This window comes from Roseateles sp. P2_H4 (assembly GCF_056403315.1).
The window spans coordinates 56,016-111,993 of sequence record NZ_JBFUFR010000018.1; the positions used below are offsets into that span (position 1 = coordinate 56,016).

Below are 55,978 nucleotides of genomic sequence, written 5' to 3' on the forward strand. Positions count from 1 at the left end.
CAGCGCGGCATAGCGCTCATCCTCGGGGTGGACCATGACGGCCGTATCGCCCAGCATGGTCTCGGGGCGGGTCGTGGCGACCACCAGCGAGCCGGAGCCGTCCGCCAGCGGATAGCGGATATGCCACAGCGAGCCGTCTTCCTCTTCGCTCGTCACTTCCAGGTCCGACACGGCGGACTGCAGCACCGGGTCCCAGCTCACCAGGCGCTTGCCGCGGTAGATCAGGCCTTCCTCGAACAGGCGCACAAAGGTCTCGACGACGACGCCTGAGAGCTTCTCGTCCATCGTGAAGTACTCATGGCCCCAGCTCACCGAGTCGCCCAGGCGGCGCATCTGGCCGGTGATGGTGTTGCCGCTCTCCTGCTTCCAGTCCCAGACGCGGGCGACGAAGTTCTTGCGGCCCAGGTCGTGGCGGCTGGTGCCCGCGGCCTGCAGCTGGCGCTCGACGACGATCTGCGTGGCGATGCCGGCATGGTCGGTGCCCGGCACCCACAGCGTGTTGTGGCCCAGCATGCGGTGGTAGCGCGTCAGCGAGTCCATCACCGTCTGGTTGAAGGCGTGGCCCATGTGCAGCGTGCCGGTTACGTTCGGCGGCGGCAGCTGGATGCTGAAGGAGGGCTTGGCCTGGTCCAGGGTCGGCTCATAGAGGCCGGCGGCTTCCCACTTGGGGCCCCAATGGGCTTCCAGGGCGGCGGGTTCGAAGGACTTGGCGAGTTCGGTCATGGTGGTCTAAAGCCAACGGGGCGACCCCTTGCGGAAGCCGCCCCGTAGATGGGCTGTGGGATGCGACGATTGTCCTATATGCGCCGCGGCCTCCGACTCAGGCGCGCTTGCGGCGGCGCGCGAGCAGGCCGACGATGGCCAGGCCGGCTGCCAGCAGGCCCGCCGTTTGAGGCTCAGGCACCGGCGCCATCGGCACCGCCTTGGCGTAGACATAAACGCCAGTCTGCAGATAGCCCTGCGCGGCCGTCTCCCCCGGGTTGATGATCGATGCCCGCAGCTGGGCAGGCAGGTTCGAGACCATGGTGCCGCCGTAGGAAGCAAAGCTTGCCGAGCTGTGGTCGCTGGATGATTCGTCGGCGAGCCACGCGTGCAGGTAGGTGCTGCCGCCCGCCCCCTCCATCGCACCAGTAGTCGCCTGGATGGAGGGGCGGTCGGCGGTGATCACGAGCATCGTGTGAGGCGTCAGCGTGAACTTGGCGTACTGGTCGGCGTTGGCGTCGAGCTGCACGCCGGCGCTCGTCGCGGTGAGCTCAGCGGTTGCGGACCATCCCGGGGCGGAAAGCAGCGAGCCGGCCAGACTCTGCAGCGACGCGGAATGGCCACTGGTGCCGTTGGTCGCGAGGCTGAGAGCGGCGCCCACTGTCCAGGTGGTCGCGGTGAGATAGGGTTGGTGGTTCGGGCTGTTGAATGCGGCATACACATCCATATAGGTCAGTCCCCAGTCGAAACTGATGCCCGGTGCGACACCGTCGGACAAGTCCAGGTCGATAAGCTGGACCTGGACGTTGGCGATGGTGGCGGTGGCCGTGGCCGCATGGGCCGTAGCGGTGGCCAAGAGACCCAAAACCGTCATGCCGACGGCGCGCGCGATGAGGTGTCGCAAGACGTGCTCCCTTTGAATTCCGAATTCCTTGTCGCCTCGGCGGGCGGCTCCAATGTCGCGCCGCGAGTGTGGCAAGGTGAAGCGCCTCGATCGGGACCCTGCCCCCCATGGTTGCGGGGGCAGGGAGTTACTCATTGACCCGCGCCTCCTCGGCGCCGTCAGCGCGTCAGCAGCTTCAGTTGCAGCGGGCTGCCCGCACCGAAGTCCAGTGCCATGTCGAAGCGCTCGCCGGCGCGCACCGGCGGGCCGTAGAGGCTGTCCTGGGTGTCGAAGACCAGCACCAGGCGGTGGCCGGCCGGCACGTCGTAGCCGGTGGCGACCATGTCGAAGCTGAAGTCCTGCGACTGGCCCGGCGTGGCCGCATGCACGGCGCGGGCGCCATGGGTGATCAGCGTGCCGAAGCCCACCAGGTCGACGTCATAGAGATAGGCCACCAGCATGCCGCGCTTCTGCGACGGGACGGCCTTCAGCTTGAGCGTCGGTGCACCGCGCAGCTTCAGCGGCTGGCTCAGCCAGGGCCCTTCGTAGCGCACGCCGAAGGCCGGCAGCACCGTGGCCATCTGGTTGATGACGGGCAGGCCGACGCTTTCGGCCAGCGGCGACAGCACGGGGATGGGCCCGGTGGTGGCCGTGGTGTCCAGTGCGTTGCCGATGCTGTCGCGGCCGCTGGCGCTGCGGATGCCGGTCTGCAGCTCGCCCGTGATGCCGCGCCAGCACAGGCAGGAGAGCTCCCACCGCACCGCGCCGCGCGGCGTGATCTGGTAGTCCAGGTTGCGCAGCTCGGGCGCCGGCCAGGTCGACAGCGTCTCGCGGTAGCTCGCGAATTTGGGTTGCAGCGACACCTTGGGCTCGTTCTCGATGCCGTTGGGCTGGCCCTTGAGCCAGCGGTCGAACCAGCGGTGGGCCTGGTCCCAGATCGCGTTGTCGACGTCGAACAGCGCGCCGGGGATCTCGGCCGAGGCGTGGATGCCGGGTTGCAGCATCAGCTTCTTGGGGCCGGTCAGCTGGCTGAACAGGGCCAGCGACGAGTTGGGCGAGAACATGTCGTCCTGCCAGTTCTTGCCGATGAAGACCGGCGCGCCGCGCTGGTTGATGGCGGCCACCACACTGGCGGGCGAGCGCGGCCAGCCCCAGGCGGTGATCTCGGCGAGCTTGGACGCCGGCGTGTCGGGGTTCTGGATGGCGGCGTTGTACTCGGCCACGATGGGATCCAGCCGGCCGGTGAGTTGACCGGAGATCTGCAGGATGTCCAGCCAGGTCGGGTTGGGCACCTGGTTGCGGTACATCTGGTCGAGCAGCGTCGCCCAGCCCGACAGCGCCACGGCGGTCTTCAGCCGCGGCTCGTTGCCCAGGGCCAGCAGGGACAGGCCGGCGCCGTAGGAGATGCCGGCAACGCCCACGCGGGCCGGGTCGGCCGCCGTCTGGGCCAGGGTCCAGTCCAGCACACCGCTGACGTCGGCCACGTCCACCGGGCCGGCCACGCCGATGGTGCCCTCCGAATCCCAGAAGCCGCGCGCCGTGTAGGCCACGGCGATATAGCCGTCGCGCGCCAGGCGCTGCTGCTGGCCCAGGTATTCGAAGAAATCGGCCACCGCCCAGCTGGTGACGAAGATCACCGTCGGATATTTGGTGGCCGAGCCGCTGCTGGCGCCGGCGGGCAGGAAGACGTTGGCGGCCAGGCGCACGCCGTCCGGGCGCGTGACCTTCAGGCCGTTGAGGAAGCAGGTGCCATCCCGCGGCGAGATCACGCCGGGCAGGGCCAGCGGTGTGGTGTAGGTGGCGGCTTCCAGCGGCGTGGCGGCACGGCAGCTCAGGTTGGCGGCCTGGGCATTGCCCAGACCGAAGGCCAACAGGCCGCCAATGAAGGCGGCTCCCCGGGCGGCTTGGCGCCAGCCCTTTATCGAAACGTTCATGGGTGTCTCCGTCGGGGGTGGAATGAAGACGGTCGGCATCCCCGATAAAAGCACGACCGTTCGTTTTATTTTTCGAGGTCAGGGCCAGCCGCCGCCTGGGGAAATCCCGCCCGCCACGCTTGACGTTGTGAGCGGGGTACGTTCCTGCGGGTTTGGGGAGGGTGAGCTGCCGCCAAGGCGTGCTAACGGGTCCCGCGGACGAAACAAAACGAAACCCGGCGATACCGCGTCGAGATGCTCTGCACAGTGCTAACCGCAATCATGAGTGCCATCCCAACCACCGGGCCTCGAGCGCCCTCGGAGCACACCATGAACTTCTTTCGTCGCTGGCACGCCCACCACGAATTTCGCCACCACTTTGGCCACGGCCACCATGGCCATCATTTCGGCCGCCATGCTGATGGCTTTGCCCACCTCCTCCTCAACCGAATCGGTGCCAAGCTGGACCTGGACGACGAGCAGCAGCGCCGGCTCGCGGCCTGGCTCGAGCAGCTCCAGCACCAGCGCGACACGATGAGGGGCCTGGCGCGCGGCCCCGAGGTGGCCGGCCTGTTCGCCGGCGAGCAGTTCGCCCGTGAACCGGCGCAGCAGTTGCTCGACGCCAAGCTGGACGCGTTGCGCGCCGCCGGCCCCGGCCTCGTCACGGCCTTTGCCGACTTCTTTGACTCGCTCGACAACGAACAGCGCCAGGCGCTGCGCTTCATGATGCGGCGCTTCGGCCGCCATGAACGAGATGCCGCGTGATGGACGTCCACTGCGGCAAGCAGCCCCGCGGGCACTTCGTGCCGCACATCGACCGCAACCGCTGCGAGGGCAAGGGCGACTGTGTCGCCGTCTGCCCCTTCAACGTCTTCACGCTGGGCAAGCTGCCGTCCGAACAGCGCCAGGCCTTGAGCTTGTTCGGCAAGCTCAGGGGCATGGCGCATGGCTGGGAGCAGGCCTTCACGCCCAATGCCGCCGCCTGCGAGGCCTGTGGCCATTGCGTCAGTGCCTGCCCGGAGAAGGCCATCACCCTGGTGCGGGCCAAATAATGCGATATGCACCGACTGCTGCTGATTGACGACGACGAGGCCCTGGCCGGGCCGCTGATGCAATACCTCGCCCGCTTCGATCTCCAGCTCGAAGCCGTCACCCGACCCAGCGCGGCGTTGGCGCGGCTCGCGGCCGAGCGTTTCGATGCGCTCATCCTCGACGGCATGCTGCCCGAGATGGACGGCTTCGAGTTCTGCAGGCGCCTGCGCGCCGGCAACGACGCCTGGCGCGACATGCCCATCCTGATGCTGACGGCGCGTGGCGACCTGACCGACCGCGTCGTCGGCCTGGAGCTGGGTGCCGACGACTACCTGCCCAAGCCATTCGAGCCGCGCGAGCTGGCGGCCCGGCTGCAGACCATCCTGCGCCGCACACGCTTTGCGCCAGCGGCCGCGCCCGTCGTGGCCCAGCCCGCGAGCAAGCTCTGCTTCGAGGGCCTGGAGATCGACGCCTCGCGCCGCGAGGTGAAGTGCGCCAACGGTCTCATCGAGCTGACCGGCACCGAATACGAACTGCTGCTCATGCTGGCCCGCGAACCGGGCAAGGTCTTCTCGCGCGACGACATCCTGAACCGCCTGCGCGGCCAGGAGGCCGAGCTCTTCACGCGAGCGGTCGACATCCTCGTCAGCCGGCTGCGCCGCAAGCTGGAACCCTTGGCCGCGCTGAAGACGCTGCGCAACGCGGGCTACTGCTTCGCGCTGCCGGAGAAATCGTGAGACACCACCCCTACGACCACCGCTGGCGCGAGCGCTGGGACCGCAAGCAGAAGAAGCGCGCCCAGCGCATGACGCGCGACTGGGAATACCGCTGGCGCGTGCGGCACCGCTGGCACCAGCGCTGGCACCGCCACCACGCCCACTTCAAATACTCGCTGGGCGCGCGGCTGATCGCCGTCTTCATGGTGCTGGCCTGCACCAGCAGCGTCATCCTTTGGGCGTGCATAGGCAGCGCCTACGGGCTGGTGTGGGCCGTGCCCGCGCTGCTGGTCGTCACGGGGATCGCCTTCAGCATCATCCGCCACATGGTGCAGCCTTTGCATGCGCTGGCTATCGGGGCCGAAGCCTTCCGCCGCGGCGAGTTCTCGCACCGCGTGCCCGTCATCCATGGCGACGAGATCGGCGACCTGGCGCTGCGCTTCAACCAGATGGCGGCTGACATCCAGGCCATGCTGGACGGCAAGCGCGCCTTGCTGCTGGCCATGAGCCACGAACTGCGCAGCCCGCTGACGCGCGCCCGCCTGCACGCCGAGCTGGTGGGCGAGGGCGAATCGCGCGACGCGCTGCTGGGCGAGCTGGCGCAGATGCGCGACCTCATCACGGCCTTGCTGGAAAGCGAGCGGCTGGGCAGCGGCCACAGCGCGCTGCAGCTGTCGGATTGCGACCTCGGCGCGCTGGCGCAGGAGCAGGCCCAGCCCGGTGTGGAGTTGCATATCGAGCCCGATCTGCCGCCGCTGAGGCTGGACCGGCTGCGTGTGCAACTGTGCCTGCGCAACCTCGTGCAGAACGCGCTGCGCCACAACGATGCGACCCGTGGCGCCGTGCAGCTCCGCCTTGCTCGCGAGGGTTCAGGTGTGCGTCTGACCGTCCGCGACTTCGGCCCTGGCGTGCCGCCCGAGTCCCTGCCGCAACTGGGCCAGCCCTTCTACCGGCCGGATGCGGCCCGCACGCGGCACGACGGTGGCATGGGCCTGGGCCTGTGCCTGTGCCGTCTGGTGGCCGAGGCGCATGGTGGCAGGCTGGAACTGCGCAATGCCGAACCGGGCTTCGAGGCCTCGGTGCGCTTCAGCTAGGCTGGCGATCGAACCAGGGCTGTGCGGCTTCCAACTCGGCGGCCAGTTGCAGCAACAGGCCTTCCTCGCCCGGTGCCGCATTGAACTGCACGCCCAGCGGCAGGCCGTCGGCCGTCCAGTGCAGCGGCAGCGAGAGGGCCGGCGTGCCGGTCAGGTTGGCGAGCTGGGTGAAGGGTACGTGGCGCAGGCTGTCGGTCGCCATCTGCTGCACGACGCCGTCGAGCAGCCCGGCGCGCTTGAGCAGGCCCAGCAGGCCCGAGGCGCGCAGCGCGCCCAGCACGGCGATCTGCAGCGGCGGCGGGTCGCCGGTGCCGTGCAGCACGGGCGGCGAGGCCAGCGTTGGCGTCAGATAGAGGTCGTAGCGCGCATGCAGGGCGGCGAGGCTGCGTGCGTAGTCGTTCCAGCGCAGCAGCTCCAGCGTCAGCCGCTCGGCGCTGGTGGCGCGGCCGAGCGTGGCGATGAGCCGGGTCAGCGGCTCGAAGTCGGCCTCGCGGCCGCCCAGCGCAACGGCGCGGCTCATCGCGGCCGGCACCTGGCCGAAGTAGATGTGCAGAAAGCTGTTGGCCAGCGCGCGGCCGTCGATGTCCGGGCTGGCCGGCTCGACGACATGGCCAAGGCCTTTCAGCAGCGCGACGGTGCGCTCCACAGCGATGCGAGCTTCGTCGTGTACCGGCTCACCGATAGGCGAATCGGCGCACCAGGCGATGCGCAGCCGGCGAAGCGGCGAGCGCAGCTGATCCACGAAAGGGGTGCCCGGCGCGGGCAGGGCGACCGGGTCGCCGGGCTCGGGGCCGCTGAGGATGTCCAGCGCCAGCGCGGTGTCGCGCACGCTGCGCGAGATGACGCCCTCGCTGCAGGCGCCGAACCAGACTTCGCCGGCCCCCGGGCCTACCGATACGCGGCCGCGCGAAGGTTTCAAACCCACCAGCCCGCAACAGGCCGCCGGAATGCGGATGGAGCCGCCGCCGTCGTTGCCCGCAGCCATCGGCACGACACCCGCCGCGACGGCCGCCGCCGAGCCACCGCTGCTGCCGCCCGGCGTGCGCCTCACGTCCCAGGGGTTGCTGCTGCGGCCAAAGGCCAGCGGATCGGTGACGCCCTTGAGGCCCAGCTCCGGCGCATTGGTCTTGCCGAAGATGACGAGGCCGGCGTCGAGCAGGCGCCGCACGGCATGGGCATGCTCGCGCGACGGCGGCAAAGAGGCGAGGGCGCGGCTGCCCCAACTGGTGGGGACGCCGGCGTAGTCCTCGGCCACGTCCTTGATGAGACAGGGCACACCGGCCAGCGGGCCCGTGCCGACGCCGCGCACCAACTGGGCGCGGGCTTCGGCCTCCATCAGCCGGCAGACGGGATTGAGTCGGGGTTGGACCTCGGCCAGTCGCGTCAGGGCCAGGGCGAGCAGGGTTGGCGCATCGACGCGGCCGGCGGCCACCTCGGCGGCAAGCGAGGTCGCGTCATGGCGGCGATAGGTGGCGAAGTCCATGCGAGCCCTCCCTGGACGAGCTGTCGCCGGCCCTATGGGCCCGGATTGTCAGCGCCGGCGGCGGCTCAGCGCGCCCAACCCCGCCAGCCCGGCCAGCAACAGGCCGGCGGAGGCCGGCTCGGGCACGGCAGTGGCCACCCCTTGTACCGACGAGACGGAGTACGCGTATGCAGTTCCCATCAGCTGGTCTTGCGCCGACTCGTTGGAGAGACTGACCAGGAGTTGACTCGTGCCGTCAATCTGAGTCACGCCCAGCGGGCTGAGCCAAGCGACTTGCTGGGCAGAACGATAGATGGAGAAGTCCGCGGTCTGCAATGAGATGCCCACGTCAGCCCGTGCGGATTCCCCCGCCGCGCCGCCACTGACAACACTTGCATCGGCGAGCAGCAGCAACTGCGTGTGGGGTGCCAGCACGAAATTCACGTTGAAGACTTGCACCGAGCCCCGCGCAGAGTTGCTGTCGCCCCATGCCTGAGCGCTGGTCGAGACAGCAACACCCGAGCCGAGGACATCGCCCGCGAAGAGAGTGCCCGAGGCGAAGGAACTGCCGGTCTGCGACGTCAGCGGACCGAGCCCCAACCCCATGGAGGTCAGGCGCCACATCCAATCGGGATTCGGCCCATTGATGCCCTTTGTCTGCGTATCAATGCCGGCGCCACCGAAATTGGTGAAGGTGATTCCCGCCGCGATGCCGTCGTTCAGGTCGAGATCAACCACCGTGAAGTGGATGGTGCTCATGGCAGCAGTTGCCGTGGCCGCGGCGGCATGGCCGGCGACTGCCGACAGAACCGCTGCAGCCAGACCCGTGGCTAGTTGACGATGGATTCCCATCATTTCCTCCCTTGTTGTTGAGTGCGGCGCACTTTACGGGGAATGGAAATGACGGTGGGAGAGCGCCCCCGGGAATCTGGGGCGGGCTTACCCGATGAGCCTTGCTCAGGGTCCGCCTGCCAACTCTGGGCAGAACAGCACCCGTGGAAGGTGCATCCACGGGCGCTCCGGCGTTTGGTCGCTTACATGAAGAGATGCTCACCGGCGTTCTGGCTTCGCCGGAATGCGGGCCTCGCACTGCGCGCGAGGTGCTCCCCCGCGTTCCGCAGGTGATCACATGAACAAATGTTCGCCCGCATTCTCACCACCCAGGATGACGTAGTTCACCTTGCGCAAGTCCGACAACTGCGTGCCGCCCGCATACGAGATCGAGCTCTGCAGGTCTTCCTGCATCTCGCGCAGCGTGTCGGCGAACTTGCCCTTGACCGGCTCCAGGATGCGCTTGCCCTCGACATGGCGGTACTCGCCCTTGTTGAAGTCGCTCGCCGAGCCGTAGTACTCCTTGTAGAGCTTGCCGTCGACCTCGACGGTCGTGCCGGGCGACTCTTCATGGCCGGCGAACAGCGAGCCGATCATCACCATGGCAGCGCCGAAGCGCACGCTCTTGGCGATGTCGCCATGGTGGCGGATGCCGCCATCGGCCACGATGGGCTTGGTGGCGACGCGTGAGCACCACTTCAGCGCCGACAGCTGCCAACCACCCGTGCCAAAGCCGGTCTTCAGCCGCGTGATGCAGACCTTGCCGGGGCCGACGCCGACCTTGGTTGCGTCCGCGCCCCAGTTCTCCAGGTCGATGACGCCCTCGGGCGTGCCGACATTGCCGGCGATGACGAAGGTCTCAGGCAGCCTTTGCTTGATGTGGCCGATCATGCGCTGCACGCTCTCGGCATGGCCGTGGGCGATGTCGATGGTCAGGTAATCGGCGCCGACGCCCTCGGCCGCGAGCTTGTCGACCAGTTCGAAGTCGGCCGGCTTCACGCCCACGCTCAAGCTGACGAGCAGGCCTTTATCGCGCATGTCCTTGGCATAGGCCAGGCTGTCGAGGTCGAAGCGGTGCATCACGTAGAAGTAGCCCTCGCGGGCCAGCAGCTCGGTGATGGGCTCGTCCACCACGGTCTTCATGTTGGCGGGCACGACCGGCAGCTTGAAGCGGTGTGGGCCGAACTGCACGGAGGTGTCGCAGTCGGAGCGGCTTTCCACGCGGCAACGGCGGGGCAGCAGCAGGATGTTGTCGTAGTCGAAGATTTCCATGATTCAAGTTCACAGTTGCGGCGCGCGTTCATGCAGTGCGTGCCTGGGCTGCGAGCGCTTGACTTGGCTCTGCCGGCTGTTCCGCCCGCTTTTGCAGCGGGCAAAAAAAACCGGACGCCAAAATTTGGGCCCGGTGATTGATTCTACGCAGTTGGAGCGGCCAATGAGGCCAGGCCGTAGTGAACCCCCAGACCGCGTGCCAATGCCGCCTTGACCATGGTGTCCGCACCCGCCGATTCGCCGCCGATGCGCAGCAGCAGATCGCAGCGTTCCAGCAGGGCCTGGGCATGGGGGTGGAAGTAGCGATCCCAGACCGCGTCACCGCGCTGTCCGCCTGCCGCCTCGATCAGCGGCAGCGTGACCCATTCGCCCAGCAGCGGTACGTGGCCGCGGACAGCGACCTGCACGGCGGCGTCCTGCATGGCCTTGACGTTGGCGGCGATGGCGTCCTCGCGGTCGCCGGTGCCGCTGCGGTAAGGCCCGGCGATGAAGACGAGCAAGGGGCCCTGGCGCGGCGGCGGCCCGAAGACATGGCGCTCGGCCCAGCGCAGCATCATCAGGGTCTTGGCATCGACGATCTCGCCGGCCTCGACCTGGCGCATGGCTTCGTCGAACCCGATCTCGAAGCGGGCGATGTCCTCGCCCTCCTCGACAAGTCCGCCACCCTCACCGACGAGATCGCCGTCTTCGTACTCCGCGGCGAAGAAGTGCAGCTTCTCCGTCACCGAGCCCGGGCTCATGTAAGCCTCGAAAAGCGGCTGCACCTGGCGCAACTTCACGCCCGCCTCCTGCTCGGCCTCGGCGCGGATGCAGCTCAGCGGGTCGGCCTCGTCCAGCAACCCGGCCACGGCTTCGACCATCAGCTGCTGCCAGCCGTTCACGAAGACCGGATAGCGGAACTGCCGCGTCAGCAGCACGCGGCGGCGCTGTCGCTGGTAGAGCAGGATGCCGGCGCCATTGCCGCGGTCATAGGTCTCGCGGTCCTGGGTCTGCCATTGGCCATCGCTGCGCAGGAAGTCGAAACGCGTGGTCTTCAGCGTGTACCAGTTGTCGGACAGCAGGCGCTCCCGCCGGACGCGCACGCGCTCGTGCAGGGGCAAGTCGGTGATGCGTGTTTCGGTCGGTGATTGCATGTTGTTTCCTGATTTGAAAATAAATCATGCACAATCACGCAAAACCATGCAAGCCCGCAGATGCTGACCGAACAACGCCACCTGGCCATCCTGGATGAGTTGCAGGGCTGCGGCCGTGTGCTGGCACGCGAACTGGCCGAGCGCCTGCAGGTGTCCGAGGACACCATCCGCCGCGACCTGCGCGATCTGTCCTCTCGCGGTGCGCTGCAGCGCGTGCATGGCGGGGCGCTGCCGGTGTCGCCGGCCCTGGCCAACCTGGCGCGGCGCAGCGTCATTGCCGTGGACGAGAAGCAGGCGCTCGGCCGCCACGCCGCGTCGCTGATCGTCGATGGCCAGCTCGTCTTTGTCGACGGCGGCACCAGCACCCTGGCCATGGTCAGGCAGCTGCCGGCCACGCTGCGCGCGACGGTGGCCACGCACAGCCCGGTCATCGCGGCGGCGCTGATCGAGCATCCGACGGTGGAAGTGCTGATGCTGGGCGGTTGCCTCTTCAAGCATTCCGGCGTGGCCGTCGGCGCGGGCGTGGCCCAGGCCATCCAGGCGCTGCGGGCGGACTGCTATTTCCTGGGTGTGACGGGTGTGCAGGCCGAGTTCGGCCTGTCCACCGGCGACGCCGAGGAGGCCCAGGTCAAGGCCCTGTTGATGGCCAGCGCCGCCGAGACCGTGCTGATGGCCAGCAGCGACAAGCTCGGCAAGGTCTCGCCCTACCGCGTGGCGCCGCTGTCGGGCCTGGGCACGCTGCTCGTCACGCCCCAGGCCGATGCGGCCGAGCTGGACGTGCTGCGCCGGCCAGGCCTGGAGATCGTCAGCGTCAGGGGTGGCTGAAGAACTTGCGGTGGATGCGCCGCGTCGTCTGCCAGACGACCAGCAGCACGATGGGAATGGCTGCCCCAGCCGCCAGCTCCGGCTGCACCGGCAGCCAGCCTTCGGCCTTCAGGGCCTTGAAGAAGTAAAGCAGCAGGCTGACGACGTAATAGGTGATGGCCGCGATGGACAGGCCCTCGACGGTCGCCTGCATGCGCAGCTGCGTGCGTTGGCCGCTGTTGAGCTGGGCCAGCAGCTGCTGGTTCTGCGCCTCGGTGGCGATGTCGACCCGGGTGCGCAGCAGGGCGCTGGCGCGTGAGATGCGCTGCGACAGCCCGGCCAGCCGCTGCGCCGTCGCATTCACGGTGGCCATGGCGGGCGACAGGCGGCGCTGCATGAATTCGCCCAGCGACTGCGTGCCGGCCACCTTGCCCTCGTGCAGTTCGGTGATGCGCTGCTCGATGATGGCCTGGTAGGCCTGGGTCGCGGCGAAGCGGTATTGGTGCGAGGCCGTCGCATGCTCGATGCGGGCGGCGGTCGAGATCAGGTCGTCCAGCAGCTCGGCTTCCGACGCGCCGCGTTTTTCCAGCCGCGCGGTGATGCTGGCCAGCGTCGCCTCCACCTCGGCGAGTGTCGCGCCCAGCGACTTGGCGGCGGGCAGGCCGCGCAGGGCCATCAAGCGGTAGGTCTCCAGCTCCAGCAGGCGCTGGCAGATGCGGCCGGCGCGGGTCTCGGGCGTGCCGGGTTCGGCCAGCACCAGGATGTGCTCGAAGCCGGTGGCGCGCAGGCAGAAATCGGTCACCACCAGCGAATGCCCGCCCATGGTCGAGGCGACCACGGCGTGGGCGCCGAACCAGGCCCGGGCCTCGGCCAACGCACTGGGCGCGAAGGTCAGCGGCCGCTCGATCATGACCAGCTTGATGGCCGCGAAGGTGCGGCCCGGGATGCGGGCCAGCCAGTCGGTGGCGACGCGCAACGTCAGTGCATCCAGGGTCTGCGCGCTGGGCTCGGCGTCGGCCGGCAGGGGCTGCACGACCGCGTAGCGCGTGAACTCGGCATGGCGCTCCCATTTCAGCGAGAACTCGCCGCAGCGCAGGCGCAGGAAGTTGGCGCCCAGCGCTTCCAGGGCCAGCTCATGCTGGCCCGGCAGCTGGCGCAGGTGGGCATGTTCATCGGCGCGCGTGACGCCATCGTTCAGCACGGCGATGTGCACGATGACGGCCGGCAGGCGGATGCGCGCCGGCGGCCGGGCATGCACCTCGTTGTGCAGGGCCAGGCGCAGGGCGTCGTCGGGTGGGAGCAGGCTGTCTTCGTGCATCATGGCCCCAGGCTAGTGCTTAGATGGTGCACCAGCATGGCTCTATAAAATTTCAGGCTTCGTACATCAGCAGGGCGTCCTCCTCATGCAAGCTTCATTCCCGGCCGTGGTCATCAGCGGCACCGGCCTGTACCGCCCGCCCCATGTCATCACCAACGCCGAGCTGGTCGAGGCCTTCAACGCCTACGCCGACCTGCAGAACGCCGAGCACGCCACGGCCATCGCCGCCGGCGAACGTACCGCGTTGACACACTCCAGCGTCGAATTCATCGAGAAAGCCTCGGGCATCAAGCAGCGCTATGTCGTCGACAAGGSCGGCGTGCTCGACCCGACGCGCATGTACCCGCGCTTCACGCCGCGCGGCGACAACGAGATCTCGCTGATGGCCGAGATCGCTGCCGATGCGGCTCGCCAGGCCCTGGCGCAAGCGGGCAAGACGGGCGCCGACATCGACGCCGTGCTGTGTTCCAGCGCCAATATGCAGCGTGCCTATCCCGCCATGGCGGTCGAGATCCAGCAGGCGCTGGGCGCCGGTGGCTACGGCTTCGACATGAACGTGGCCTGCTCCTCGGCCACCTTCGCGCTGGAGCAGGCCTTCAACGCCGTGCGCTCGGGCGCGTCCAAATGCGTGCTCGTCGTCAACCCCGAGATCACGTCGGCCCACCTGGAATGGCGCGACCGCGACTGCCACTTCATCTTCGGCGACGTCTGCACGGCCGTCATCGTCGAGCGGGCGGAGGACGCCACCAGCGCCGACCAGTGGGAGATCCTCGGCACCCAGCTCGCCACGCAGTTCAGCAGCAACATCCGCAACAACTTCGGCTTCATGAACCGCGCCGAAGACCGCGACCCCAGCGACCGCGACCTGACCTTCTACCAGGAGGGCCGCAAGGTCTTCAAGGAAGTCGTGCCCATGGCTGCGGCCCATATCGAGGCCCATCTGGCCAAGCTGGGCCTGGAGCCGACCCAGATGCGCCGCTACTGGCTGCACCAGGCCAACCAGGGCATGAACCAGCTCGTCATCAAGAAGCTGGTGGGAGCGGACGCCGGCAGCGAGATCGCGCCGCTGATCCTGGACGAGTACGCCAACACCGCGTCGGCCGGTTCCATCATCGCCTTCCACCATCACCGCGGCGACCTGAAGGCCGGCGAAGCGGGCGTCATCTGCTCCTTCGGCGCCGGCTATTCCATCGGCAGCGTCGTCGTGAAGAAGCGCTAGAAACGCAGCGAAAGCCCCACCGTCCACGCCCAATCCGGCGTGTGGTGGTTCAGGCCGCGAAACACGGCCGTGTCGAGCTGGGCGTCGCTCGTGAGCTGCCAGGCCAGCCCCGTGCCGGCCGTGACGACATTGCCGCCGTTGCGCGCCGACGCGATCTGCTGGCCGGCAATCTCGGCAAAGCCGTGCAGCTTCTCGCCCAGCGGGATGCCGAGACTGGCCGACAGCAGGGCCCCCGTGTAGCGCTGGTCGGTGTCATTGCGATCGATGAAGACACCGGCCATCGTGCCGAGCGAATAGCCCGCCGGCAGCTCCCACTGGGCCAGAAAGCTCAGGCCGGGCCGCAGGCCATGGCCCTTGAACGGCCCGCTGCCGGTGGGTGTCTGCACTTCGAACAGCCAGCCCAGGCCGGGTTTGGCCTCGTCGCCATCCTGCATCTGCCATTTGAAGCCGACCGCCAGGTCCCCTCGGCCGCTGGCGCCCGGGTTGCGCTGGCGCAGCACCCCGTCGGTCTCCAGCCGCAGCTCCAGGTCATGGCCGACACCCAGACGCAGCAGCATCGGCGTCGAGCGCAGCCGGGTCGACGCATCACGCTGCCAGGCGCCGCTGGCCTCGATCTGCAAGCGCCCCGCGGCCATCACGTCGGGGCCGTTGGTGAAGTCGGGCCGGTCCGGCGAGATCGCGTCGTCGGCATGGGCGGCCGTGCAGGCGGCCAGGAGCAGCAGGGCAAGTCTCATGCCGAGGGACTCTAGCGCTGCGCTATCGTGACGGGCATGTCTTCCCTTTCATTTTTCTGGCACGACTACGAGACCTTTGGCCGCGTACCGCGCCGTGACCGCCCGGCCCAGTTCGCCGGCCTGCGCACCGACGCCGAGCTCAACGAGATCGGCGAGCCGCTGATGCTGTACTGCCAGCCGGCGCCCGACTATCTGCCCGACCCCGAGTCCTGCCTGCTGACCGGCATCCTGCCCCAGCACTGCCTTCAGCAGGGTGTGCCCGAGCACGAATTCGCTGCCGCCATCGAGACCGTGCTGGCCCTGCCAGGCACGGTGGGCGTGGGCTACAACTCCATCCGCTTCGACGACGAGGTGACCCGCCACCTGTTCTGGCGCAACCTCATCGACCCCTATGGCCGCGAGTGGCAGAACGGCTGCGGCCGCTGGGACCTGCTGGACGTCGTGCGTTGCGCCTATGCGCTGCGGCCCGACGGCATGGCATGGCCCAAACACGAGGACGGCCGACCCAGCTTCAAGCTCGAGCACCTGACCATTGCCAACGGCGTGGCCCATGAAGCGGCGCACGATGCGCTGTCGGATGTGCGCGCCACCGTGGCGCTGGCGCGCAAGCTGCGCCAGGCCCAGCCCAAGCTGTGGGACTTCTGCGTCAAGCTGCGCACCAAGCAGGCGGTGTGGGATGAAATCGGTACGGCCAAGCCCTTTCTGCACATCTCCGGCATGTACGGCCCCGAGCGCGGCTGCATCGCCATGGTGTGGCCGCTGGCGCCGCACCCGACGAACAAGAACGAACTCATCGTCTGGGACTGCTCGGCCTCGCCCGAAGAACTGCTGACGCTGAACGCCGCGGCCATCCGCGAGCGCATGTTCACCAAGCAGGAACTGCTGCCCGAAGGCGTCACGCGGCTGCCGGTCAAGACCATCCACGTCAACAAGAGCCCCATCGTCATCGGCAACCTGAAGACCCTCAGCCCCGCGATGGCCGAGCGTTGGGGGCATGACACCGAGGCCCTGCTCGCCAACGCGAAGCTGCTGGCCGAGAAGGGCAGGCTGCTGGATGGCCTGTGGGCCGATGTCTTCCAGCGCGAGCCCTTTGCGCCGGCCGATGTGGATGAAGACCTCTACGGCGGCTTCATCGGCAACGAAGACCGCCGAGCGCTGAACCGGGTGCGCACGACGGCGCCCGAACAGCTCGCCGAACGCGTCGCCCAGGGCAAGCTGGCCTTCCAGGACGGGCGGCTGGACGAGCTCGTGTTCCGCTGGCGCGCCCGCAACTTCCCGCAGAGCCTGTCGAGCGACGAGACCGAGCGCTGGCAGGCCCATCTGGCCGCGCGGCTGCACGAAGGCGAGGGCGGGGCGCAGACGCTGGCGGCCTTCATGGAACGCATCGACCAGCTGGGCGAGGCCGCCGACGAGCGCGGCGAGGCCATCCTGTCGGCCCTTTACGACTACGCCGAGCAGATCGCGCCCTGAGCCGTCCTCAGACTTGGTGAGGCAGCCGGGGGCGGCTTGACGGCACCATGCGGGATCTTCCTTCCAGGAGAGCCCCATGACCGAAGCATCCAGCGCCGCCCAGCAGACGGCCACGGCCGCGTCCATTGCGGACGCCAGCGAGGGCCGCCCGATGATGGACAAGATCGTCGTCGCCATCCACGGCATCGGCAGCCAGTTGCGCAGCGACACCATCCGTTCGGTGGCGCGGCGTTTCGGCGACCGGGCTTCGCCGCCGCTGCCGGTCATGCCGCTGGGCTACTTCAACCTCGGCTCGGCGGCGACGGTGCGCATCAGCCGCCTGGACGCCCACGAGGACGACACCTTGTCGCGCATCGGCTTCGCCGAGGTCTACTGGGCCGACATCCCCGGCCAGGTCGTCAAGGCCAATGACACGCTGGAGGAGACCAAGGCCTGGGGCCACACGGTGGTCAGCCGCGCCGAGTCGCAGTACCGCAAGGATGTGCCCAACGGCCACTTGAAGGCCGAGGACTTCCAGCTTGGCACCGGCGTCGTCGACGAGATCGTCGAGACCGTCGGCGTGCTGGAAAGCCTGCTGGCCGTGCTCGCCCGCATGGGCATCTTCAAGTTCGATCTGGCGCCCTTGCTGCGTGACTACGTCGGCGACGTGCAGCTCGTCACCGACTTCCCCTACTACCGCCACAAGATCCTGCACCGCTTCCACAGTGCGCTGGCGCAGATCGTGGCGACCTTCCAGCAGCTCTGCCCGGGCTGCGATCCCGAGATCTACATCGTTGCGCACAGCGAGGGCACCGTCATCAGCTTCCTGGGCCTGCTCGAGGCGCTGTCGGGCCGGCCCGTCATCGACCCGGACAACCCGGCCAGTGCGCCTGTCGATGACGGCTGGATCCGCTATGTGCGCGGCTATATGACGATAGGCTCGCCGATCGACAAGCACATCGTGCTGTGGCCGGCGCGGTGGCGAGACCTCGAGCTGCAATCCAGCCTGTCCGGCCAGCAGGTGCTGTTCGGTGAAGGCAAGGCGCCGCGCCTGGTGCTGCGGCAGCAGATCAAGTGGCGCAACTACTACGACTACGGCGATCCGATCGGCTTCAAGCTCGACTCGGCCATGGGCTTCCTGAAGGACAGCGGCTGCGCGGCCTTCGAGTTCGGCAGCGAGCACGACTTCGGCTTCAGCCGCTACTGGCTGCCCGGCAAGGCGCACAACGACTACTGGAACGACGCCGAGGTGTTCGGCCATTTCATCGATGACGTGGTGCTGCCGGAACCGGCCGTAAAGCCCAGGGTCCCGGCCAGCAACTGGCTGATCGACCGGGTGAGCTTGTCTCTTCCCTATGTGTCGAGCTTCCTGCTGCACGTGGCCGCGGTCTTCCTGCTCTACAAGGGCGTGACGCCGACGGGTGCGACCTTCGATCGGCTGCCGCTGCAGATCCTCTTGATGAGCGGCCTGATGATGGGCATCACCGCCGCCGCCCGGTTGCCGCGGCTGGTGCATACCGGTGGCCTGCGCTGGCATCTCGCGGCCACGCTGGTCTTCCTGATTGGCGCCTGGCCGTTTTACCTGTGGCTGCCGGACGGCCCGGCCGACTTTCTCGGCAGTCCGTTCACGAGCACCGCCGCACCCGCCCACGTGGCGGAACTCGTCGGCCGACTCGCTCCGATCGCCGCCGCTGCGCTGATTGCGCTGAGCGGCTGGCTGCTGCCGCGCAAGCCCAACTGGGGGCGACGCTGCCTGGTCGGCGTCGGCACCCTCGTCATCGCCTTCATCGTGCTGTCGCGACTGTTGGGCGCCGACGGCCCGACGGCGCCGGCGCCCCCCGCCGCCTGGCCCGTCCTGCTTGCCGGCGCGGCCTTCCTCTATCTGTGGTGGCTGGCCATCCTGATCTTCGACCTCAGCTTCATCTGGCATCGCTACATCCGCCGCTCGGTGGCGGTCGACACCATGCGGCAGTGGAAGCGCGGCCACGATGCGCGGCCGAATTCCAAGATGGGCCTGGGCGCTCCGGACTCGCCGGTGCAGCCGCCATCGGCCAAAGCGGCCGGCTAGGAGGCGTCGATGCGCAAGCGCCGCGCTCCGTCGTGGCGCTGCGTCGTGGCGCAGCCCGGGCACTGGCCGCGTGACGTGCGTCATGGTCGAAAGGCTTCAGTCCTGCGATAGTCGGGCCTAGAAGATCGACTCGGAGACCCCCATGAGCAGCGCTACTCCCGGCACGCCCGCCTCGACCGAAGACACCACCGCCGCCCGCCTTCGCGCCTTGCTGGTCAGGGCCCCCACGGCGGTCGCCTTTGTTTCCGGCCAGCGCTTCGAGGTCGTCAGCGAGGAGTTCAACCACCTGTTCGGCTATGGCGATGACAGCGAGCTGTCGGGTCAGGGCACGCGGGGGGTCCACACCACCGACATGGCCCACACGGCCTTGCACGAGCGCGCCGCTGCGGCATTCGCCGCCGGCCAGCCGCTGGACGAGGAGATCGAATACGTCAAGCGCGACGGCCACCGTTTCTGGGGCCGGCTGCAGGCCACGCCGGTGCACTGGGATGCGCCGACGGCCGAGGCGCTGTGGATCGTCGAGGACGTGAGCGCCGCCCGCGCCCTGCGCCTGCAACCCACCTGGACGGCCAAGCACGACGCCGTCACCGAGCTGGCCAACCGCCGCGAGTTCGAGCGCCGCCTGGGAGAGCATGTGGGCAGCCGCCGCAACGAACCGGTGTCGGTGCTTTGGGTGGACGTGGACCGCTTCAGCGAGGTCATCAAGGACATGGGCACCGAGGTGGGCGACCATTTCCTCTACGGCCTCGGCCAGATGCTGATCAGCAAGGTGCGGGCTTCCGACCTGGTCGCGCGCCTGGAGGAAGACCATTTCGCCATCCTGCTGCCCGACTGCGACCAGCACTACGCCCAGATCATTGCCGAGAAGGTGCGCTCCGCCATCGCCAACTACCGCCTGCGCTGGGGCCTGCACCGCACCCGCGTGAAGGCGTCGCTGGGCGTCGTGCAGATCCAGCCGACGCTGATGACCGTCGACGCCGTGCTCGGCGGCGCGGCCCTGGCCTGCACCGAGGCCAAGGCGGCGGGCGGCGACAGCGTGCGTGTCTTCGTTTCGGCTGGCGGCTACGAAGAGTTGGCGGGCTGATTTCACGGTTGGCGGTGCGGCGATCCCGGGAAATGTGGGGTTTTTCGCCAAATGTTCTAAAGTTCAACCAAGCGCTGCCGATGTACGGCCCAAGCGCTGCCCAACTGAAGCCCGATGAACGCCCTGTCCTCCGCCCTGTCTGGTATCTCGTCCGCGAACGAGCGCCTGCGTGCGTCGTCGGCGAACATTGCCAATCTGGCCTCGACCAACCAGGGCCGTTCCAGCGCCGAGCCGACGAATGTCGACAAGGTGCCCGAGCGTGAGATCAACCCGGCCAACGAGATCGTCGAGCAGCAGTCCGCCGCCTATGCCTATGTGGCCAACCTGAAGGTGCTGCAGACGCAGATCAACACGACAGGTGCGCTGCTGGACATCAAGGCCTGAGCGGCCCGTCCTGCTCTCCCTGCGACAGAAGCGGCCTCAGGCCGCTTTTTCTTTGTCCGCCTCGCCGGGCACGAAGCAGTGGCCAGCGGCCCATTCGGCGGACCTGCTGGAGCTGTCGGGCGGCACCTGCGAGAGCTCGGCCATGCTGTGGACCCTGGTTGCCGATCAGCTCCGCACCAGGCGGCTGACGCGCCGCTACCGGGGCTAGCGCGTCGCAAGAGGCTGATTTCACCCCGTTTCGGAAGCGGCTCCGTACAAGCAGAGGACCCCACCTTGCGAAGGATCCGCCATGAGTTCGTTGCTTCCCCTGCGCCGCCGCACCGCCTTGCTCCAGTTGGCCGCTTTGACAAGCCTGGCCGGCCTGCACGCTGGCTGCGCCGCCGCCCCCGTGCCGCCCCTGCTCGACATGCAGCTGGTGGATCGCGACAGCGGCGCCTTGCTGGCCCAGTACCCCAGCCGCGGGCGCCGCTACAGCCCCGGTACGCCGGGCGCGCGCTACGCGATACGGCTCAGCAACCGCAGCGGCGAACGGGTGCTGGTGGTGTTGTCGGTGGACGGCGTCAACGCCATCACCGGTGACACGGCGAGCTTCAACCAGTCGGGCTATGTGCTGAGCCCGGGGGAGAGCCATGACATCACGGGCTGGCGCAAGAGTGACGATCGCATCGCCGCCTTCGAGTTCACGTCGCTGGGCGACTCCTATGCGGCACGCACCGGGCGGCCGGCCAATGTGGGCGTGATCGGTGCGGCGGTGTTTCGCGAGGTCTACGTCCCGCCGCCGCCGCCGGTGGTGTACGAGGCGCCTGCAGCGCCCGTGGCACCCAGCCCCCTGGGCCGCCTGAATGGCGCGGCGGCGGATGCGGCCGCCCAGGCTGCGCCGGCGCGTGAAAGCGCGGGGCGTGCCGAAGCCGAGCGCTCGGCGCGCGCCAAGCTGGGCACCGGGCATGGCGCCTCGGAGTGGTCGCCCATCCAGCACACCGGCTTCCAGCGACGCAGCAGCCAGCCGGAGCAATTGCTGGAGATCCAGTACGACAGCCAGGCCAATCTGGTCGCGGCAGGCATCATGCCGCGGCCGGTGGCCGTGCTGCCGCGCTCCTTCCCCAACAGCAGCGGCGGCTATGTACCCGACCCGCCGGCGCGCTGGTGAGGAGGCATCGCCTGATGCAGCAACCCCTCTCGCCGGCGTAGCATCCGCGCCGCATGGTGGCCGCGAGTGAACCCGCCGATGAAGAACTTATCGCCAGCTATCTGCGCGGCGACATGGGTGCGTTCGACCGCCTCTACCGTCGCCACGACCGCAAGACCTTCGCCTTCGTTCGCCAGATGCTGCACCCCACCGACCGCGCCACGGTGGAGGATCTGCACCAGGAAGGCTGGCTGGCCGTGGCGAGCAAGGCGGCCAGCTTCGCGCCGGCCAAGGCCCGGTTCTCGACCTGGCTCTACACCGTGATGCGCAACCGCGTGCTGGACCATCTGCGGGCGCGCCCGCCCCAGAGCGACGACGAGGCCGACCTGGATCAATTGGCCTCCGCCGTGGCCGGCCCCGAGCAAATGCTGGCTTCCAAGCGTCTCGTGGAAGCCGTGGAGGGCGGCCTGCTGGGCCTGTCGGTCGAGCAGCGGGAGGCCTTCTTGCTCTTCACCGTGGTCGAGCTCAGCCTCGCCGAGATTGCCGACGTGACCCAGGCCCATCAGGAAACCGCCAAGACCCGGCTGCGCTATGCGCGTGAGGCGCTGCGGCATCGACTCAGCGAGTGGCGTGATGGCTGAGTACGACCCCATTCCGGCCAAGGACGCGGACGAGGCCGCGTACACGCAAGCCCTGCTCGGCGATGCCGACACGGGCCGTGAGCAGCGCCATGCACGGCTGATGGCGGCCTTGCCTCGGCCCGAGGTGGCGGCTGCGGTGCCCGTCTCCGACAACAGCCTGGCCTGGCGTTGGCAGCCCTATCTGCTTGGGCTGCTGGTGACCGGGTTGCTGGTGGCCACCGCCTTGATCTTGAAAGGGCGAAACGCCGAGCCGCGACGGGAACCCGATCCGCGGCTGGCCGCCGCCCAGCCCGCGTCCACAGCTGCCGTGGTGGTGGCCCAGGCCGACGCCAAGGTCGACACCCTGCCTGCACCCGTCGCTGAAGCACCGCGAGCAGCGGCCAAGGTCGGCCCGGCCAAGCCGCGCGCCGAACGCCCGGCCCCCGTGGTGGTGGCAGATGCGACGCCTCGGCAGCAAAGAGAGGCTGAAGTCAGTGCAGCGCCTGCGGCGGTGCTGTCCCAGCCCGTGATGCCGACGCCGCCGGCCGCACCGGTGATGGCTGCCGCGCCACCCCCGCCCGCACCGGCGATGGCTGCTGCGCCGCCCAAGGTGGTGGCTGAAGCGGCCAACCAGGGCGCGGTGCTGGCGCGATCGGAGGCGGTTTCAAGCGGGGTTGCCGCCCGGGCACGTGTGGCGCCTCCGGCAGTGCAAGGCCTGGCCGCGTCTGACGCGGCCGAGCCCGCGAAGGCCCATGCCCTGCTGCTGGCCGCCGTCAATCACGTCGACGTGGCGATGGCGCGTTCGGCCCTGCAAGCCGGCGCCTCGGTCCATCTGCGCGATGTCAAGGGCCGCACGGTCCTGATGCTGGCCGCACAAACGGGGTCGCGCGAGATGGTGGAGTTGTTGCTTGCCGCCGGCGCCCGCAAGGCCGACCGTGATTCCCAGGGGTGGACCGCCACCGATCACGCGCGCGAACGGGGCCACGACGACCTGGCCGAGCGCTTGCGCTGATCGGCCCGGGTCGTCAGGCTTCCAGGCGGAAGCTCGCGACCGCCTGGGTCAGGCGTTCGGCCTGCTGGCGCAGGCTTTCGGCCGCGGCCGTGCTTTCTTCGGCCAGAGAGGCGTTGCGCTGCGTCATGTCGTCGAGCTGGCCCATGGACTGGTGGATCTCGACGATGCCCTGGTCCTGCTCGCGCGAACTCTCGCTGATCTGGCCGACCATGGCCGACACGCGCTGGATCTGAGTGACGATCTCGCCCATGACCTCGCCGGTGCCGCGCACCAATTGGCTGCTGCCCTGCACCTGCTCGACCGAGCTCTTCACCAACTGCTTGATCTCGCCGGCCGCCTCGGCGCAACGCTTGGCCAGCAGCCGCACCTCAGAGCACCACCGCGTCCGGCGCCGTGGGCCAGACCGGCGCAGAACTGTCGTTCAGCCCTGTCGTGGACAAGCTCAGCGCGGGCTCCAACTCGGCCACCGTCGTGGCCAAGGCCGTCGTCAACGGCGACAGCGTCAGCGTTCCGCTGACGATCAACGTCAATGCCGACCAGCGCCGCCTGCTGGCCGCCGAATGGGGTGTGGCCCTGGCGTCTTCGCCCGTGGGCACCAGCCTGACACGCAGCATCCGCATCAACGACAACTACGGCGGCACGCTGAACTGGACGGCCAGTTCCGACGCCCCCTGGCTGACGGTCAGCGCCAGCGGCAGCACCGGCGGTCAGCTGGCCATGTCGGCAAACGCCGCGAGCCTGCCGGACAACGAGGTCAGCTATGCCAACGTGACCCTCGCCACGTCCACGCCGAATGTGCTGGGCACCGTCATTCGTGTCGCGTTGTGGAAGAGCAGCAGCGCAGGGATGGCGATGACAAAGGTGCAGTCACCCTACTGGCATCTCGCGGCCGACCGCATCCGTCCCTACGTCTATGCGAACCATGGCGGCACGGATATCGATGTGTACAACGCCTACTCCGGACAGAAGCTGCGTACCCTGTCCGGCGTGGGTGCTGCGCTCGGTGAGATGACAGTCTCACTCGATGGCAGCCGCCTCTACGCGCTGGACACGGCGGCCAGCAAGCTGCAGGTGGTGGACCTGGTGGCGATGAGCAAGCTCCCGGCCTGGGATCTTGACCTTGCAGTGAACCATTACACCGGTCTGGTGGCGGCCCGTCCCAATGGCACCGAAGTGGTGTTCATCGGCACGGGCGGCGCCTACGACGCCACCGGCCGCAAACTCATCGGCAGCGGGGCGTTCGGCGAAAGCCTGGCAACGCCGCTGGACGGCCAGTCTGTCGTCAGCTTCGCTGGGCGCCACAGCGTCGACTACTCGTCGGTGTCGGGTGGCATGCTACTCAGCAAGTGGGTGGCCGGCATCGCCCATGGTTCGGGCGGCAACCTGCAAGCTGTCGCGATCAGCCCCGACGGCTCCCGCATGTATGCGGCGTCCGGAGGCGGCGTGTCGAATGGTGGCTACAAATGCGAAGTCGACGACGGCCTCACGGGCCGCTACCTCGGCGCCTTGCCGGGCGGCGAACCCTATCCGAACAACATCAACGTCACGCGCGACGGCCGGCCGATCTGCGGGCTGGACGGCATCTACGCAACCTACGACATCTGGGTGCATAGCGCAGCGGGCGCCTTGTTGCGCGGCTACAAGGTGGCGGGCTATGCGAAGGGACTGCTGCCAGGCCAGATGGTGTCCACGCCCGACGGCTTCGTCGTGGTTGCCCTCACCGGCGATCCCCTCATCGTCTTTGTCCCGATCGGCGGCCCCTGAGGCCGGGCGCTGCGGCCGGTCCGGCCGCGGCCTCCGCGGGCCATGAAAAAAGCCCGCCATCCGGCGGGCTTTTTGCTGGGGCCGCGAGGCTCAGGCCGTCACGGTCTTGGCGGTGTCCGCGTACTCTTCGATCTGGTCGAAGTTCAGGTACTTGTAGACGCTGGCCGTGTCCTTGTTGATGATGCCCATGGCCTCGTGGTACTCCTGCACCGTCGGGATCTTGCCCAGCTTGGACGCGATGGCCGCCAGCTCGGCAGAAGCCAGGAACACATTGGTGTTCTTGCCCAGGCGATTCGGGAAGTTGCGGGTGGAGGTGGACACGACGGTCGCGCCTTCGCGCACCTGGGCCTGGTTGCCCATGCACAGGCTGCAGCCCGGCATTTCGGTGCGTGCACCGGCCGTGCCGAAGGCGGCGTAGTGGCCTTCCTTGATCAGCTCGCTCTGGTCCATCTTGGTGGGCGGTGCAACCCACAGCTTGACGGGCAAGTCGCGCTGGCCGCCCAGCAGCTTGGCCGCGGCGCGGAAGTGGCCGATGTTGGTCATGCAGGAGCCGATGAAGGCCTCGTCGATCTTGGTGCCGGCGACTTCGGACAGGAACTTCGCGTCATCCGGGTCATTCGGGCAGCAGAGGATGGGTTCCTTGATGTCGGCCAGGTCGATCTCGATGACATGGGCGTACTCGGCGTCCTTGTCGGCTTCCAGCAGCTCGGGGTTGGCCAGCCAGGCTTCGACCTTCTCGATGCGGCGCTGCAGCGTCTTCGCGTCGGCATAGCCGTCGGCGATCATGTTCTTCATCAGCACGACGTTGCTGGTGAGGTACTCCTTGATCGGCGCCGGGTTCAGCTTGATCGTGCAGCCGGCGGCCGAGCGCTCGGCAGAGGCGTCGGAGAGTTCAAAGGCTTGCTCGACCTTCAGGTCCGGCAGGCCTTCGATTTCCAGGATGCGGCCCGAGAAGGCGTTCTTCTTGCCAGCCTTGGCGACGGTCAACAGGCCGGCCTTGATGCCGTACAGCGGGATGGCGTGCACGAGGTCGCGCAGCGTCACGCCGGGCTGCATCTCGCCCTTGAAGCGCACCAGCACCGACTCGGGCATGTCCAGCGGCATCACGCCGGTGGCGGCACCAAAGGCGACGAGGCCGGAGCCGGCCGGGAAGCTGATGCCGATAGGGAAGCGGGTGTGCGAGTCGCCGCCGGTGCCGACGGTGTCGGGCAGCAGCAGGCGGTTCAGCCAGCTGTGGATGACGCCGTCACCCGGGCGCAGCGACACGCCGCCGCGGTTGCTGATGAAGGCCGGCAGTTCGCGGTGGGTCTTGACGTCCACGGGCTTCGGATAAGCAGCCGTGTGGCAGAAGGACTGCATGACCAGGTCGGCCGAGAAGCCCAGGCAGGCCAGGTCCTTCAGCTCGTCGCGGGTCATCGGGCCGGTGGTGTCCTGCGAGCCGACCGTCGTCATCTTGGGCTCGCAATAAGTGCCCGGGCGAACGCCCTGGCCTTCCGGCAGGCCGACGGCGCGGCCGACCATCTTCTGCGCCAGCGTGAAGCCGGCCTTGGTCTCGGCAGGCGGCGAGGGCAGGCGGAACAGCGTGGAGGCGGGCAGGCCCAGGAACTCGCGCGCCTTGGCGGTCAGCGAGCGGCCGATGATGAGGTTGATGCGGCCACCGGCGCGCACTTCGTCGAACAGCACATCGCTCTTGAGCTTGAACTCGACCAGGGTCTCGCCGTTCTTCACCAGCTTGCCGTCATAGGGCAGCACGTCGATGACGTCGCCCATTTCCAGCTTGGACACGTCCACCTCGATGGGCAGCGAGCCCGAGTCTTCCTGCGTGTTGAAGAAGATGGGCGCGATCTTGCCGCCCAGCGTGACGCCGCCGAAGCGCTTGTTGGGCACGAAGGGGATGTCCTGGCCGGTGGCCCAGATGACGGAGTTGGTGGCGGACTTGCGCGAGGAGCCCGTGCCGACGACGTCGCCCACGTAGGCGACCAGGTGGCCCTTCTTCTTCAGGTCCTCGATGAACTGCATCGGGCCGCGCTTGCCGTCTTCCTCGGGCTTGAAGGCCGCGTCAGAACGCGTGTTCTTCAGCATGGCCAGGTAGTGCAGCGGGATGTCCGGGCGGCTCCAGGCGTCGGGGGCGGGCGACAGGTCGTCGGTGTTGGTTTCGCCGGGCACCTTGAAGACGGTGACGGTGATCTTCTTCTCGACCTCGGGGCGGCTGGTGAACCACTCGGCGTTGGCCCACGACTGCATGACTTCATTGGCCTTGGCATTGCCGGCCTTGGCCTTGGTGGCGACGTCGTTGAAGAAGTCGAACATCAGCAGCGTCTTCTTCAGGCCTTCGGCGGCCACGCCGGCGACTTCGGCGTCGTCCAGCAGCTCGATCAGCGGATGGACGTTGTAGCCGCCAACCATGGTGCCCAGCAGCTCGGTGGCCTTGGCCTTGGAGATCAGGCCGACCTTGATGTCGCCGTGGGCGACGGCGGCCAGGAAGCTGGCCTTGACCTTGGCGGCATCGTCCACGCCCGGGGGCACGCGGTGGGTCAGCAGGTCGAGCAGGAAGGCGTCTTCACCGGCGGGCGGGGCCTTGATCAGCTCGATCAGCTCGGCGACCTGCTTGGCATCCAGGGCGAGGGGCGGGATGCCGAGGGCGGCACGTTCGGCGGCGTGTTGGCGGTAGGCTTGAAGCATGGTGTTCTCCATTGAAGCAGCAGGTCAGGCAGAGGCCGGGACAACGATCCTCAGCCCTTTGAAATAGTCTCGGTAGAAGCCGGCATCCCGCGTGATCAGGCCGTCGCACTGCATCATCGCGTGGGAACCGATCAGGAAGTCAGCCACCGTGCGGGAGCGGCTGCCGCCGCGCTGGCGGTAGCGCCGCTGCATCTCGCCAGCGCGCAATGCCGATTTGGCTTCCATCGCGTCGAAGCGGATGCCCAGTTCCTCAAGAAACTGGAGCACATCAGTGCCGCCCTTGAACGCGGTGCAAACCTCCGCCAGCGCGACCTCGCACAGCACCACGGGGCCGACATGCAGCGCCTGGCGCACGGCCTCGGCCGCAGTGGAGCAGGCCTCGTCGTCGCCGGCGATCAGGTCGATCAGCACGGAGGAATCGGTGGCGATCAAGGCGTGGGCTCTCCCGCCGGCACTTCGGATTCAGGCTCGGGCGGCAGATACGGGTCGCCAGGCGCATGGCCGCGGATCGCGCGCATGGCCTCGTCGGTGTTGGCAAAGCCGTCCAGCTTGAAACGACCGCGCAAGCGCGAAATCGCGTCGTCGACGTTCTTGCGCAGGATGATGCGGCCGCCGTCCAGCTCGACCTTGAGCGTCGTGCCCTTGGTCAGGCCGAGGGCATCTCGGACGGCTTTGGGCAGGGTGATCTGCCCGCGTTCGGCAACGGTGGCTTCCATGGCGCCTCCAGCGGCTGAGCGCCGCGGAGGCGGTGGGCTCAGGTATGCATTAGAAAGTATGTATTCATTCTACATACCGGAGCCCGGGGTTTCAACTGAGATGACTCACTTGGCCTTGGCCGGCTTGGTGGGCTTTGCAGCCACCGGCGGCGCGGCGGGCGTTTCGGGCGCCGTCGGTGTGATGCCCAGGCCGCTGCGCGCCGCCTCGGCGGCTTCGGCCTCGGGGTCGTTGATCTTGGCGGCCTTGGCGGCTTCGATCAGCTTGATCTGCTCGGGGTGGACGCAGTCGTCGATGAGGCGCTGGCCGATCTTGGTGTCCAGCAGCATGGACTTGTTGGCGATCTGGATCATCAGCGTGCGGCCGGTGACGTCCTCCAGGCGCAGCGCGCCGGTGGACGACAGCACGGGCTTCATCGTGAAGACCTGCTTGCGCCAGGCCACGTTGATATAGCCGGCCACCTTGGGATGCTTCTCGATCAGCACGGTCTCCTTGAACTCGCAGGCGTAGTCGCCGAGGTAGGCGCGTTCGGCGGCGGCGAGCTGGGCTTCATCGGCATCGACTAGCACGGGCTCGGGCGGAGGTGGCGGGGTCTTCTTGGCCGGTGCGGGCTTGGCTGCGGCCTTGGTGGCCGGCTTGGCTGCAGGCTTGGCCGGTGCGGTCTGAGCGAAAGCGGGGAGGGTGGCGCAAAGGATCAGGGCAGCAGCGCTGCTGCGAAGCGTGGGCATCGGCATCTGGAGTCGAAGTCGGAGGAGAGGGTGGAAAAAGGGTGGCGCATCATGGCTGCAAAGCCATGGCGGATGGGTGAAAAGATGTAGGCATTGTCGGCGTGACGAAGTGCACGCCGGCCCGTGCTCACTCGGCGATTACCCCGATGGCTACGGGGAAAAACGCCGATCGTGCCTCCACGGGCAAGGCACGGCCGGTGCGCTCGGCGCGCTCCAGCACGGTCCAGAAATAGCGGTAGCTGGCGCGGTCGTGCAGGCGGTCGTGAAAGGAGATCGGTGCCCACTGCGCGGCCTGCGCAGCCAGCAGCAATTCGGCGGCCTCGGCCACTTCGTCGGCGGCCGGCGCGAAGGCCTCGACGATGGGGCGGATCTGGTCCGGGTGGATGCTCCACATGCGCGTGTAGCCGAACTCGCGCGCGGCGCGGCGCGCGGCGGCGGCCAAGCGCTCGGCATCGCGAAACTCCGTGACGACACAGTGCGAGGGCGTCTTGCCGAAGGCATGCGCCGCGGCGGCGATCTCGAGCTTGGCGCGCACGACCAGCGGGTGCTCGAACTGGCCCGGCAGCTCCATCGCCGTCTTCGGGATCGCGCCGCCATGCGCCGAGACGAAGTCCATCAGGCCGAAGGACAGTGACTCGATGCGCGGGTGGGCGGCGATGCGGAAGGCCTCGCGCAGCGCGCCGTGGGTTTCGATGAGGACCTGCAGTGGCAGCTTCGGCTTGCCATGGCGCTCGCAGGCGGCGTCGATGGCGGCGACGGCGCGGTCCACATCGTCGGCGCTTTCGGGCTTGGGAATCATCAGATAGGCCAGCCGGTCGCCGGCCTTGGCGATCAGCGTGTCCACGTCGGCCTCGAAAGCGGTGTGCCCCCAGGGGTGGACCCGCGCGCCGACGCGGCCGAAGCGGTTGGCCGCGCTGGTCGCCAGGTCGGCGATCAGCAGCGCATGTTCGGCCTCGCCACCGACCGGGGCGCCGTCCTCGGCGTCCAGCGTGATGTCGAAGACGGGGCCGAGTTCGGCCTGCAGAGCCAGGCTCTTGCGCATGCGGGCCTCGACGCCGCAGTAATGGTCGACGACGGGCAGCGCGGGCCGCGTGGCTTCATGGCCGAACAAGGCCTGGCGAGGGTGGAGGAGGGCGCTCATCGCGCCACTGTACCCAGGCCGGGAATGGCGGCAGATGTGACGCCGGTCGCGGAATCGCGACGTTTGCGGGGCGCAAAGGGTGCTTGCACACTGTCATATCTGAGTCAGGCGTGACAGCATCCGACCATAACGATCTCAGGAGACAAAGCCATGCTCAAGCTCGAGTCGCTCAGAGTTTCCCGCCGCCTGGCCCTGCAGACCTTCGGCGCCGTCGTCGGCGTGCTGCTGGTGGCCGCCATCCTGCTGTTTTCGGAGCGGGAGCTGATCCTGAACGAGCGCCAGCAGGCGGTGCGCCAGGCGGTCGAGACGGCGCATGGCATCGTGGCGCAATTCCACGGTCAGGTCGCCACCGGCAAGCTGTCCGACGATGACGCCAAGAAGGCGGCCCTCGCCGCCCTGCGCGGTCTGCGCTACAGCGGCAATGAGTATTTCTGGGTCAATGACATGAGCCCCATCATGGTCATGCATCCGATGAAGCCGGAGCTGGAAGGCAAGACGCTGAACAACAACAAGGACCCGACCGGCAAGCCGCTCTTCGTTGCGATGGTCGACATCGTCAAGGCCAGTGGTGCGGGTTACCTGCCCTATATGTGGCCCAAGCCGGGCAGCGAGCAGCCGGTGCCCAAGGTGTCTTACGTCAAGGGCTTCACGCCCTGGGGCTGGATCATCGGTTCGGGTGTCTATGTGGACACCGTCGACGCGGCCATCTGGCAGCGCGTCTGGAAGGTCGGCTTGGGGGTGGGGGTGCTGGCCGGCGTGCTGCTGGTGCTGGGCCTGGCCATCACGCGCAGCATCACGCGCCAGCTGGGCGGCGAGCCCGCCCGCGTCAACGAGATCACGCGCCAGCTCGCCGAAGGCGACCTCAGCGTCGACATCGACTTGAGGGGCAGCAGCCACGAGAGCGTCATGCAGGGTGTGAAGGCCATGCGCGACAGCATGGCCAGCATCGTGCAGCAGGTGCGTGACGGCTCGGAGTCGGTGGCCAATGCCAGCTCGGAGATCGCCTCCGGCAACCAGGACCTGAGCGCCCGCACCGAGAGCCAGGCCAGCGCGCTGCAGCAGACGGCGGCGTCCATGGACGAGCTGGGTGCGACGGTGCGCAACAACGTCGACAACGCCCAGCAGGCCAACCAGCTGGCGCAGAACGCCTCGCACGTGGCGGCCGAGGGCGGCCAGGTCGTCAAGCAGGTCGTCGACACGATGAAGGGCATCAACGACAGCTCGCGCCGCATCGGCGACATCATCTCGGTCATCGACGGCATCGCTTTCCAGACCAACATCCTGGCGCTGAACGCGGCCGTCGAGGCGGCGCGCGCGGGCGAGCAGGGGCGCGGCTTCGCGGTGGTGGCGGGCGAGGTGCGGCTGCTGGCCGGCCGCAGCGCGGAAGCCGCTCGCGAGATCAAGACGCTGATCTCGCAGAGCCTGGAGCGTGTGGACCGTGGCAACACCCTGGTCGACCAGGCCGGCGCGACCATGGACCGCGTCGTCAGCAGCATCCAGCGCGTCACCGACATCATGGGCGAGATCAGCTCGTCCAGCGCCGAGCAGAGCGCCGGCGTCAGCCAGGTCGGCACGGCCGTCACGCAGATGGACCAGGCCACGCAGCAGAACGCGGCGATGGTGGAGGAGATGGCCGCCGCGGCCGATGGCCTGAAGGTGCAGGCCCAGCAACTGGTGGAGACGGTGTCGACCTTCCGCCTTCCTGCCACGCGCTGAGGCGCGGCGGACGTCCCGACGTGCCGCTGTTGGCAAGCGGGGCTGCCAGCAGCGCCCATGCGCCAGCCGGGACGTCCGGTGTTTGCAGCCCATGGGTCCGGGCTTCGTCGTCCGGATTGATCCAGCGCAACCCGCTTGCCCGCGCGCTGCATAGCATGGTTGTTCGCCGACCAAGGACAGCCCAAGATGCAAACTCGGACGCAAGCGCAGTGGCCCCTGCTGCGCCAACTGCTGCTACACCGCCAGACCGAACTGCGAGCCGAAGTGCGTGCGGTGCAGCTGGCGCGTCAGGACGCGCAGACGGAAAGCCCGGAGGTCCGAGACCTCAAGGACGGCGCGGAGCTCATGCAGCGCCAGCAGACCGAGGACTTCCAGGCCGCCCGGGACTTGCAGGAGTTGCAGGACGTTGATGACGCGCTGGGCCGGCTGGAGGCTGGAAGCTATGGCGACTGCGCCGGTTGCGGCGAGGCCATCGCAGCGGCGCGTCTCACGGCCCTGCCGTCCGTGCGGCTGTGCGCTTCCTGCCAGGCTGCCCAGGAGCGTCTGCCATGAGCGCGAACGACGCGGCGCGATATCGCCTGCCGGTGCTCGCGTCACTCGCCGTGGCCGCGCTGGCCACCGGTTGCGCCCTGGAGGTGCAGAACGCCAGGCCTGCTCAAGAGCTGGCGCGCCGCGCCTTGCCGGAAGGCGAGGTCTACGTCGGCTGGCGTGTGTTCCAGCAGAAGTGCGCGACTTGCCATGGCGCAGCGGCGACAGGTACGGCGACCGGCCCCGACCTGCTGCCCAGGCTGCGCGAGATGGGCTCGCATCAGTTCGTGGGCCTGGTGCTCAGGCGCTACGACTGGATACTCGCTGCGGCAGAGTCCGACCCGCAGGGCTCTGCACGCAGTGCCCTGGTCGAAAAGGTCCTGCAGGGCAGGGAAGAGGCGCTGGTGATGCCGGCCTGGCAGGGCGACCCCACGGTGACGGCCCACATCATCGATCTCTACGCCTATCTGTCGGCCCGTGCCGATGGCAGGCAGGGGACGGGCCGTCCTTTGCGACAGCGAGCGCCCGACTGAGCGTTTGCCGTCGGCCTTCGCGCAGCAGGAGAGCGCCATGCTTCAAGCAAAAGTCACCCTGATGAGCGGGGGCGCCTCGGGAATCGGTCGTGCCAGCGGTGGCTATCTTGCACGCTGAAGCGGCGACGCCCACCAGCGGAAATCCCCCTGCCGCAACACCCCTGTTCCCACGCGGGCTGAGCGACGCGCAGGCCCGCCAGCGCCTGTCGACGCATGGCCCGAACGAGGTGGGGGATACCGACAGGCGCGGCATGTTGCGCACGCTTCGCGGCGTGTTCACCGAGCCCATGTTCCTGCTGCTGCTGGCTGCCGCAGCCCTCTACCTCTTGCTGGGCGACCTGGGCGAGGGGCTGCTGCTGGCCTTCTTCGCCGTCGTCACCGTCGGCCTGGTCGTTTTCCAGGAGCGACGCAGCGAGCATGCGCTGGCGGCCCTCCGCGTGCTGTCCGCACCGCAGGTGCGCGTCCTGCGAGGCGGGCTCATGGCACGCATCCCGGCGCGCGAACTGGTGCCCGGCGACTTCTTCCTGGTCGGGGAGGGCGAGCGCGTCGCCGCCGATGGCATCGTCCGCGAGGCGGTCGGATTGCAGGTCGACGAGTCGCTGCTCACCGGGGAGTCGGTGCCGGTGAGCAAGCGGGTGTGGCAACTGCAAGACGGCCTGGCCATGGCATCGCCCCAGAGCAACGGCGGCGCCTTCGTCTACGCGAGCACCCTGGCCATTGCGGGCCACGCCGTCATCGAGGCGGTGGCGACAGGCGCCGGCACGCAGGTCGGTCGCATCGGCGCGTCGCTGGCGGCCATCGAAACAGCAGCCACGCCGCTGGAGCAGCATCTGCGCCGGCTGGTGCGTGTCTTCGGCCTGGGTGCCGCCGCCATTTGCACCGTGATCGTGGTGGTTTACGGCCTGCTGCGGGGCGAGTGGATGCAGGGGCTGCTGTCGGCCGTCGCCATCGGCATGGCGATGCTGCCCGAAGAGTTCCCCATGGCACTCGCGGTCTTCCTTTCGCTGGGAGCCTGGCGCCTGGCGCGCATCAAGGTGCTGGCGCGTCGCCCTGCCGTCATCGAGGCGCTGGGTGCGGCCACGGTGTTGTGCGTGGACAAGACCGGAACCCTCACCGAAAACCGGATGCAGCTGTCCCGCCTCGTGACCGGGGAGGTCGACGTCAAGCTCGAGGCCGGCAAGGACCTGCCCGAGGCGGTGCATCGGCTGCTCGAATTCGCCATGCTGGCTTCGCGCAGGGACGGCAGCGATCCGATGGATCGCGCACTGATCGCGCGAGGCGATGCCGTGCTGGCCGGCACCGAACATCTGCACCCCGACTGGACGCTGACACGCGAATTTCCGCTCAGCCCCGAGTTGCTGGCAATGTCGCATGAGTGGACGGACGCGGCCGGTCGGCTCCGCATCGCAGCCAAGGGCGCGCCGGAAGCCGTGTTTGATCTGTGCCACCTCGACCCGCAACGCACTGCCGATCTTTTGAGCCGGGTGAAGGGTCTGGCCGCACAGGGCCTTCGCGTGCTGGCTGTGGCCGAAGCCTGTTCGCCGCACGGTGAAACGGTGATGCACCCGCATGACCACGACTTCACGCTGCTGGGCCTGGCCGCCTTCGAGGATCCGCTGCGTGAAAGCGTGCCGGGCGCGGTCGCGCAGGCGCGTGAAGCCGGCATTGCGGTGGCGATGATCACCGGCGACCATGCGGCCACGGCGCTGGCCATCGCCGAGCAGGCCGGCATCGACGTGCAGGCGGGCGTCCTGACCGGCGCCGAAATCGATGCGCTGGGAGAACTCGCCCTCGCCGAGGCGGTGCGGCATGTGCGCGTGTTTGCCCGCGTGATGCCGGAGCAGAAGCTCAAGCTGGTGCTGGCGCTGCGGCGCAACGGCGAGACCGTGGCCATGACCGGCGATGGTGTCAACGACGCGCCGGCGTTGAAGGCGGCGCACATCGGCATCGCGATGGGCGTGCGCGGCACGGACGTCGCGCGCGAGGCCGCCGGCCTGGTACTCCTGGACGAAGACTTCGGGCGCATCGTGGGTGGCGTTCGCATGGGGCGGCGCATCTTCGACAACCTTCGCAAGGTGATGACCTACATCACCGCCATCCATGTCCCGGTCGCTGGCCTGGCGCTGCTGCCCCTGCTGTTCGGCCTGCCGCCGCTGATGTTGCCGGTGCATGTGGTGCTCACCGAGATGGTGATTGATCCGGTGTGCTCGCTCGCCTTCGAAGGTGCGGCCGAAGCGCCGGGGCTGATGCAGCGACCGCCGCGCCGCACGGACGATGGCATCGTGGGTTGGGCGATGTTGTGGCGGGGCTTGGTGCAGGGCGGCTGCCTGCTCGCGGCGACCCTGGGCGTGTACCTGCTGGCGCTGCAGGCCGGGCGTGAGGTCGACGTGGCCCGCACGCTGGCCGTGATCGGCCTGACGCTTGGGAATCTGATGCTGGTGGCGGCCAACATGGCCATCGGCAGCGGGCTTCGCACCTTGGCGAATGCGAGCTCCCGGGCCTTCTGGGCAGTCACCGTCGTTGCCGCCTCCGCGCTGGCGACCGCCGTGCTGGTGCCGGGCCCGAGGCGATTGCTGCACTTCGGCGTTCCCGCGGCGGAGGACCTGGTGCTGACCTTGGTGACGGTGGCGCTTGCCGTGAGCGCCGGGGCTGCATGGAGCGCGCGACTGCGCAGCGCTGCGGCCGCTTGACCGGCTGGCTTGCGCGCTCGACAAGGGCAAAAAAAAAGACACCCTCGCAAGGGTGTCTCGTGGACGCTGACGGGCAAGCCCGTCCTCGATACCGGCTCAGAGCAGGTGCTTGACGCCGTCCTGCTCGTCCGTCAGTTCCTTCAGCGTCTTGTTGATGCACTCCTGCGAGAAGGCGTCGATCTCGATGCCTTGCACGATCTTGTACTCGCCGCCTTCGGTGGTGACCGGGTAGCCGAACATGACGTCCTTGGGGATGCCGTATTCGCCGTTCGACGGGATGCCCATCGTGACCCACTTGCCGTTGCTGCCCAGCGCCCAGTCGCGCATGTGGTCGATGGCGGCGTTGGCAGCCGAGGCGGCCGACGACAGGCCGCGAGCGGCAATGATGGCCGCGCCGCGCTTGCCGACGGTGGGCAGGAACACTTCACGGTTCCACTGCTCGTCGTTGATCAGGGCCTTGACCGACTGGCCGTCGATGGTGGCGTTGCGATAGTCGGCGTACATCGTGGGCGAGTGGTTGCCCCACACGGCCAGCTTCTCGATGCCGGCGACGGCCTTGCCGGTCTTGGCGGCGATCTGCGAAGCCGCGCGGTTGTGGTCCAGGCGCAGCATGGCGGTGAAGTTCTTGGCCGGCAGGTCCGGGGCCGACTTCATCGCGATGTAGGCATTGGTGTTGGCGGGGTTGCCGACCACCAGCACGCGCACATTGCGCGAGGCGACGGCGTTCAGGGCCTTGCCCTGCACCGTGAAGATCTGGGCGTTGGCGGCCAGCAGGTCGGCACGTTCCATGCCGGGGCCGCGCGGGCGGGCGCCGACGAGCAGCGCGTAGTCGGTGTCCTTGAAGGCGGTCATCGGGTCGCTGTGGGCCTCGATGCCGGCCAGCAGCGGGAAGGCGCAGTCTTCGAGTTCCATGATCACGCCCTTCAGCGCGTTCTGAGCCTTCTCGTCGGGGATTTCCAACAGTTGCAGGATGACGGGCTGGTCCTTGCCCAGCATTTCGCCGGAGGCGATGCGGAACAGCAGGGCGTAGCCAATCTGGCCAGCTGCGCCGGTGACGGCGACGCGAACGGGTTTCTTGCTCATGGAGGTCTCCGAGGGACAGTTGATAAAGCTGGGCTAGGGCGTTTCGCCCTCAACCTGTCGAGTGTACGGGCATACCCTGTGCTGCAATGCGCGCATGCCAAAGTCCCCTGCGCCGCTGTACGAGCAAATCCGCCAGTTGATCGTGGCCGCCCTCGCGGCGGGCGAGTGGCGGCCAGGGGATGCCCTGCCCAGCGAAGCGGCCCTGGCCGAGCGCTTCCACGCCAGTGCGGGCACGGTCAGAAAGGCGATGGATGAACTGGCGGCGGCGCATGTCGTCGAGCGCCGCCAGGGCGCCGGCACCTTTGTCGCGACGCACACGGCGCCGCGCGACGCCTATCGCTTCCTGCGCCTGGTGGCCGACGACGGCGCCACCGGCTTCACCCGCGAGCTGCTGCATTGCCGCCGCGCCCGTGCCACGGCCGAGACGGCGCGGGCCCTGCATCTGCGCACGGCGGAGCCCGTCATCGAGGTCAGGCGGCTGCTGCTGCGCCGCGGCCGCGCTGTCGTGCTGGACGATCTCTGGCTGCCGGAACGGCATTTCCGCGGGCTGAGCAGCGAAGTCATCAACGCCTACGCGGGCACGCTGTACGCGCTCTTCGAGGAACGCTACCAGGTGCACATGGTGCGCGCCGAGGAGAAGCTGCGCGCCATCGCGGCCACCGCCGGTGCCGCCGAACTGCTGGGCCTGCCCGACGGCGCCCCCCTGCTCAGCGTCGAGCGCGTGGCCTACACCTATGGCGACCGACCGGTCGAATTGCGACGCGGTCTCTACCACACGCAGGCGGACTTCTACCTCAATGAGTTGAACTGAATCTGACAATGCCGCAGTGCAGCAACCGCGAAGCTCGGCCTTTGTCTCTGGCCTAGAATCTTTCGGTTTCACATTGATTACGCAGGCTCGACCATGACGGACAGTGCCAAGACCCGACCGGTCTTCAGAAATATTCACGTCACGCAGATCGTCAGTTACCGCCTTCCACCCGCCGGCATCGTCTCCATCCTGCATCGCATCAGCGGCTTGCTGATGTTCCTGCTGCTGCCCTTCGTGGTGTGGATGCTGGACAGCAGCCTGAGCACGGAAATCTCCTTCGAGACTTTCACCAACGTGTTCGTGGCGGGCTTCGCCGGCATCCCCGGCTGGTTCGTCAAGCTGGTGACGCTGGCCCTGATCTGGGCTTACCTCCTGCACTTCATCGCCGGCGTGCGCCATCTGTGGATGGACGCGACGCACAGCGTCAGCAAGGCCCAGGGCCACAGCTCGGCTCTGGTCACGCTGACCCTCAGCACGCTGCTGACGCTGCTGCTGGGTGCCAAGCTGTTCGGTCTGTACTGAGGAAGAACAAGAATGAGTACTTTCGGTTCCAAGCGCATCGTCGTCGGTGCGCATTACGGTCTGCGTGACTGGCTCGCGCAGCGCGTCACCGCCGTGCTGATGGCCGTCTTCACGGTCGTGCTGCTGGCCCAGCTGCTGATGCCCGGCGCCCTCGGCTACGACCGCTGGGCGGCGATCTTTTCCCAGCAGTGGATGAAGCTGCTGACCTTCGTGACCATCCTGTCGCTCGCGTATCACGCCTGGGTGGGCATGCGCGATATCTGGATGGACTACATCCAGCCCGTCGGTGTTCGCCTCGCGCTGCAGGTGCTCACCATCGTTTGGTTGTTGGGTTGCGCCGGTTGGGCAATCCAGGTTCTGTGGAGACTGTGATGGCGGCGCTCGCTACCCGTAAGTTCGATGTGGTGATCGTCGGGGCCGGTGGCTCCGGCATGCGCGCCTCGCTGCAACTGGCATTGGCCGGCCTCAACGTGGCCGTGCTGTCCAAGGTCTTCCCGACCCGCTCGCACACCGTCGCCGCTCAAGGCGGCATTGGCGCCTCGCTCGGCAACATGAGCGAGGACAACTGGCACTACCACTTCTTCGACACCGTCAAGGGTTCGGACTGGCTGGGTGACCAGGACGCCATCGAGTTCATGTGCCGCGAGGCGCCCAAGGTCGTCTACGAGCTCGAGCATTTCGGCATGCCGTTCGACCGCAATGCCGACGGCACCATCTACCAGCGCCCCTTCGGCGGCCACACCGCCAACTACGGCGAGAAGCCCGTGCAGCGCGCCTGCGCCGCGGCCGACCGCACCGGCCACGCGATGCTGCACACGCTGTATCAGCAGAACGTCAAGGCGCGCACGCAGTTCTTCGTCGAGTGGATGGCGCTGGACCTGATCCGCGACGCCGAGGGCGACGTGGTCGGCGTGACCGCGCTCGAGATGGAGACCGGCGAGGTCCACATCCTGCGCGGCAAGACCGTGCTGCTGGCCACCGGCGGTGCCGGCCGCATCTTTGCCGCCAGCACCAACGCCTTCATCAACACCGGCGACGGCCTGGGCATGGCGGCGCGCGCCGGCATCCCGCTGGAAGACATGGAGTTCTGGCAGTTCCACCCGACCGGCGTGCACAACGCCGGCGTGCTGCTGACCGAAGGCTGCCGTGGCGAAGGCGCCATCCTGCGCAACGCCGACGGCGAGCGCTTCATGGAACGCTACGCGCCCACGCTGAAGGACCTGGCACCGCGCGACTTCGTGTCGCGCTGCATGGACCAGGAGATCAAGGAAGGCCGGGGCTGTGGTCCGAACAAGGACTACATCAACCTCGACATGACCCACCTGGGCGCCGACACCATCGCCAAGCGCCTGCCGTCGGTGCTGGAGATCGGCCACAACTTCGCCAACGTCGACATCACCAAGGAACCCATCCCCGTGGTGCCGACCATCCACTACCAGATGGGTGGCATCCCCACCAACATCCACGGCCAGGTGGTGGCGCCCAAGAACGGCAACCCCAACGAGGTCATCAAAGGCTTGTACGCCGTGGGTGAATGCGCCTGCGTCAGCGTGCACGGCGCCAACCGGCTGGGCACCAACTCGCTGCTCGACCTGCTGGTGTTCGGCCGCGCGGCAGGCAACCACCTGGTGGCCGCAGACCTGGGCAAGCAGTCGCACAAGGACCTGCCTGCGGACGCGGCGGACCGCTCGCTGGCCCGCCTGGCGCGCCTGGACAACAGCACCAGCGGCGAATATGCCCAGGACGTGGCCAACGACCTGCGTGCCGCGATGCAGCAGCACGCCGGCGTGTTCCGCACCCAGGCCATGCTCAACGAGGGTGTGACCCAGGTCGCGGCGATTGCCGAGCGGGTCAAGAACATCACGCTCAAGGACAAGTCCAAGGTCTTCAACACGGCCCGCATCGAGGCGCTGGAAGTCGAGAACCTGATCGAGGCGGCGCAGGCCACCATCGTGTCGGCGGCGGCCCGCACCGAGAGCCGCGGCGCCCACACCGTCAACGACTACGGCGACACGCCGGCCCACCCGAACGGCCGCAACGACGAGCAGTGGATGAAGCACACGCTGTGGTACTCCGACGGCAACCGCCTGGACTACAAGCCGGTCAACCTCAAGCCGCTGACCGTTGAATCGATCCCGCCCAAGGTCAGAACCTTCTAACGCGTCCTGTCTGTCGAGAAAAACCTCATGAAGCGCACCTTCCAGATTTACCGCTACGACCCGGACAAGGACGCCAAGCCCTACATGCAGACCCTCGAGGTCGAGCTGGATGGCTCGGAGCGCATGCTGCTGGACGCCCTGAACAAGCTCAAGGCCGTCGACCCCAGCCTGTCCTTCCGCCGCTCCTGCCGCGAAGGCGTCTGCGGCTCGGACGCGATGAACATCAACGGCAAGAACGGCCTGGCCTGCCTGACGAATATGCGCACGCTGCCGGGCGTCATCACGCTCAAGCCGCTGCCGGGCCTGCCCGTCGTGCGCGACCTGATCGTCGACATGACGCAGTTCTTCAAGCAGTACAACTCGATCAAGCCTTACCTGGTCAACGACAACGTGCCGCCCGAGACCGAGCGGCTGCAGTCGCCCGAGGAGCGCGACGAGCTCAACGGCCTGTACGAGTGCATCCTGTGCGCGAGCTGCTCGACGAGCTGCCCGAGCTTCTGGTGGAACCCCGACAAGTTCGTCGGCCCGGCAGGTCTCCTGCAGGCCTACCGCTTCATCGCCGACAGCCGCGACGAAGCCACCGCCGAACGCCTGGACAACCTCGAAGACCCGTACCGCTTGTTCCGCTGCCACACCATCATGAACTGCGTGGACGTCTGCCCCAAGGGCCTGAACCCCACGAAGGCCATCGGCAAGATCAAGGAACTGATGGTCCGCCGCGCGGTCTGACGCATGCCCGAACTGATCGGTGAACGCGAACTCTCCAAGCTGCGCTGGCGCTGCCGCCGTGGCCTGCTGGAGAACGACCTCTTCATCGAACGATTCTTTACCCGGCATGCCGACGAAGGCATCAGCGTCGTGCAAGCCGAAGGCCTGACGATACTGATGGACCTGGCCGACAACGACCTTCTCGACCTGTTACTGCGCCGCAAGGAGCCCAGTGGTGAAATCGACACCACTGCCGTGCACCAAGTCCTTGCCGACCTGCGCACCTGATTTCAAAACCCTAAGGACTGCAACATGACCCCGTCCGACGTGAAAGCCACCCTGTCGTTCTCCGACGGCAGCCCTTCGATGGATCTGCCCCTGTACAAGGGCAGCATCGGCCCGGATGTCATCGACATCCGCAAGCTGTACGGCCAGACCGGCAAGTTCACCTACGACCCCGGCTTCCTGTCCACGGCGTCGTGCAACTCCACCATCACCTACATCGACGGTGACAAGGGCGAGCTGCTGTATCGCGGCTACCCCATCGAGCAACTCGCGGTGAACTGCGACTACCTCGAGACCTGCTATCTGCTGCTGTACGGAGAGCTGCCGAACGAAAGCCAGAAGGCGACGTTCGAGGACAAGGTCATGCACCACACGATGGTGAATGAGCAGATGCAGTTCTTCCTGCGCGGTTTCCGCCGTGACGCCCACCCGATGGCCGTCATGACGGGCCTGGTGGGCGCGATGTCGGCCTTCTATCACGACAGCACCGACATCAATAACCCCGAGCACCGCGAGATCGCGGCGATCCGCCTGATCGCCAAGATGCCGACGCTGGTGTCCATGGCCTACAAGTACACCATTGGCCAGCCCTACATCTATCCGAAGAACGACCTGAGCTACGCCGGCAACTTCATGCGCATGATGTTTGCCACGCCCTGCGAGGACTACAACCCCAACCCGGTGCTGGTCCGCGCGATGGACCGCATCTTCACGCTGCACGCCGACCACGAGCAGAACGCTTCCACGTCGACCGTGCGCCTGTGCGGATCGTCGGGCACCAACCCCTTCGCGGCCATCGCCGCGGGCGTGGCCTGCCTGTGGGGCCCCGCTCACGGCGGTGCCAACGAGGCCTGCCTGAACATGCTGGGCGACATCCAGAAGCAGGGCGGCGTGGCCCGCATCGGCGAGTTCGTCAGCAAGGTCAAGGACAAGAACTCCGGCGTCAAGCTGATGGGCTTCGGTCACCGTGTCTACAAGAACTACGACCCGCGCGCCAAGCTGATGCGCGAGACCTGCCACGAAGTGCTGGGCGAACTGGGCCTGGAAAACGACCCGCTGTTCGAACTGGCCATGAAGCTCGAGAAAATCGCGCTGGAAGACGAGTACTTCGTCGCCCGCAAGCTCTACCCGAACGTCGACTTCTACTCGGGCATCGTGCAGCGCGCCATCGGCATCCCCGTGCCGCTGTTCACCGCCATCTTCGCGCTGGCCCGCACGGTGGGCTGGATCGCCCAGCTCAATGAGATGATCGGCGACCCCGAGTACAAGATCGGCCGCCCGCGCCAGCTCTTCGTCGGCGCCACCCCGCGCGACGTCAAGCCCATCGCACAGCGCTGATCGGCTCTCGCATCACCGCGAACCCCTCGGTCCTCCGAGGGGTTCTTTCGTTTGGGAACCTTGATGACCCGTCCTGAGATCCTCGTCCTCGGCAGCGTCAACCGCGACCTCATCGTGCATGCGCCGCGCCTGCCGCTGCCGGGCGAGACGCTGCGCGGCCAGCGCTTCGGCTCCTGCCTGGGCGGCAAGGGCGCGAACCAGGCGGTCGCAGCAGCACGGCTCGGTGCGCGCGTGGCTCTGGCTGCGCGCGTGGGCCTGCTGGAGAACGGCGCGGCCATGGTCGAGCAGCTGAAAGGCGAGGGCGTCGACACCCATGCGGTTGCCCAGCCCGCCGACGAAGTGCCGGGTGTTGCGTTGATCGTCGTCGGCGCCGAGGATGCCGAGAACCAGATCGTCACGGTGGCCGGGTCCAACGGCACGCTGCCGCTGGAGCAGGTGGAGGCCCTGGAGCTGAACGGCTTGCGCTGGCTGGTCGCTCAGCAGGAACTGCCGCTGCAAAGCGTCGCGCGCGCCTTTGAACGCGCCCATGCGGCCGGCGTGAAGACGCTGCTGAACGCGGCGCCCTTCCGCGCCGGCTGCGAGGCGCTGCTGCCCCTGGTCGACCTGCTCGTCGTCAATGCATTGGAGGCCCAGGCCTTGGTCACGACCCTGGGTGGTGGCGTCGCCGAGCCCGAGGCGCTGGCCCGAGCGCTGCGCGCCAAGGGCCCGGGTGCCGTCCTCGTGTCCCTCGGTGCCGATGGCCTGTGCTGGCTCGATGACCAGGGCATCCTCCGCGTGCCCGCCCGCCCGGTGAAGGCCGTCGACACCGTCGGCGCCGGCGATACCCTCGTCGGCGCTCTCGTCACCGCGCTGGCCGAGGGCCAGCCCATTGCCCAGGCGCTCGCCTTTGCCCAAGCCGCCGCGGCCATCGCCGTGTCGCGCCCCGGCGTGCAGGACGCGATGCCGCGCCGCGCCGAAGTCCAAGAATCGTTGAAGCACTGAATCCCACAAGGAGAACAAGATGTCCCAGACCCTGCTGCTGCCCCGTTGGCTGCTGACCATGAAGGCCGGCGAAGGCACGCTTGAAGATCACGCGCTGCTGATCGACGGCGAGCGCATTGCCGCCGTCGGCCCGCGCGCTGACCTGCTGGCGAAGTACCCGCAAGCCGAGCGTGTCGAACTGCCCGAGCAGATCCTCATCCCCGGCCTCATCAACGGCCACGCCCACTCGGCCATGACGCTGCTGCGCGGTGTCGCCGACGACGTGCCGCTGATGGACTGGCTGCAGAACCACATCTGGCCGCTCGAAAAGAAATGGGTCAGTGAGGACTGGACCTATCTCGGCTCCAAGCTCGCGGCTGCCGAAGGTCTGCGCAGCGGCACGACCTATATCAACGACATGTATTTCTTCCCGACCGCCATGGCCCGCGCCGCTGTGGACTCGGGCGTGCGTGCCGCCGTGTCGATGAACGTCATCGACTTCCCCACCGGCTATGCCTCCGGCCCGGACGACTACATCGCCAAGGGCATCGCGGCCTACGAACAGTACAAGGGCGAGAAGCTGCTCGACTGGACCAGCGCGCCGCATGCGCCTTACACGGTGTCCGACGAGACCTTCATCAAGCTGCGCGACCTGGCCGAGAAGCTCGACATCCAGATGCACTGCCACATCCACGAGACGGCGGGCGAGGTCAGCGACGGCCTCAAGGCCCACGGTGTGCGTCCCATTGCGCGCCTGGACAAGCTGGGCCTGTTCAACGAGCGCATGATCGCCGTGCACATGGTCCACCTCGACGAGGCCGAGATCGAGCTGATGGCCAGGAAGGGCGTGCATCTGGTGCACAACCCCAACTCCAACCTCAAGCTGGCTTCGGGCGTCATGCCGCTGAAGGCGCTGGAGGCCGCCGGCGTCAACACGGTGCTTGGCACCGACGGCGCGGCGTCCAATAATCGTCTCGACATGTTCGGTGAGATCCGCTCAGCAGCGCTGTTAGCCAAGGGCATCACGGGTGACCCGACGGTGGCCTCTGCGCGCACCGCGCTGGAAATGGCCACGATCCGCGCCGCCAAGGCCATGGGCCGCGGCGACGACCTCGGCTCGCTGGAGGTCGGCAAGCTGGCTGACTGCGTCGCCGTGTCGCTGGACAGCATCGAATGCCAGCCCGTGTACAACGCCGCGGCCCAGCTCGTCTACGTGGCCGGCCGTGAGCAGGTCAGCAATGTCTGGATCGGCGGCCGCCAGGTGCTGCGCGAGCGCCAGCCGACGACCATCGATGTGCCGGCCCTGCTGGCCGAGGTGCGCGACGTCGTCGGCCGAATGCAGGCCCCATGAGCCCAGTGTGGAGCCAGCATGGCCGCTTCAGCCTCACCTGGCGTGGCGACGTGCTGGTTCTGCGTCTGGAGGGCACCTGGAACGAGATCGCCGCAGCCCGGCTGCAGCAAGAGGGCGGACGCTTGGCGCGCGAGCGTGCCGGCCGCCCCTGGGGTCTGTTGAGCGACACGGCCGCCTGGGAAGGCGCCACGCCCGAGGCACTGGATGGCATCTGGGCCTTCTTCGAGGACGCCCTGGCCCACGACCTCGCCGCCGCGGCCACGGTCATCCCGGACAGTTTCCAGGCTCTCATCATCCAGCCGATGGCGGCTCGCGCGGCCACGCTGACCAACTTCCACGGTTGCGCCAGCGTCGCCGAGGCCGAGGCCTGGCTGCGCAGTCGCGGCCTCAGTCTGGGCGCATAGCTGGCGCAGGGCGGACTGCCGCCTAGAATGCTGGTTTCCCCTTACGCCGGCCGCGCGGCCCCGCCTCCCGACGCCATGACCCGCACCCTGCATCTGCAATGTTTCGAGGGCGGCAACGCCTTGTCCACGTTCCGCGCCCAGGCCTTGCTGGGCCGGCTGCAACAGGTCAACGAGCGCATCAGCGCCGTCAGCGCCCGCGCGGTGCACTGGGTCTGGACCGACACGGCCATGGCGGCCGGCGCTCAGCAGCGTTTCGAGGCGCTGCTGACCTACGGCGAACCCGCCGATGCGGCTGCCAGCGGCGATCTCGTCGTCGTCGCGCCGCGCTTCGGCACCGTCAGCCCCTGGGCGTCCAAGGCCACCGACATTGCGCGCAACTGCGGCCTGGCCTTGAAGCGCGTCGAGCGCGTCGTTGAATACCGCGTCGCGCTGAAGTCCGGCCTCCTTGGAAGCCTTGGCGGCACCAGGCAGCTGAGCGAGGCCGAGCTGCAGGCCTGCGCCGAACTGCTGCACGACCGCATGACCGAGTCGGTGTGCTTCACGCGCGAGGCCACCGCCCATCTGTTCGACGAGCGCACGGCCGAGCCGTTGGCGCATGTGGACGTGCTCGGCCAGGGCCGTGCAGCCCTGGAGAAGGCCAATGTCGAGTTCGGCCTGGCCCTGTCGGCCGATGAGATCGACTACCTCGACACCAATTTCAAGAAGCTCGGCCGCAACCCCAGCGACGTCGAGCTGATGATGTTTGCCCAGGCCAACAGCGAGCATTGCCGCCACAAGATCTTCAACGCGAGCTTCATCGTCGACGACGAGGCCCAGCCGCTCTCGCTGTTCGGCATGATCCGCAACACCGAGAAGCTGAACCCGCAGCACACGGTCGTCGCCTACTCGGACAACGCCGCCATCATGGAAGGCCATGCCATCCAGCGCTGGATGGCGGCCGATGCGCCGGGCTCGGCCTACACGGCCCGTGCCGAGCAGGCCGAGGTGCTGATGAAGGTCGAGACGCACAACCACCCGACGGCCATCTCGCCCTTCCCGGGGGCGTCCACGGGCGCTGGCGGCGAGATCCGCGACGAAGGTGCTACGGGCCGCGGCTCCAAGCCCAAGGCGGGCCTGACCGGCTTCTCGGTCTCCAACCTGCATCTGCCGGGTCTGGCCGAATCCTGGGAACAGAACCCGGTCGGCAAGCCGGCGCACATCGCGTCGGCGCTGCAGATCATGATCGAGGGCCCGCTGGGTGGTGCGGCCTTCAACAACGAGTTCGGCCGGCCCAATCTGGGCGGCTATTTCCGCGTCTACGAGCAGACGGTGGATGGCATCCGCCGCGGCTATCACAAGCCCATCATGATCGCCGGCGGCCTGGGCCAGATCCGCGCCGACCTGACCCGGAAGATCGAGTTCCCCGCCGGCAGCCTGCTGATCCAGCTGGGCGGCCCGGGCATGCGCATCGGCATGGGCGGCAGCGCGGCCAGTTCGATGGCGGCCGGCACCAACACGGCCGACCTCGACTTCGACTCCGTGCAGCGCGGCAACCCCGAGATCGAACGGCGCGCGCAAGAGGTCATCAACCACTGCTGGGGCCTCGGGCAGGAGAACCCGGTGCTGGCCATCCACGACGTGGGCGCGGGCGGCATCTCCAACGCCTTCCCCGAGCTGGTCAACGACGCCGGCCGCGGTGCGCGCTTCGACCTGCGCAAGGTGCCGCTGGAGGAGTCGGGCCTCGCCCCAAAGGAAATCTGGTGCAACGAGAGCCAGGAGCGCTATGTGCTGGCCATTGCGCCGGGCAGCCTGGACCGTTTTGCAGCGATGTGCGCGCGCGAGCGCTGCCCGTTCGCCGTCGTCGGTGTCGTGACGGAAGAGCGCGACCTGAAGCTGGTGGATGGCGACGCGGAAGTCACCGATCACCCCATCGACATGCCCATGGACGTGCTGCTGGGCAAGCCGCCCAAGATGCAGCGCGACGTCAAGCGCGTGGCCCGCAGCGGCGGTGCGCTGGACCTGTCCGGCGTCAAGCTGGAGCAGGCCGCTTTCGACGTGCTGCGCCACCCGACGGTGGCCAGCAAGCGCTTCCTCGTCACCATCGGCGACCGCACCGTGGGCGGCCTCAACCACCGCGACCAGATGGTCGGCCCCTGGCAGCTGCCGGTGGCGGACTGCGCCGTCACGCTGGCCGACTTCAACGGCTTTGCCGGCGAGGCCATGAGCATGGGCGAGCGCACGCCGCTGGCGTCCGTCAACGCACCCGCCTCGGGCCGCATGGCCGTGGCCGAGGCCATCACCAATCTGCTGGCCGCGCCCTTCGAGCTGCCGCGCGTGAAGCTCAGCGCCAACTGGATGGCTGCCTGTGGCGAAGCCGGTGAAGACGCCGCGCTGTTCGACACTGTCAAGGCCGTGGGCATGGAACTGTGCCCCGCGCTGGGCATTTCCATCCCAGTCGGCAAGGATTCGCTGTCGATGCGCACCAAGTGGGCTGACCAGCAGGTCACCGCGCCGGTATCGCTGATCGTCACCGCCTTCGCCAGCATCGCCGACGTGCGCGGCACGCTGACGCCCGAATGGCAGCGCGAGGACTCGGCGCTCATCCTCATCGACCTGGGCCAGGGCCAGCACCGCATGGCCGGCTCCATCCTGGCGCAGACGCTGAACCAGTTCGGCAGCGATGTGCCGGACCTCGACGACCCCAAGCTGCTGGTGTCGCTGGTCAACGCGATCAACGAACTGCGCACCGCCGGCAAGTTGCTGGCGTATCACGACCGTTCGGATGGCGGCTTGTGGGCGGCGGCCTGCGAAATGGCCTTTGCCGGCCAGACCGGCCTGAGCCTGAACGTCGACATGCTGGTTACGGAAGGCGACGGCATCAGCGACAGCCGCGCCGACATGGGCGACTCCAAGAACTGGGCCGGCCAGGTCAGCGCCCGCCGCGAAGAGCTGACGCTGCGCGCGTTGTTCAGCGAGGAACTGGGTGCGCTGATCCAGGTCCGCGCGGGCGACCGCGATGCCGTCATGCAGGTGCTGCGCGCGCATGGCCTGTCCAGGTATTCCCACGTCGTTGCCAAGCCCAATGCGGCGCGGCAGGTGGAAGTCTGGCGCGATGCGAAGAAGGTGTTCGCCGCCGACCTGACGACGCTGCAGCAGACCTGGGACGAGGTGTCGTGGCGCATCGCGCAGTTGCGCGACAACCCGGCCGGCGCCGATGCCGAGCATGCCGCTGCCGGCAAGGCCGACGACCCGGGCCTGCATGTCCACACGACGTTCACGCCCGAGGCGCCGTTCATCGTCACCGGCGCGAAGCCCAAGGTCGCCATCCTGCGCGAGCAGGGCGTCAACTCGCACATCGAGATGTCCTATGCGATGGCACAGGGCGGCTTCGACAGCTTCGACGTGCACATGAGCGACCTGCAGTCCGGCGCGGTCCAACTGGACGGCTTCGCGGCCTTCGTGGCCTGCGGCGGCTTCAGCTACGGCGACACCCTGGGCGCCGGCGAGGGCTGGGCGCGCAGCATCATGTTCAACCCCGTGCTGGCCGAGCAGTTTCGTGCCTTCTTTGCGCGCCGGGACACGCTGGCCCTGGGGGTCTGCAACGGCTGCCAGATGCTGGCCGCGCTCGCGCCCATCATCCCGGGCGCCGACGCCTGGCCGCGCTTCACGCGCAACCAGAGCGAGCAGTTCGAGGCCCGCCTGTCGCTGGTCGAGGTGCTGGAGTCACCCAGCGTGTTCTTCCAGGGCATGGCCGGCAGCCGCCTGCCCATCGCCGTTGCACACGGTGAGGGTTACGCCAACTTCGCGCGCCAGGGTGACGCGGCCAAGGTCCTCCAGGCCATGCGCTTTGTCGACAACCATGGCCAAGCGACCGAGGCCTACCCGTTCAACCCCAACGGCAGCCCGGGCGGCCTGACGTCGGTGACGACGCCGGACGGCCGCTTCACGGCGCTGATGCCCCACCCGGAGCGCGTCTTGCGCAATGTGCAGATGAGCTGGACCTCGGGCGACCGCGCGCTGCACAGCCCGTGGCTGCGCATGTTCCAGAGCGCGAGGAAGGCGCTGGGCTAAGCCGCATCCACCTCGAGCAACAGCCGGTCGAGGCCCTCTTCGGTGCCACGCCGGCGCTGCTCCAGGTCCTGGTGGCCGTCGAGGTAGGCCAACTGCTCGGTCAGCTTCAGCGTCGAGCCGGCAGGCGTGTTGGCGAACTCCACGGTGACCAGTGACGCCGATAGCGCGCGGCCGTCCGCTGCCATTGAGTAGGCGAACAAGATGCGGGCCTGCGGCACGATGTCGAGGAAGACCTTGTCGACGGCGAGCTGCGTTCCATCGGGCAGCTCGCTGCGGTAGATCTCCTGCCCACCGGGGCGGAAGTCCATGCTGAACTCGGTGGCGTTCATCTCGGCATGGCAGTCGGACCAGCGCTGCTTGGTGGCCGGGTCGGCCCAGGCAGCGAACACACGGCTGGCCGAGGCCTTGAAGCGGCGCTCCAGCACGAAGCTGGTGTGGGCGGCGGGAGTCGTCGTCACGGTGGGTTGTCCTGTTCTTCGAGAAGGGCTTCAAGGGCGTCGAACTGGCGATGCCACATCGCCTTGCGCGTGGCCACCCAGTCTTCCAGGCCGCCAAAGGCATCCGGCGCGATGCGGTAGGTGCGCACGCGGCCGGCCTTGTCCGACTGCACGACGCCGCCGGCCTCCAGCACGGCCAGGTGCTTCAGCGCCGAGGGCAGGCGAAGAGACAGCGGCTTGGCCAGGTCCGACACCGAGGCCGGCCCGCGCGCCAGCTGGTCGACCATGGCGCGGCGGTTGCCGTCGGCCAGGGCGGCGAAAAGACGGTCCAGGCCTTCAGCCGAGGAAGCGTGCAGGTAGGGCATGACGCAGGGGGTAGTACTGGAAGACCGGTCGGGCTTCGACGATGCAGCGCCACACGGAGGGACGGGCCAGCAGGCGCTCGAAGTAGGCGCTGAGCTTGACATGGGCGGGCGAGAAGGGCCGCACGATGGCCGCGTAGAACAGGGCCGGCGCTGCGGCGCAATCGGCCATCGTGAAGGCCTCTCCCGCTGCCCAGGTACGGTCGCCCAGGCGGCTTTCGATGAGGTCATAGGCCAGCCCCAGGTCATTGACGGCGCCGGTCAGCGTGGCCGCGTCGCGCTCGGCGTCGGGGCGCAGTTGCTGGCCGATGAAGCGCTGCATGGGCGTCATCACGTGCAGGTCGAAGACGCGGTCCCACAAGCGCACCTCCAGCTGCGCCTCGAAGTCATCGGGCAGCAACTGCACGGCCCCCGGATGGCGGCGATCCAGGTACTCGATCTGGATCGAGGTCTCGGGCACGACGCGGTCCCCGTCGACCAGCAGCGGGATCTTGGCCGTGGGCCAGAGCGCAGCGTAGGCCGCGCGTGCTGCCGGGTCACCGAGATTGACGGTGCGGGCTTCGAAAGGCGCACCGTTCTCGTAGAGGGCGATCAGGACCTTCCAGCAATAGGAGGAGAGCGGGTGGTAGTGCAGGGTCAGGGACATGGTGGCTCTAAAGTTTCCGTGATGGCTAAGTGTATGGAAACTTTCAGGAAAAGGAAACTGTCGAGGCAAAACAAAGGCGGGCCTCGGCCCGCCTTGTCTGGATGGCGAACCGGATCAGTCCTGCACGACGGCGGCCGCCTGCAGCCGCTTGTTCACCCGCAGCGCCACCAGCGTGCAGACCACGCCGGACAGCAGGTAGAGGCTGAGCGACACCAGGCCGAAGCGTGACGACAGGAAGAGGGCCACGACGGGCGCAAAGGCCGCGCCCAGCAGCCAGGCCATGTCGGCCGTCAGCGCTGCGCCGGTATAGCGGAAGTGAGGCAGGAAATTGGACGTCACCGAGCCGGCGGACTGGCCATAGGACAGGCCCAGCAGCACGAAGCCGATCAGGATGAAGGCGGCCTGGCCGGGTTTGCCACCGCCCAGCATGAAGGGCGCGAACAGCGCAAACACGCCGATGGCCATGGCCATGGTGCCGAGGTAGCTGCGCCGGCCGATCTTGTCGGCGATGAGGCCGGACATGGGCATGGCGACGGCCGCGAAGGCGGCGCCGAGAAGCTCCATCTTCATGAAGTCCTCGACCCCTTCGGTGCCGTACAGCGCCACCCAGGACAGCGGGAACACGCTCACCAGGTGGAAAAGGGCATAGCTGGCCAGGGCCGCAAAGGCGCCGATGACGATGTGGTGGCCCTGGGCGGGCAGCAGCTCGCGCAGATAGGCGGGGTCGAGCTCATGCTCCTCCATGCGCTTCTCGTACTCGTGCGTGACGACCAGGCGCAGCCGGGCGAACAGCGCGACGACGTTGATGGCGAAGGCGGTGAAGAAGGGGAAGCGCCAGCCCCAGGACAGGAAGTCCTTGGCGTCCAGGCTGCCGAACACGTACAGGAACACGCCCGAGGCGACGAAGAAGCCCAGCGGCGCGCCGAGCTGGCCCAGCATGGCGTACCAGCCGCGGCGGTGCGGCGGGGCGTTCAGGGCCAGCAGCGAGGGCAGGCCGTCCCAGGAGCCACCCAAGGCCAGGCCCTGGCCGACGCGTGCGAGCGCCAGCAGCCAGATGGCTGCGCTGCCGGCCTCGGCGTAACCAGGCAGCAGGCCCATGCCGACCGTGGAGCAGCCGAGCAGGAAGAGGGCGGCGGTCAGCTTGGCCGAGCGGCCGAAATGGCGCTGGATGGACATGCCGATCAGCGTGCCGACCGGTCGGACGACGAATGCCAGCGCAAAGACCAGGAAGGCGTAGAGCGTGCCCGTCAGGCGGTCGGCGAAGGGGAAGAAGACCTGCGGGAAGACCAGCACCGAGGCGATGCCGAAGACGAAGAAGTCGAAATATTCGGACGCGCGGCCGATGATGACGCCCACCGCGATGTCGCCGGGGGCCAGGTCCTCGTCCGTCCGGGTGGTCAGCGGGCCGGAATTGGGGCTATGGAAAGTACTACCTGCAACTGCCATTTCGGGCTTGTCTCCGTCTGTGCCTTGGACAAAATGTCCAATCGTTGATTTGCCTCAATCAACTTACATTCCATCGCTGCGAGCAAGATCGTTAACCCTTGCGCGCACCTCAGGATGTACCCCAACAAGTCTCTCCTCAACAGCGCCCTGGTCTTGTCAGCCAGCTTCGCTTTGTCCGGCTGCGATTGGATCGTGATGAAGCCGCATGGCGACATCGCGCAACAGCAGGCGCAGCTCATTGTCACGTCCACGCTGTTGATGCTGCTGATCATCGTCCCGGTGATCGCGCTGACGCTGTTCTTTGCATACCGTTACCGCCAGTCCAACGAGGAGGCGACGTATGCGCCGGACTGGGACCACTCCACCCGCCTGGAACTCGTCATCTGGGGTGCGCCGCTGCTGATCATCATCGCGCTGGGCGCCATCACCTGGATCAGCACCCACAAGCTCGACCCTTTCCGCCCGCTGGACCGCATCGCCGAAGGCAAGCCCGTGGCGGCCGACGTAAAGCCGCTGGAGGTCTACGCGGTGTCGATGGACTGGAAGTGGCTCTTCATCTACCCCGAGCAGGGCATCGCGACCGTCAACGAACTGGCCGCGCCGGTGGACCGCCCCATCCACTTCCGCTTCACGTCCACCTCGGTGATGAACACCTTCTACGTGCCGGCCCTGGCCGGCATGATCTACGCGATGCCGGGCATGCAGACTCAGTTGCACGCTGTCATCAACAAGGCCGGTGTCTATGACGGCCTGTCGGCCCAGTACAGCGGTGCCGGCTTCTCCGACATGCGCTTCAAGTTCCATGGTCTGACGGACGAAGAATTCGCGCGCTGGGTCGACGGCAACAAGGCCGGCGGCAACACGCTGACCCGCGCTGACTACCTGAAGCTGGAACAGCCGAGCGCCAAGGAGCCCATCCGCCGCTTCGCCAGCGTCGAGCCCGGCCTGTGGAGCGCCATCGTCGACCGCTGCGTCGACGGCAAGAAGATGTGCGCCAGCCAGATGATGGCCATCGACGCGGCCGGCGGTGCCGGCAAGGGTGGCGTGGCCAGCACGATGCGCAGCCCCTGGCGTGATGCCGAGGGCACGCAGCGCGAACGCACCGTCGTCGCCGCGCTGTGCACGCCGACCAACCTGCTGGGTCTGCCCGTCGAAGCCCCCGAGGCTTCACCCGCCGCGCTGAAGAACTGAGACCGACCGATGTCCAATCCCGTCGTTGCCCAACACCAGACGCTCGATCAGCTGCATCCCATCCTCGGCCGCCTCGGCTGGGACTCGCTGCCGCTGCACGAGCCCATCCTCGTCGCCACCTTCATCGCCGTGATGCTGGGCGGCGCGCTGGTGTTCGCGCTGATCACCAAGTTCAAGCTCTGGGGCCATCTGTGGACCGACTGGATCACCAGCATCGACCACAAGAAGATCGGCATCATGTACATCATCCTCGGCGTGGTGATGCTGCTGCGCGGCTTCGCTGACGCGCTGATGATGCGGGCCCACCAGGCCATGGCGTTTGCCGACAATGCCGGCTTCCTGCCGCCGCACCACTACGACCAGGTCTTCACGGCCCACGGCGTCATCATGATCTTCTTCGTCGCGATGCCCTTCGTGACCGGGTTCATGAACTATGTCGTGCCGCTGCAGATCGGCGCACGCGACGTCGCCTTCCCCTTCCTGAACAACTTCAGCTTCTGGATGACGGCCGGCGGCGCCGTGCTGGTCATGATCTCGCTGTTCATCGGCGAGTTCGCCAAGACCGGCTGGCTGGCCTACCCGCCGCTGTCGGGCATCCTGGCCAGCCCCGACGTCGGGGTGGACTACTACCTGTGGTCACTGCAGATCGCGGGGGTGGGCACGACGCTGTCGGGCATCAACCTGATCGCCACCATCATCAAGATGCGCGCGCCGGGCATGACCATGATGAAGATGCCCGTCTTCACGTGGACCTCGCTGTGCACCAACGTGCTCATCGTCGCGACCTTCCCCGTGCTGGCCGCGACGCTCGCGCTGCTGACGGCCGACCGCTACCTGGGCACCAACTTCTTCACCAACGACCTTGGCGGCAACGCCATGCTCTACGTGAACCTGATCTGGATCTGGGGCCACCCCGAGGTCTACATCCTGGTGCTGCCGGTGTTCGGCATCTTCTCGGAAGTGGTGTCCACCTTCAGTCGCAAGAAGCTGTTCGGCTATGCGTCCATGGTCTACGCGACGGTCGTCATCACCATCCTGTCCTACCTCGTCTGGCTGCACCACTTCTTCACGATGGGCTCAGGGGCCAGCGTGAACAGCTTCTTCGGCATCACGACGATGATCATCTCGATCCCGACGGGCGCCAAGATCTTCAACTGGCTGTTCACGATGTACCGTGGCCGCATCAAGTTCGAAGTGCCGATGCTGTGGACGGTGGGCTTCATGATCACCTTCACCATCGGTGGCATGACCGGCGTGCTGCTGGCGGTGCCGGCGGCGGACTTCGTGCTGCACAACAGCCTCTTCCTGATCGCCCACTTCCACAACGTCATCATCGGCGGCGTGGTGTTCGGCGCCTTCGCCGGCATCAACTACTGGTTCCCCAAGGCCTTCGGCTTCCGCCTCGACGCCTTCTGGGGCAAGGTGTCGTTCTGGTGCTGGTTCATCGGCTTCTGGGTCGCGTTCACGCCGCTGTACGTGCTGGGCCTGATGGGCATCACGCGCCGTGTCAGCCACTTCGACGACACGACGCTGCAACCCTATTTCGTCGTCGCCGCCATCGGTGCGGGCATCGTGGCCTGCGGTATCGGTGCCTTCCTGGTGCAGATCGCCGTCAGCATCTGGCGTCGCAAGGAACTGGCCGACACGACGGGCGACATCTGGGGTGGCCGCACGCTGGAATGGTCCACATCTTCGCCGCCGCCGGACTACAACTTCGCCTTCACGCCCATCGCCCACGAGATGGACGCCTGGCACGACATGAAGCAGCGCAACGCCGAGCGCCCTCGCCAAGGCTTCGTGGCCATCCACATGCCCAGGAACACCGGCGCCGGATTCATCATCGCCATGCTGGCCACGGCCATGGGTTTTGCGCTGATCTGGCATATGTACTGGATCGCCGCGGCGACCTTTGCCGCCACCGTCATCGCGTCCATCGTCCACACCTTCAACTACGACCGTGACTTCCACATCCCGGCCGATGCGGTGACCCGCACCGAGGACGAGCGCACCCGCGCGCTTGCATCCGCTGCCTGACCGGGAGACCGCTGACATGACTGCAACTGTGACCTCTCACGTCAACGGCGCCGCGCCCGTCTTCTACGACACGGGTGACCACCACCCGCAGCCCAGCACCATGCTGGGTTTCTGGCTCTACCTGATGAGCGACTGCCTCATCTTCGCGGTGCTGTTCGCCGTCTACGCCGTGCTGGGCCGCAACTACGCGGCCGGCCCGTCGGGCGCCGACCTGTTCGACCTGCCGCTGGTGGCCGTCAACACGGGCCTGCTGCTGTTCTCGTCCATCACCTATGGCTTCGCGATGATCGCGATGCAGGCCAAGCGCAAGAACCAGGTCTTGGCCTGGCTGGCCATCACGGGCCTGTTCGGCCTGGGTTTCCTCGGCATCGAGCTGTTCGAGTTCCACCACCTCATCCACGAGGGTGCCGGCCCCGGCCGCAGCGCCTTCCTGTCCAGCTTCTTCACGCTGGTCGGCACCCACGGCCTGCACGTCACCTTCGGCTGCATCTGGCTGGTCACGCTGATGGTGCAGGTGCAGAAACTCGGCCTCACGCCGGCCAACCGCCGCCGCCTGATGTGCCTGTCGATGTTCTGGCACTTCCTGGACGTCGTCTGGATCGGCGTCTTCACCTTCGTCTACCTGATGGGAGTGCTGTGATGGCCGACCATGCCCACGATCACCACGACGACCATCACGACGGCGAAGGTGACTTCCACGTCAGCTTCAAGGGCTATGCCGTCGGCTTCATGCTGTCGGTCATCCTGACGGCGATTCCCTTCTGGCTCGTCATGGGCAAGGTGCTGCCCACGCCCAAGCTCACCGGCCTGGTCATCCTCGGCTTCGCGGCCGTGCAGAT

The 55,978-nt window shown here is 67.7% G+C and carries 52 protein-coding genes and 1 pseudogene (2 of these 53 only partly in view); 33 read left to right on the plus strand and 20 right to left on the minus strand.

Annotated features, from left to right (window positions below; all coding sequences use genetic code 11):
• The 3 genes from AC1DW3_RS14995 to AC1DW3_RS15005 all read right to left on the minus strand — a co-directional run.
• Positions 1–723, minus strand: the beginning of a protein-coding gene (locus AC1DW3_RS14995; protein WP_477932234.1) for a valine--tRNA ligase. It extends 2,091 nt beyond the left edge of the window; only the first 723 of its 2,814 coding nucleotides appear in the window; the start codon lies at positions 721–723; the stop codon falls past the left edge of the window.
• Positions 724–820: 97 nt separating this feature from the next.
• Positions 821–1,606 carry a PEP-CTERM sorting domain-containing protein gene (locus AC1DW3_RS15000; RefSeq protein ID WP_477932236.1) on the minus strand — a complete coding sequence of 262 codons (786 nt, stop codon included), beginning with the start codon at positions 1,604–1,606 and terminating at the stop codon, positions 821–823.
• Positions 1,607–1,764: 158 nt separating this feature from the next.
• Entirely contained in the window at positions 1,765–3,519 is a 1,755-nt protein-coding gene (locus AC1DW3_RS15005; protein ID WP_477932238.1) for a CocE/NonD family hydrolase, read from the minus strand.
• A 309-nt stretch (positions 3,520–3,828) separates the two neighbouring features.
• On the opposite strand from AC1DW3_RS15005, the gene AC1DW3_RS15010 reads away from it, so the two are divergent.
• The 4 genes from AC1DW3_RS15010 to AC1DW3_RS15025 are packed head-to-tail and all read left to right on the plus strand — an operon-like array spanning position 3,829 to position 6,340.
• Positions 3,829–4,263, plus strand: a complete 435-nt coding sequence (locus AC1DW3_RS15010) for a Spy/CpxP family protein refolding chaperone (protein WP_477932240.1) — start codon at positions 3,829–3,831, stop codon at positions 4,261–4,263.
• Positions 4,263–4,550 (plus strand): 4Fe-4S dicluster domain-containing protein, encoded by a 288-nt coding sequence (locus AC1DW3_RS15015; protein WP_477932373.1) that lies wholly within the window; start codon positions 4,263–4,265, stop codon positions 4,548–4,550. Before AC1DW3_RS15010 ends, AC1DW3_RS15015 begins: the two co-directional genes overlap by 1 nt.
• 6 nt (positions 4,551–4,556) lie before the next feature.
• Positions 4,557–5,267: a response regulator transcription factor gene (locus AC1DW3_RS15020; RefSeq protein WP_477932242.1), complete on the plus strand. Its 711-nt coding sequence runs from the start codon at positions 4,557–4,559 to the stop codon at positions 5,265–5,267.
• Entirely contained in the window at positions 5,264–6,340 is a 1,077-nt protein-coding gene (locus AC1DW3_RS15025; protein ID WP_477932244.1) for a HAMP domain-containing sensor histidine kinase, read from the plus strand. Before AC1DW3_RS15020 ends, AC1DW3_RS15025 begins: the two co-directional genes overlap by 4 nt.
• Here AC1DW3_RS15025 and AC1DW3_RS15030 read toward each other — a convergent pair.
• The 4 genes and pseudogenes from AC1DW3_RS15030 to AC1DW3_RS15045 form a co-directional block, all read right to left on the minus strand.
• Entirely contained in the window at positions 6,333–7,823 is a 1,491-nt protein-coding gene (locus AC1DW3_RS15030; RefSeq protein WP_477932246.1) for an amidase, read from the minus strand. The two genes, AC1DW3_RS15025 and AC1DW3_RS15030, sit on opposite strands and share 8 nt — an antisense overlap.
• A 48-nt stretch (positions 7,824–7,871) precedes the next feature.
• Positions 7,872–8,561: a VPLPA-CTERM sorting domain-containing protein gene (locus AC1DW3_RS15035; RefSeq protein ID WP_477932248.1), complete on the minus strand. Its 690-nt coding sequence runs from the start codon at positions 8,559–8,561 to the stop codon at positions 7,872–7,874.
• Between the two features lie 366 nt (positions 8,562–8,927).
• Positions 8,928–9,905 carry a GMP reductase gene (locus tag AC1DW3_RS15040; RefSeq protein WP_477932250.1) on the minus strand — a complete coding sequence of 326 codons (978 nt, stop codon included), beginning with the start codon at positions 9,903–9,905 and terminating at the stop codon, positions 8,928–8,930.
• A 530-nt stretch (positions 9,906–10,435) separates the two neighbouring features.
• Positions 10,436–11,038: pseudogene (locus AC1DW3_RS15045) on the minus strand (NUDIX domain-containing protein); the annotation flags it as partial.
• Between the two features lie 60 nt (positions 11,039–11,098).
• Between AC1DW3_RS15045 and AC1DW3_RS15050 the strand changes: the two are divergent.
• On the plus strand, positions 11,099–11,863 hold the full coding sequence (locus tag AC1DW3_RS15050) for a DeoR/GlpR family DNA-binding transcription regulator (RefSeq protein WP_477932252.1): 765 nt from the start codon (positions 11,099–11,101) through the stop codon (positions 11,861–11,863).
• Here AC1DW3_RS15050 and AC1DW3_RS15055 read toward each other — a convergent pair.
• A complete protein-coding gene (locus AC1DW3_RS15055; RefSeq protein WP_477932254.1) occupies positions 11,850–13,163 on the minus strand; it encodes a DUF3422 family protein in 1,314 nt (437 codons plus the stop codon). The two genes, AC1DW3_RS15050 and AC1DW3_RS15055, sit on opposite strands and share 14 nt — an antisense overlap.
• 82 nt (positions 13,164–13,245) lie before the next feature.
• Between AC1DW3_RS15055 and AC1DW3_RS15060 the strand changes: the two genes are divergently transcribed.
• The gene (locus tag AC1DW3_RS15060; protein WP_477932256.1) at positions 13,246–14,379 is read left to right on the plus strand and encodes a beta-ketoacyl-ACP synthase III; all 1,134 of its coding nucleotides are present in this window, start codon (positions 13,246–13,248) and stop codon (positions 14,377–14,379) included.
• On the opposite strand, the gene AC1DW3_RS15065 is transcribed toward AC1DW3_RS15060, so the two are convergent.
• Entirely contained in the window at positions 14,376–15,113 is a 738-nt protein-coding gene (locus tag AC1DW3_RS15065) for a transporter (RefSeq protein WP_477932258.1), read from the minus strand. The genes AC1DW3_RS15060 and AC1DW3_RS15065 overlap by 4 nt on opposite strands.
• Positions 15,114–15,149: 36 nt before the next feature.
• On the opposite strand from AC1DW3_RS15065, the gene sbcB reads away from it, so the two are divergent.
• The 7 genes from sbcB to AC1DW3_RS15100 all read left to right on the plus strand — a co-directional run bounded on the left by sbcB (position 15,150) and on the right by AC1DW3_RS15100 (position 22,856).
• Positions 15,150–16,583, plus strand: coding sequence for an exodeoxyribonuclease I (gene sbcB, locus AC1DW3_RS15070; RefSeq protein ID WP_477932260.1), 1,434 nt, complete (start codon positions 15,150–15,152; stop codon positions 16,581–16,583).
• Between the two features lie 76 nt (positions 16,584–16,659).
• Complete coding sequence (locus AC1DW3_RS15075) at positions 16,660–18,630, plus strand: MFS transporter (protein WP_477932262.1); 1,971 nt, start codon at positions 16,660–16,662, stop codon at positions 18,628–18,630.
• 142 nt (positions 18,631–18,772) lie between these two features.
• Entirely contained in the window at positions 18,773–19,714 is a 942-nt protein-coding gene (locus AC1DW3_RS15080; protein ID WP_477932264.1) for a GGDEF domain-containing protein, read from the plus strand.
• A gap of 114 nt (positions 19,715–19,828) precedes the next feature.
• The gene (locus AC1DW3_RS15085; RefSeq protein ID WP_477932266.1) at positions 19,829–20,098 is read left to right on the plus strand and encodes a hypothetical protein; all 270 of its coding nucleotides are present in this window, start codon (positions 19,829–19,831) and stop codon (positions 20,096–20,098) included.
• A 289-nt stretch (positions 20,099–20,387) separates the two neighbouring features.
• On the plus strand, positions 20,388–21,245 hold the full coding sequence (locus AC1DW3_RS15090; protein WP_477932268.1) for a hypothetical protein: 858 nt from the start codon (positions 20,388–20,390) through the stop codon (positions 21,243–21,245).
• Between the two features lie 53 nt (positions 21,246–21,298).
• A complete protein-coding gene (locus tag AC1DW3_RS15095) occupies positions 21,299–21,865 on the plus strand; it encodes a sigma-70 family RNA polymerase sigma factor (protein WP_477932270.1) in 567 nt (188 codons plus the stop codon).
• Positions 21,858–22,856, plus strand: coding sequence for an ankyrin repeat domain-containing protein (locus AC1DW3_RS15100; protein WP_477932272.1), 999 nt, complete (start codon positions 21,858–21,860; stop codon positions 22,854–22,856). Before AC1DW3_RS15095 ends, AC1DW3_RS15100 begins: the two co-directional genes overlap by 8 nt.
• A 13-nt stretch (positions 22,857–22,869) precedes the next feature.
• Here AC1DW3_RS15100 and AC1DW3_RS15105 read toward each other — a convergent pair whose 3' ends face one another.
• Entirely contained in the window at positions 22,870–23,223 is a 354-nt protein-coding gene (locus AC1DW3_RS15105; RefSeq protein ID WP_477932274.1) for a methyl-accepting chemotaxis protein, read from the minus strand.
• Between the two features lie 65 nt (positions 23,224–23,288).
• Between AC1DW3_RS15105 and AC1DW3_RS15110 the strand changes: the two genes are divergently transcribed.
• Positions 23,289–24,620 carry a WD40 repeat domain-containing protein gene (locus AC1DW3_RS15110; RefSeq protein WP_477932276.1) on the plus strand — a complete coding sequence of 444 codons (1,332 nt, stop codon included), beginning with the start codon at positions 23,289–23,291 and terminating at the stop codon, positions 24,618–24,620.
• Positions 24,621–24,710: 90 nt separating this feature from the next.
• Here AC1DW3_RS15110 and acnB read toward each other — a convergent pair whose 3' ends face one another.
• The 5 genes from acnB to AC1DW3_RS15135 all read right to left on the minus strand — a co-directional run bounded on the left by acnB (position 24,711) and on the right by AC1DW3_RS15135 (position 29,885).
• Entirely contained in the window at positions 24,711–27,302 is a 2,592-nt protein-coding gene (gene acnB / locus AC1DW3_RS15115; RefSeq protein WP_477932278.1) for a bifunctional aconitate hydratase 2/2-methylisocitrate dehydratase, read from the minus strand.
• A gap of 24 nt (positions 27,303–27,326) precedes the next feature.
• Positions 27,327–27,734 carry a type II toxin-antitoxin system VapC family toxin gene (locus tag AC1DW3_RS15120; protein ID WP_477932280.1) on the minus strand — a complete coding sequence of 136 codons (408 nt, stop codon included), beginning with the start codon at positions 27,732–27,734 and terminating at the stop codon, positions 27,327–27,329.
• Complete coding sequence (locus tag AC1DW3_RS15125) at positions 27,731–28,018, minus strand: AbrB/MazE/SpoVT family DNA-binding domain-containing protein (protein ID WP_477932282.1); 288 nt, start codon at positions 28,016–28,018, stop codon at positions 27,731–27,733. Before AC1DW3_RS15125 ends, AC1DW3_RS15120 begins: the two co-directional genes overlap by 4 nt.
• A 105-nt stretch (positions 28,019–28,123) precedes the next feature.
• On the minus strand, positions 28,124–28,744 hold the full coding sequence (locus tag AC1DW3_RS15130; RefSeq protein ID WP_477932284.1) for a hypothetical protein: 621 nt from the start codon (positions 28,742–28,744) through the stop codon (positions 28,124–28,126).
• Between the two features lie 127 nt (positions 28,745–28,871).
• On the minus strand, positions 28,872–29,885 hold the full coding sequence (locus AC1DW3_RS15135) for an HpcH/HpaI aldolase/citrate lyase family protein (protein WP_477932286.1): 1,014 nt from the start codon (positions 29,883–29,885) through the stop codon (positions 28,872–28,874).
• 150 nt (positions 29,886–30,035) lie between these two features.
• Between AC1DW3_RS15135 and AC1DW3_RS15140 the strand changes: the two genes are divergently transcribed.
• The 4 genes from AC1DW3_RS15140 to AC1DW3_RS15155 all read left to right on the plus strand — a co-directional run bounded on the left by AC1DW3_RS15140 (position 30,036) and on the right by AC1DW3_RS15155 (position 35,352).
• Positions 30,036–31,601, plus strand: a complete 1,566-nt coding sequence (locus tag AC1DW3_RS15140) for a methyl-accepting chemotaxis protein (protein ID WP_477932288.1) — start codon at positions 30,036–30,038, stop codon at positions 31,599–31,601.
• 186 nt (positions 31,602–31,787) lie between these two features.
• Positions 31,788–32,153 carry a TraR/DksA family transcriptional regulator gene (locus AC1DW3_RS15145; protein WP_477932290.1) on the plus strand — a complete coding sequence of 122 codons (366 nt, stop codon included), beginning with the start codon at positions 31,788–31,790 and terminating at the stop codon, positions 32,151–32,153.
• Positions 32,150–32,662, plus strand: a complete 513-nt coding sequence (locus tag AC1DW3_RS15150) for a c-type cytochrome (protein WP_477932292.1) — start codon at positions 32,150–32,152, stop codon at positions 32,660–32,662. The genes AC1DW3_RS15145 and AC1DW3_RS15150 overlap by 4 nt, the downstream gene beginning before the upstream one ends.
• A gap of 98 nt (positions 32,663–32,760) precedes the next feature.
• Positions 32,761–35,352, plus strand: coding sequence for a cation-translocating P-type ATPase (locus AC1DW3_RS15155; protein WP_477932294.1), 2,592 nt, complete (start codon positions 32,761–32,763; stop codon positions 35,350–35,352).
• A 96-nt stretch (positions 35,353–35,448) separates the two neighbouring features.
• Here the strand turns inward: AC1DW3_RS15155 and AC1DW3_RS15160 are convergent, their stop codons facing one another.
• Positions 35,449–36,435 (minus strand): malate dehydrogenase, encoded by a 987-nt coding sequence (locus AC1DW3_RS15160; RefSeq protein WP_477932296.1) that lies wholly within the window; start codon positions 36,433–36,435, stop codon positions 35,449–35,451.
• Positions 36,436–36,529: 94 nt separating this feature from the next.
• On the opposite strand from AC1DW3_RS15160, the gene AC1DW3_RS15165 reads away from it, so the two are divergent.
• From AC1DW3_RS15165 to purL, 11 genes are all read left to right on the plus strand, one after another.
• Entirely contained in the window at positions 36,530–37,246 is a 717-nt protein-coding gene (locus AC1DW3_RS15165) for a GntR family transcriptional regulator (protein ID WP_477932298.1), read from the plus strand.
• A 93-nt stretch (positions 37,247–37,339) separates the two neighbouring features.
• Complete coding sequence (gene sdhC, locus AC1DW3_RS15170; protein ID WP_477932300.1) at positions 37,340–37,768, plus strand: succinate dehydrogenase, cytochrome b556 subunit; 429 nt, start codon at positions 37,340–37,342, stop codon at positions 37,766–37,768.
• A 12-nt stretch (positions 37,769–37,780) separates the two neighbouring features.
• On the plus strand, positions 37,781–38,140 hold the full coding sequence (gene sdhD, locus AC1DW3_RS15175) for a succinate dehydrogenase, hydrophobic membrane anchor protein (protein WP_477932301.1): 360 nt from the start codon (positions 37,781–37,783) through the stop codon (positions 38,138–38,140).
• Complete coding sequence (gene sdhA, locus AC1DW3_RS15180) at positions 38,140–39,927, plus strand: succinate dehydrogenase flavoprotein subunit (RefSeq protein ID WP_477932302.1); 1,788 nt, start codon at positions 38,140–38,142, stop codon at positions 39,925–39,927. Before sdhD ends, sdhA begins: the two co-directional genes overlap by 1 nt.
• 27 nt (positions 39,928–39,954) lie before the next feature.
• Entirely contained in the window at positions 39,955–40,656 is a 702-nt protein-coding gene (locus tag AC1DW3_RS15185) for a succinate dehydrogenase iron-sulfur subunit (RefSeq protein ID WP_477932303.1), read from the plus strand.
• Between the two features lie 3 nt (positions 40,657–40,659).
• Positions 40,660–40,923, plus strand: coding sequence for an FAD assembly factor SdhE (locus AC1DW3_RS15190; RefSeq protein ID WP_477932305.1), 264 nt, complete (start codon positions 40,660–40,662; stop codon positions 40,921–40,923).
• Positions 40,924–40,947: 24 nt separating this feature from the next.
• Complete coding sequence (gene gltA / locus AC1DW3_RS15195; protein WP_477932307.1) at positions 40,948–42,258, plus strand: citrate synthase; 1,311 nt, start codon at positions 40,948–40,950, stop codon at positions 42,256–42,258.
• Between the two features lie 63 nt (positions 42,259–42,321).
• On the plus strand, positions 42,322–43,239 hold the full coding sequence (locus tag AC1DW3_RS15200; protein ID WP_477932309.1) for a ribokinase: 918 nt from the start codon (positions 42,322–42,324) through the stop codon (positions 43,237–43,239).
• 19 nt (positions 43,240–43,258) lie between these two features.
• Positions 43,259–44,569, plus strand: coding sequence for a TRZ/ATZ family hydrolase (locus AC1DW3_RS15205; protein WP_477932311.1), 1,311 nt, complete (start codon positions 43,259–43,261; stop codon positions 44,567–44,569).
• Positions 44,566–44,973 (plus strand): hypothetical protein, encoded by a 408-nt coding sequence (locus AC1DW3_RS15210; RefSeq protein ID WP_477932313.1) that lies wholly within the window; start codon positions 44,566–44,568, stop codon positions 44,971–44,973. The genes AC1DW3_RS15205 and AC1DW3_RS15210 overlap by 4 nt, the downstream gene beginning before the upstream one ends.
• 75 nt (positions 44,974–45,048) lie before the next feature.
• The gene (gene purL / locus AC1DW3_RS15215) at positions 45,049–49,023 is read left to right on the plus strand and encodes a phosphoribosylformylglycinamidine synthase (protein WP_477932315.1); all 3,975 of its coding nucleotides are present in this window, start codon (positions 45,049–45,051) and stop codon (positions 49,021–49,023) included.
• Here purL and AC1DW3_RS15220 read toward each other — a convergent pair.
• The 4 genes from AC1DW3_RS15220 to AC1DW3_RS15235 form a co-directional block, all read right to left on the minus strand.
• Positions 49,020–49,481, minus strand: a complete 462-nt coding sequence (locus tag AC1DW3_RS15220; protein ID WP_477932317.1) for an SRPBCC family protein — start codon at positions 49,479–49,481, stop codon at positions 49,020–49,022. The genes purL and AC1DW3_RS15220 overlap by 4 nt on opposite strands.
• Positions 49,478–49,825 carry an ArsR/SmtB family transcription factor gene (locus tag AC1DW3_RS15225; protein WP_477932319.1) on the minus strand — a complete coding sequence of 116 codons (348 nt, stop codon included), beginning with the start codon at positions 49,823–49,825 and terminating at the stop codon, positions 49,478–49,480. Before AC1DW3_RS15225 ends, AC1DW3_RS15220 begins: the two co-directional genes overlap by 4 nt.
• Entirely contained in the window at positions 49,797–50,468 is a 672-nt protein-coding gene (locus tag AC1DW3_RS15230) for a glutathione S-transferase family protein (RefSeq protein WP_477932321.1), read from the minus strand. Before AC1DW3_RS15230 ends, AC1DW3_RS15225 begins: the two co-directional genes overlap by 29 nt.
• A gap of 114 nt (positions 50,469–50,582) precedes the next feature.
• Entirely contained in the window at positions 50,583–51,914 is a 1,332-nt protein-coding gene (locus AC1DW3_RS15235) for an MFS transporter (RefSeq protein WP_477932323.1), read from the minus strand.
• Between the two features lie 114 nt (positions 51,915–52,028).
• Here AC1DW3_RS15235 and cyoA point away from each other — a divergent pair, with 114 nt between their 5' ends.
• The 4 genes in view from cyoA to cyoD are tightly spaced (at most 16 nt apart) and all read left to right on the plus strand, a layout consistent with a single transcriptional unit that may run on beyond the window.
• Positions 52,029–53,105, plus strand: a complete 1,077-nt coding sequence (cyoA, locus tag AC1DW3_RS15240) for a ubiquinol oxidase subunit II (RefSeq protein ID WP_477932325.1) — start codon at positions 52,029–52,031, stop codon at positions 53,103–53,105.
• A 9-nt stretch (positions 53,106–53,114) separates the two neighbouring features.
• Positions 53,115–55,139: a cytochrome o ubiquinol oxidase subunit I gene (gene cyoB, locus AC1DW3_RS15245; protein ID WP_477932327.1), complete on the plus strand. Its 2,025-nt coding sequence runs from the start codon at positions 53,115–53,117 to the stop codon at positions 55,137–55,139.
• Positions 55,140–55,155: 16 nt separating this feature from the next.
• Positions 55,156–55,779 (plus strand): cytochrome o ubiquinol oxidase subunit III, encoded by a 624-nt coding sequence (gene cyoC, locus AC1DW3_RS15250; RefSeq protein ID WP_477932329.1) that lies wholly within the window; start codon positions 55,156–55,158, stop codon positions 55,777–55,779.
• Positions 55,779–55,978: the 5' portion of a cytochrome o ubiquinol oxidase subunit IV gene (gene cyoD, locus AC1DW3_RS15255; RefSeq protein ID WP_477932331.1), read on the plus strand. 187 nt of this gene lie beyond the right edge of the window; the window shows 200 of its 387 coding nt (coding positions 1–200); it begins with the start codon at positions 55,779–55,781; its stop codon lies off the right edge, out of view. The genes cyoC and cyoD overlap by 1 nt, the downstream gene beginning before the upstream one ends.

Excerpts from the sequence above, each read along its gene's own strand:
- cyoB (WP_477932327.1), top strand. The coding sequence starts at position 53,115 with ATGTCCAATCCCGTCGTTGCCCAACACCAGACGCTCGATCAGCTGCAT.
- AC1DW3_RS15015 (WP_477932373.1), top strand. The coding sequence starts at position 4,263 with ATGGACGTCCACTGCGGCAAGCAGCCCCGCGGGCACTTCGTGCCGCAC.
- AC1DW3_RS15055 (WP_477932254.1), bottom strand. The coding sequence starts at position 13,163 with ATGATGCACGAAGACAGCCTGCTCCCACCCGACGACGCCCTGCGCCTG.
- gltA (WP_477932307.1), top strand. The coding sequence starts at position 40,948 with ATGACCCCGTCCGACGTGAAAGCCACCCTGTCGTTCTCCGACGGCAGC.
- AC1DW3_RS15165 (WP_477932298.1), top strand. The coding sequence starts at position 36,530 with ATGCCAAAGTCCCCTGCGCCGCTGTACGAGCAAATCCGCCAGTTGATC.
- AC1DW3_RS15035 (WP_477932248.1), bottom strand. The coding sequence starts at position 8,561 with ATGAGCACCATCCACTTCACGGTGGTTGATCTCGACCTGAACGACGGC.
- AC1DW3_RS15090 (WP_477932268.1), top strand. The coding sequence starts at position 20,388 with ATGAGTTCGTTGCTTCCCCTGCGCCGCCGCACCGCCTTGCTCCAGTTG.
- AC1DW3_RS15145 (WP_477932290.1), top strand. The coding sequence starts at position 31,788 with ATGCAAACTCGGACGCAAGCGCAGTGGCCCCTGCTGCGCCAACTGCTG.
- AC1DW3_RS15150 (WP_477932292.1), top strand. The coding sequence starts at position 32,150 with ATGAGCGCGAACGACGCGGCGCGATATCGCCTGCCGGTGCTCGCGTCA.
- AC1DW3_RS15140 (WP_477932288.1), top strand. The coding sequence starts at position 30,036 with ATGCTCAAGCTCGAGTCGCTCAGAGTTTCCCGCCGCCTGGCCCTGCAG.
- acnB (WP_477932278.1), bottom strand. The coding sequence starts at position 27,302 with ATGCTTCAAGCCTACCGCCAACACGCCGCCGAACGTGCCGCCCTCGGC.
- AC1DW3_RS15030 (WP_477932246.1), bottom strand. The coding sequence starts at position 7,823 with ATGGACTTCGCCACCTATCGCCGCCATGACGCGACCTCGCTTGCCGCC.
- AC1DW3_RS15065 (WP_477932258.1), bottom strand. The coding sequence starts at position 15,113 with ATGAGACTTGCCCTGCTGCTCCTGGCCGCCTGCACGGCCGCCCATGCC.
- AC1DW3_RS15230 (WP_477932321.1), bottom strand. The coding sequence starts at position 50,468 with ATGTCCCTGACCCTGCACTACCACCCGCTCTCCTCCTATTGCTGGAAG.
- AC1DW3_RS15185 (WP_477932303.1), top strand. The coding sequence starts at position 39,955 with ATGAAGCGCACCTTCCAGATTTACCGCTACGACCCGGACAAGGACGCC.
- AC1DW3_RS15235 (WP_477932323.1), bottom strand. The coding sequence starts at position 51,914 with ATGGCAGTTGCAGGTAGTACTTTCCATAGCCCCAATTCCGGCCCGCTG.
- sdhA (WP_477932302.1), top strand. The coding sequence starts at position 38,140 with ATGGCGGCGCTCGCTACCCGTAAGTTCGATGTGGTGATCGTCGGGGCC.
- sbcB (WP_477932260.1), top strand. The coding sequence starts at position 15,150 with ATGTCTTCCCTTTCATTTTTCTGGCACGACTACGAGACCTTTGGCCGC.
- AC1DW3_RS15160 (WP_477932296.1), bottom strand. The coding sequence starts at position 36,435 with ATGAGCAAGAAACCCGTTCGCGTCGCCGTCACCGGCGCAGCTGGCCAG.
- AC1DW3_RS15050 (WP_477932252.1), top strand. The coding sequence starts at position 11,099 with ATGCTGACCGAACAACGCCACCTGGCCATCCTGGATGAGTTGCAGGGC.
- AC1DW3_RS15190 (WP_477932305.1), top strand. The coding sequence starts at position 40,660 with ATGCCCGAACTGATCGGTGAACGCGAACTCTCCAAGCTGCGCTGGCGC.
- AC1DW3_RS15200 (WP_477932309.1), top strand. The coding sequence starts at position 42,322 with ATGACCCGTCCTGAGATCCTCGTCCTCGGCAGCGTCAACCGCGACCTC.
- AC1DW3_RS15210 (WP_477932313.1), top strand. The coding sequence starts at position 44,566 with ATGAGCCCAGTGTGGAGCCAGCATGGCCGCTTCAGCCTCACCTGGCGT.
- AC1DW3_RS15205 (WP_477932311.1), top strand. The coding sequence starts at position 43,259 with ATGTCCCAGACCCTGCTGCTGCCCCGTTGGCTGCTGACCATGAAGGCC.
- AC1DW3_RS15020 (WP_477932242.1), top strand. The coding sequence starts at position 4,557 with ATGCACCGACTGCTGCTGATTGACGACGACGAGGCCCTGGCCGGGCCG.
- AC1DW3_RS15135 (WP_477932286.1), bottom strand. The coding sequence starts at position 29,885 with ATGAGCGCCCTCCTCCACCCTCGCCAGGCCTTGTTCGGCCATGAAGCC.
- AC1DW3_RS15075 (WP_477932262.1), top strand. The coding sequence starts at position 16,660 with ATGACCGAAGCATCCAGCGCCGCCCAGCAGACGGCCACGGCCGCGTCC.
- AC1DW3_RS15225 (WP_477932319.1), bottom strand. The coding sequence starts at position 49,825 with ATGCCCTACCTGCACGCTTCCTCGGCTGAAGGCCTGGACCGTCTTTTC.
- AC1DW3_RS15130 (WP_477932284.1), bottom strand. The coding sequence starts at position 28,744 with ATGCCCACGCTTCGCAGCAGCGCTGCTGCCCTGATCCTTTGCGCCACC.
- AC1DW3_RS15085 (WP_477932266.1), top strand. The coding sequence starts at position 19,829 with ATGAACGCCCTGTCCTCCGCCCTGTCTGGTATCTCGTCCGCGAACGAG.
- AC1DW3_RS15040 (WP_477932250.1), bottom strand. The coding sequence starts at position 9,905 with ATGGAAATCTTCGACTACGACAACATCCTGCTGCTGCCCCGCCGTTGC.
- AC1DW3_RS15100 (WP_477932272.1), top strand. The coding sequence starts at position 21,858 with ATGGCTGAGTACGACCCCATTCCGGCCAAGGACGCGGACGAGGCCGCG.
- AC1DW3_RS15005 (WP_477932238.1), bottom strand. The coding sequence starts at position 3,519 with ATGAACGTTTCGATAAAGGGCTGGCGCCAAGCCGCCCGGGGAGCCGCC.
- sdhC (WP_477932300.1), top strand. The coding sequence starts at position 37,340 with ATGACGGACAGTGCCAAGACCCGACCGGTCTTCAGAAATATTCACGTC.
- cyoC (WP_477932329.1), top strand. The coding sequence starts at position 55,156 with ATGACTGCAACTGTGACCTCTCACGTCAACGGCGCCGCGCCCGTCTTC.
- AC1DW3_RS15010 (WP_477932240.1), top strand. The coding sequence starts at position 3,829 with ATGAACTTCTTTCGTCGCTGGCACGCCCACCACGAATTTCGCCACCAC.
- AC1DW3_RS15095 (WP_477932270.1), top strand. The coding sequence starts at position 21,299 with ATGGTGGCCGCGAGTGAACCCGCCGATGAAGAACTTATCGCCAGCTAT.
- sdhD (WP_477932301.1), top strand. The coding sequence starts at position 37,781 with ATGAGTACTTTCGGTTCCAAGCGCATCGTCGTCGGTGCGCATTACGGT.
- AC1DW3_RS15080 (WP_477932264.1), top strand. The coding sequence starts at position 18,773 with ATGAGCAGCGCTACTCCCGGCACGCCCGCCTCGACCGAAGACACCACC.
- purL (WP_477932315.1), top strand. The coding sequence starts at position 45,049 with ATGACCCGCACCCTGCATCTGCAATGTTTCGAGGGCGGCAACGCCTTG.
- AC1DW3_RS15125 (WP_477932282.1), bottom strand. The coding sequence starts at position 28,018 with ATGGAAGCCACCGTTGCCGAACGCGGGCAGATCACCCTGCCCAAAGCC.
- cyoA (WP_477932325.1), top strand. The coding sequence starts at position 52,029 with ATGTACCCCAACAAGTCTCTCCTCAACAGCGCCCTGGTCTTGTCAGCC.